The organism is Microbacterium sp. cf332, from assembly GCF_900102175.1.
Taxonomy (GTDB): Bacteria; Actinomycetota; Actinomycetes; order Actinomycetales; family Microbacteriaceae; genus Microbacterium.
Genome location: NZ_FNKN01000002.1, coordinates 335653 through 391033 on the forward strand (window position 1 = coordinate 335653; position 55381 = coordinate 391033).

Genomic DNA, 55381 nt, shown 5'->3' on the forward strand with positions numbered 1-55381 from the left:
CGATCGACCTGTCGGCCGAACCGCCGCAGGGCGTGTTCTGGTCGCGGCTGTCGGCCTCGGCGCACACCCGCGACCACGCCGAGTCGAAGGAGTACGGACGGGCCGTGCTGCGCTGGCTCGAGTCGTGGGGCCGGACCGTGGTCGGCGGCAGCCACGTGCTCGAGTTCGAGGTGAGCAAGGTCGCTCAGCACGCGGCGCTGCGCGCCAGCGGCATCGATGTGCCGCGCACGGTCGCGGTGTTCGGCACCTCCGACCTGAAGCGTCGCGCCCGGGACTTCCCGGTGCCGTTCATCAGCAAGCACAATCAGGGCGGCAAAGGTCTCGGGGTGCGCCGGTGGGACTCGGACGACGAGTTCGACGCGTGGGTCGACGGCACCGAGTTCGAGGCCTCACCCGACGGCATCACCCTCATCCAGGAGTTCCTGTTCGCCCGCGAGCCGTTCGTCACGCGTGCCGAGTACGTGGCGGGCGAGTTCGTCTACGCGGTGCGTGTCGACACGAGCGCGGGCAGCTTCGAGCTGTGCCCCGCCGACGCGTGCGTCGTCGAGCCCGGGACAGCCGGTTCGCTCGAGCCGGTGTTCCCGCCGTTCGCGCTGCGCGACGAGGTCACAGCCGAGCACCCGCTCGTGGCTCAGCACCGCGCGTTCCTGCGGGCCAACGACATCCGCATCGCCGGCATCGAGTTCGTCGAGACGATCGACGGGCGTCTCGTGACCTACGACGTCAACACCAACACGAACTACAACCCCGACGTCGAGGCCTCGGGTCAGGCATCCGGGCCGGGCGAGATCGCCCGCTTCCTGGGCGGGCTGCTCTCGCCCTCCTTCTCCGCGGCCTGAGCCGCGGCGATCATCGCCTCGTAGCGCGCACACCGGCTCGTCCACAGGACGGTCGCGTACACCGTCACTCCGCTCCCCCGGCGTGCGGACGGGCAGCCGGATGGGGACGCACGTCGCCGACCCCGAGGGCGCCGGCGCAGGGCACCGCGATGACGTCGCCGCCGCGAACGTCGGCGGGCAGCACGACGGATGCGCCGGTCAGACGCTCGCGGTCGGCACCGCCGACCTCGATCCGCTGGTCGTGCGCGCTCGACACGCGATTGAGCAGCCGCGCCTCGCCCCACACCGCGAGCCCGGCCGCATCGAGGTCGGCGTCGACGACGAGAGTCGGGCTGCCGTCGTCGGGCCCGCGCATCACCCGCAGCAGCAGCACGGTCGTCGTGGCGGTAGCTGACGCCATCCCGCCCGACAGGGGGATGACTGCCGGCGCCGTCATGACGGCCGGCAGTCCGCACAGCTCGACGAAGCGCTGCGCAGAGATGCCGCAGACGACGACGTCATCGCACGTGACGACGGTGCGCGCCGGCCACGCATCCCGGGCATGAGGGGACGGGATGCTGCGACGCAAGGTCGGGAGGAGAGACGTGAGGGTCATGCCTCAGGTCTACGCTCGACGCGCTCCGCCCGCGGCTCCCCTCACGCCATCCATACGACGGTCGTACGGATCCTCACGCCTTCGCCGCCGCCTCGGACTCCACGGCTAGCGCAGCCCGGCGCCACGCACAAGCGATAGGACGCACCCGGGGCCGTTCCTACGCTGACACCGTGATCCGTAACCTCGTCATCGTCCTGGGCGACCAGCTCGACCCCGACGCGAGCGGGTTCGACGACTTCGACCCGGCGCAGGACGCCGTCTGGATGGCGGAGGTCGCCGAGGAGTCGACGCACGTGTGGAGTTCCCAGCCCCGCACCGCGGTGTTCCTCGCGGCGATGCGCCACTTCGCCGCGGATCAGCGCGATGCCGGGCACACCCTGCACTACACGGAGCTCGACGCACGGGGGAACAAGGGCACCTTCGCCGACCAGCTCGCCGCCGACCTGGAGAAGCTGAAGCCCGAGGCGCTCGTGATGACCGAGCCCGGCGAATGGCGGGTGCGCGAGGCGCTGAAGCAGACGGCGGATGCCGCCGGCATCCCCCTCGAGATCCGCGATGACCGGCACTTCTTCTCGACCGTCGCCGAGTTCGCCGAGCACGCCGAGGGCCGGGCGACCCTGCGGATGGAGTACTTCTATCGCGAGATGCGCAAGCGGCACGACATCCTCATGACCACCCGCGGCCAGCCCGTCGGCGGCCAGTGGAACTACGACGCCGACAACCGCAAGGCGTTCCCCAGACAGGGACCCGGCCTGGTGCCTCCGCGCGCGACCTTCCCGCCCGACGAGATCACACGCGACGTCATCGAGCTCATCGAGAGGGAGTTCGGCGAGCACCCGGGCTCTCTCGACACGTTCGCCTGGCCGGTCACCCGCGCGCAGGCGCTCGAGGCGCTGCAGCTGTTCATCGACGAGCGACTGCCCGGCTTCGGCGACGCCCAGGACGCGATGTGGCCGGGCGAGCCCTGGCTGTGGCACGCCCACCTGTCGTCGTCGATGAACCTGAAGCTGCTGCATCCCCGTGAGGTCGTGGCCGCCGCCGAAGAGGCCTACCGGTCGAAGCACGCACCGCTCTCGGCGGTCGAGGGGTTCGTCCGGCAGATCCTCGGGTGGCGCGAGTACGTGCGCGGCATCTACTGGACGCAGATGCCGGGCTATCTGCAGCGGAACGCGTTCGAGGCCTTCGAGCCGCTGCCCGACTGGTACTGGACCGGCGACACCCCGATGGCGTGCCTCGCGGACGCCATCGGCACGACGCTCGAGAACGGATACGCACACCACATCCAGCGCCTCATGGTGACGGGGCTCTACGCCATGCTGCTCGGCGTCGACCCGCGCGAGGTGCACGCCTGGTACCTCGCGGTGTACGTCGACGCGGTCGAGTGGGCCGAACTGCCCAACACCCTCGGCATGAGCCAGTACGCCGACGGCGGGCTCATGGGCAGCAAGCCCTATGCGGCGACGGGGAAGTACATCGACCGCATGAGCCCGTACTGCAAGACGTGCCCGTTCGACCCGGCGAAGCGGATCGGCGAGGACGCCTGCCCCTTCACGACCCTCTACTGGGACTACCTCATCCGCCATGAGGAGCCGCTCGCCGAGAACCACCGCATGGCGCTGCAGGTGAAGAACCTCGGCCGCCTCGACGATGACGAGATCACCGCGATCCGCGACCGCGCCGACGCCATCCGGCGCGGCGACGTCACCGCACCGGAGGCGACCCGATGACCGACGACACCGCACCCCCGACCGACATCGCCCTCGTCACCGGGGCACGGGGCGGGGTGGGCCGCGCGCTCGTCGCACGCCTCCGCGCCCGTGGCGTGCGTGTCGCCGCCGTCGGCCGCGATGCCGCCTCTCTCGCGGAGGTCGACGCCGACGCGCACATCGAGACCGACGTCACGACGCCCGAGGGCGCGGCGACCGCATTCGCGGAGTGCCGCGCCGCGCTCGGCGCCGCGCCCGCTCTGCTCGCCCACGCGGTGGGCAGCACCCTCATCACGCCGCTGCACCGCACGAAGACGGATGAGGCGCGCGACGTGATGCGCGTCAACCTCGAGAGCAGCCTGTGGATCCTGCACGCTTGGCTCGACGCGACCGGCAAGGCACCGGGCGCCGCGGTGTTCGCGAGCTCGGTCGTCGCCCGCATCGGCGTCGCGAACCACGAGGTCATCGCCGCAGCGAAGGGCGGCGTGGAGGCGCTCGTCCGCAGCGCCGCCGCGACCTATGCCGCGCGCGGCATCCGGGTCAACGCCGTCGCCCCCGGAATGACCGACACCCCGCTCACCGCCGGCATGCTCGCGGCACCGATGCTGCGTGAGAGCGCCGAGAAGCAGTACCCGCTCGGCGGCGTGCAGTCCGCCGACGACGTCGCCGCGGTCATGGACTGGCTGCTCTCGCCCGAGGCGTCCCGCATCACGGGGCAGGTCATCCCGGTCGATGGCGGATTCACGACCATCCGGCCGATGGTGAGATAGTGGCGACAGCCGACCCGAGGAGCGCCGCCATCAGCCGCCAGACATCGACCGTCGCGCGCCTCGTCCACATCTCGCGGCCCGTCCTGTGGATCAACACCATCGGCACGGGCGCGCTCGGCATGTGGCTCACGGGTCAGCTCATCGACGTCGACGCGATCCCGCTGCTGATCTGGCTGACGCTGCCGTTCAACCTGCTGATCTATGGCGTGAACGACATCTTCGATCAGGACACGGATGCGCTGAACCCGCGCAAGGGGTCGATCGAGGGCGCGCGCATCGAGCCCCGCGAGGTGAAGCTCATCGCCTGGGCGGTGGCGATCACCAACGTCCCGTTCCTCGTCTACTTCGTCATCGCGCTGCCCATCGCGGCGGTCGGTCTGATTCTGCTGTACGCGGGCGTGTTCGTGTTCTACTCGGCGCCCCCGCTGCGGTTCAAGGCGCGCCCGTTCCTCGACTCGCTGAGCAACGCCGCCTACGGCCTGCCGTTGCTGATCATGCCGGTCGCTCTCGAGGCACCGCCGGTCTGGCCCGCCGTCGTCGGACTGCTGGCCTGGAGCGTCGCGAAGCACGCCTACGACGCCGTTCAGGACATCGACGAAGACCGCGAAGCCGGCATCACCACGACCGCCGTCCTGCTCGGCCCGCGTGGCACGGCCCTGTGGAGCGGGGCGTGGTGGCTGATCTCGACGGTGCTGTTCGCGCTGGTCAGCGTGCCCGTCGCGCTCGTGAACCTCGCCCTCGCCGGGACCCTCGTCGGCTGGATGCTGCTGCGCCCCACGCCCGCCACCGGCCGCAGGCTCTACCCGCTGTCGATCGCGTTCCCGTACATCGCGGGCTCGGTCGCCAGCGGGCTGCTGCTCGCCGCCATGTTCCTCGGGATCTACCCGTGAGCCGCATCGTCGTCGTCGGCGCGGGCCTCGGCGGGCTCGCGGCATCCGCACTGCTCGCCCACGCCGGTCACCGCGTGACCCTGCTCGAAGCGGCCGAGGCCGTCGGCGGCAAGAGCCGGCGCATCGAACTCGACGGCGAGCGTATCGACACCGGCCCGTCGCTCGTCACGTTCCCGTCCGTCTGGGACGAGCTGCTGCGCCGACTGGGTGCGGATGCCGGCGGTGCGGGTGCGGATGACGGCGGGCTCGACCTCGTGCGCCTCGAGGAGGTCGGCCGGTACTACTACCGCGGCGAGGAAGTGTCGCTGCCGGTGCCGGAAGGGCATCCCTGGCACGCCGCGTGGCAGCGCTTCAGCGACGAGCACGCACCCCTCGCGGGCGACGTCGCCGCGCTGCTCGTCGCCGACCCGCTCGATCGCGCGTCGCTGCCGGCGCTGCGTCGGCTGCTCGCCGTATACGGACGGCGCCTCAGCACCCGGGCCTACCTCGACAGCCTCGCCTGGATGCCCGAGGGGCTGCGCGAGATCATCGCGATCCACACCCTCAACGCGGGGGTCTCCCCCGCCCGCACCCCTGCGCTGTACGCAAGCATGCCCGCCGTCATGGCCGCCGACGGGGTGTGGGTGCCGCGCGGCGGGGTGTTCGAGATCGTCCTCGCGCTGCAACGGCTCGCGGATGCCGCGGGCGTCGAGATCCGCACCGGCGAGCGCGTCACGCGCATCGAGCGCGGGCGTGTGACGACCGAGACCGGCTCGTATGAGGCGGATGTCGTGGTGAGCGGACTGGACGCGTCGAGGCTGGACCGATTGCTCGGGCGGCGCAGCCTGACCCCCGGTTCACCACAGCTGTCGTGCTCGGCCGTCGCGATCTACGGCGTGCTCGAGAAGCCCCTCCCCGAACGGATCGCCGCGCACAGCGTCATCCTGCCCACGAAGCCGGATGCCCTGCACCGCAGTCTCGCCGCCGGCGACGAGCCCGCGGAGACGATGGCGTTCGTCAATCACTACCGTGCGGGCGAGATCTACACGAACGATCGCAGTACCCTGGCCGTCCTGCTCACGAGCCCCGCCGATGGCCAGGGCTACTCGCTCGACCATCCCTTCGTGAGGCGCGAGATCGAGCGCATCTCCCGCGTGATGGGCCTCGACGGGCTGCTCACCGACGGCATGAGCGAGACGACCGTTCTCGACCCGCGCTACTTCGGCTCGTTCGGCGAACCCCACGGCGCCCTCTACGGGGCGTCGCGACCCCTGTGGATGAGCGGCCCGCTGCACCAGCCCGCGCAGCACGACCTCCGCGCGCCCTGGCTCTGGCGCGTCGGCGCATCTGTGCACCCGGGCGGCGGCATCCCGGCCGTGCTGGGCGGCGCGATGATCGTCGCGTCGAAGCTGCTGAAGCGGTATCCGGCCTGACGCGGAGGCGGCCCCGCAAGCCCTCACGGCGGAGGAGATCTGCAGCCCGGAGGAGGATGCCCCGGGCTTCAGCCCTCCGAAACGCAGATCTCCTCGGTTGTGCCCGGTCAGCCGTCAACCTCCTCGAGAAACGAGATGATCGCCGACGCGGGCTCGTCGGGCGCCTCGAGGGCGACGTAGTGGCCGACATCCTCCAGGATGACCGAGCGCACGTCCCCCTCGGCGACGCCTTCCATCGTCGAGGCGGTGAACGAGCCCCCGAAGCCACCGACAGCGAGGACGGGAACGCTGATCTTTCGTTCGCGAGCTCGCGTCTGGAACTCGGCGCCCTCGGACAGGATGGATCGATAGATGCCGATCGCGCCCGCCCAGCCACCGGGGCGAGCGTAACCGCGGGCGAACTCCTCGATGTCCGCGGCTTCGACCATCAGAGCCGGGCTCCTGATCCTTGCTTCAGAGGCCGGGCGGACGGGCGCGGGCACAGGGATAAAGAGAGTGCGCAGCGCCTGAGCGGAGCTTGATATCCAGCGGATTCAGGGCGGCGGCGCGGACGTCGACCAATACTTGCCCGTTTCCTGGGGCGGGGAGTGTGACATCGGTAATGGTGAGGACGGAGGGATCTCCGTATTCGGTGATCTGAACTGCACGCATGGAACTCTTCCTTCGGAGCGTGAGGATGGGATGGTAATGGCGCTTTGCTATTTCGCGCCACGGGCCTCATCTGCCGCTGACGTAGCCACCGTCGACGGACAGGGTGACGCCGGTGATCATGCGCGCCTGGTCCGAACAGAGCCAGACGGCCGCGTTGGCCTGATCTTCCGGCTCGGACAGCTTTCCCATAGGGATGGCGGCGAGGACGGATTCGCGGAAGCCAGTTCCTTCGTTCTGATCGAACGCGTTGCTCATCATGGGGCTGGAGGTGGCGCCTGGGGCGATGGCGTTCACGCGGATGCCGTGTTTCGCGTAGTCGAGGGCGGTGTTTCGCGTGAGCCCGACGATGCCGTGTTTGGCGGCGTTGTACGGGGCGTTGTTCGCGACGCCTACGACGCCGGCAGCTGACGAGGTGTTCACGATCGCCCCGCCGCCGCTGTCTACCATGGCGGTGACTTGATGCTTGAGGCAGTAGAAGGTGCTGTAGAGGTTGATCTTCATGACGCGGTCGAAGGTTGCGGCGTCGATCTCGCCGACGGGAGCGAAGACCCCGTTGTAGCCGGCGTTGTTGAAGGCGAAGTCGAGCTGTCCGTAGGTCGAGACGGTTGCGTCGACGAGGTGAGCGACCTGTGTCTCGTCGCTGACGTCGCAGCGAACGAACGTCGCCGCTCCTCCTTCCGCTTCAATAAGACGCACCGTCTCGAGCCCGGAGTCATCGCTGATGTCCGAGACGATGACGTTCGCACCGGCTCGGGCGAAGGCGAGTGCACCTGCCCGACCGATCCCCGAGCCGGCGCCGGTGACCAGGCCCGCCTTGTCCTGCATGAGGTTATTCATATGTGTGCTCCTTGCGAGGTGATGTGGTGTCGTCGCGCGGGGCGCGGCCCCTCGGGTTCAGACAGTGGCTGATTCCTGCATCCTCTGGTTCGAGCGGGAGGGCACGAAGAGGGAAGCGATGAGGCCACCGAGGGCGATGATGCCGCCGGCGGTGAAGGCCGTCTGCGCTCCGATCACGGTCGCCTCCGGGCCCGTCCCGGAGCTGGCGGCGGTGAAGATGCCGACGAGGACGGCGAGCCCGACCGCTCCGACGAGCTGTTGAGTTGTGTTGAGGGCTGCACTTCCGTGAGCGTGCAGTTCCTCCGGCAGGGATCCCAGCGCCAGTGTGAAGATGGGGGTCCAGGCGAGAGCCTGGCCTGCGCAGATGATGATGAAGGTCGCGAGCACCACGCCGACCGGCGTGCCCTGATCGACCGTGCTCATGAACCACCATCCAGCGGCGACAATGACGGCACCGGTGATCATGAGGGGCCGGGCGCCGACACGCGGGTACAGCTTGCCCGCGATGACCGAGCCGAGGACGATCGTCAGGCCGCCGGGAACCATGAAGAGGCCGGTTTCGAAGACACCGAGGTCGAGTGCTTCCTGCAGCACCAGCGGCAGGAGGACGCTCAGGCTGAACGCGCCCGCCACGATGAACCCGAACTGGATGATGGACATGGTGAAAGCTCGACGCGTGAAGACGCGCAGGTCCAACAGCGGCGTTGAGCGGCGCTGGAGGTTCAGCTGGCGCAGGATGAAGGCTGCGACGCCGAGGGCACCGAGCGGCACGGCGATCCAGAACGACACGGGGATGCCGTGGCCGGCGCTTTCCCCGACAGCACTGAGCCCGTACACGAGAGCTCCGAATCCGAGGGCAGCGAGGCCGAGCGAGGCGATATCGAATGTCGCATTGGACTCAGCGTCCGGGTTCGGGATGTTCAATGCCCCCACGATCAGCGCCACCGCCGCCAAAGGCAGAACGATGATGAACAGCCACCGCCAGCTGAGCTGCGCCATGACGATCCCGGAGAAGGCGGGCGCGAAAGCCGGCGCGACACCGGTCACCGCGGTGACCAGGGCCATCATCTGACTCCGTCTGGAGGGCGCGACCATCCCGAACGCCGTGGTCACGAGCAAAGGCACGAGCACGCCGGTACCCAGCGCCTGGACGACGCGGCCTGCGAGCAGCAGCTCGAACCCGGGCGCCGCAGCGCCGATGGCGGTGCCGAGCGTGAAGAGCCCCATGCTTACGGCGAAGACGGACCGCAGCCGGAACCGGCGAAGGATAAACCCGGTCGTCGGGATGATGATCGCCAGCGTGAGGGCGTAAACGGTGGTGAGCCATTGACCGGTGCTGGCACTGATCTGCAGTTCGTCCATGATCGTGGGCAAGGCGACGCCCATCATCAGCTCGGAGACGAGCGCGATGGATGCCGAAGCCGCGAGGACGGTAATGGTGACGATCTGGCTGGGGGTGAGTTTGTCGGTGCGGGTGCGCAATATCGTTCCTGTGCGTTGAAGGGATGGTCGGGTCAGACGTAGCGGGGGCCGTACTGCCGGTCTATGCCGAGATGATCCCGAAGGGTCTCTCCCTCGTACTCGTCACGGAAGAGACCTCGTTGCTGAAGGATCGGCACGACCCCGTCAACGAACGCGGCCATACCGTCGACGTGAATGTCGGGCGTAACCCAGAACCCATCGGCAGCGTCAGCGTCAAACCATTCCTGCATGTGATCGGCGATCACTTCCGGGCGGCCGATCGGAGCCGGGTGATAGTCGATAACGGCGTGATGGAGCACCTGCCGCACCGTCCAGCCTTCGCGTGCGATCTCGAGCGCACGATACGAGCGAGAGTCCCCCGGGTGCGCTCTGGCGATGGCGAGCTGCTCGGGACTCAAAGGCGCATCGAGGTCGGCCGGGCCCAGGCGCAGTCCGATCAGCTGGCCGAGGTAGTGCACCTGCTGAGGGACATCCGGTTCGACGAGCTCTCCGCGTCGCGCGAGCGCCGCGGCGCCTGTATCTGCAGTGGAAGGCTGTACCCCGACGAGGTACTTCACGGCATCCGGGTTGCGGCCGGCCGCCGCAGCAGCCTGCCGCATGATCGCGCGATGCTGTCGAGCCTCGTCGATTGTGAACACCTCGGTGATGAGGATGTCCGCGTGACGGCCCGCGAGCGCGAGGCTCTGCGGCCCAGCACCCGAATGCGACATGATCGGCTGGCCCTGCTTCGAGGGCGGAACCTCCAGAGGACCGCGAGTCGCTACGAACCCCCCGCGGAAGTTCACCGGAGCGATCTTGGATAGATCAGTGAAGCGCCGGGACTCCTTATCGGCGATCCATGCGTCTTCCCCCCAGCTGCCCCACAGCGCCTGGACTGCCTGGATGACCTCGTCGATCAGGGCATAGCGGGTCTCCCGATCGACCACGTCGCGGCCGTAATTCGCCGCGGCGGGCGGCGCGGAAGTGGTGACGGCGTTCCATCCGATGCGTCCGCCGGAGACGACGTCGAGAGACTTCAGCACCCGGGCGATGTTGTAGGGCTCTTCGAAGGTCGCGCTAACCGTGTTGACGAAGCCGATGCGCTCGGTCGCCAACGCCAGAGCCGTGGCGAGGACAGCGGGCTCGAGGGATTGGCTCGGAGAATGGGACTCCGCCCGTTGAGACTGCGCGAGGAAGTCGCCGAAGAAGATGAAGTCCAGCTTGCCGCGCTCGGCGATCTGGGCGTACCGCATCCAGGCACGCACGTCCGTCCAGTCTGCCGGGTCGACGCGGGGGTCTGTCCAGGCGTATGGGCTGCTTCCGAACCCGTTGGCGATCGCTGTCGCCAGATGCATGCGTCGTTGACTCATGATTTCTTCCTCTGCGGTCACGTTCTCGTCCTGTTGGGCACCTCGACTCGCGTAGACGATGTTTGCGGTGAGACGCTCAGTCGCGTAGCGTTTAAACGGAGGCACCCTCCCATACTGCGTCTACGTTACGGAGGCACCCTCCGTATGTCAAATGAGAGGACCAGCGATGGCCCAAAAAGCCACAACTGACCGCCCAATTCGCGCTGACGCGCAGCGGAACAAGCAGCGCATCCTCGAAATCGCTGAACAGCGGTTCACAGACCACGGCATCGCCGCCTCCCTCGAGGAGATCGCTCGGAACGCGGGATTCGGCGTGGGAACGCTGTACCGCCACTTCCCCACTCGAGAAGCCCTCCTCGCCGAACTCCTCGAGGCCCGCGCGAGTCGCCTAGTCGAAGAGCGCGAACGCATCCGTTCGAGCCCGATCGACGCGGCCACAGCACTGCATCAGTGGCTCGTCGCGCTGGTGGAGTGGTCATCTGCTTTCCACGGCCTACCCGCCCCTCTCCGTGATGCGATTACAGAGGAGACCTCACCGCTCACCTTGACATGCGAGGGGTACATCACCATCACGGATGCCTTTCTCACCGCCGCGCAGCAGGAGGGCACCGCGCGACCCGACGCTCGCGGTCGCGACCTCTTCCTCATGGCTCTCGCCACGAGCTGGATTCAAGATGCGGCAATGGCCGATGACGCCACGGCCACAGCCGCGATCGACCTCATCCGCACCGGGTGGACGATGAGGTAAGAAGCGCAATTTGGGAGAAAGGCCCTCAGCACCTGGACGACGTCACTCGCAGTCGGACCTCGGTGACGCCTCTGCGAACTCACCGAAACCCTCCGCCGTTGCAGTTGTCGGAGACCCTTACGGGCGTCCAAACGAGATCCCGCCAAGAACGATCGTTCACGGCAGGGTGCCGCGCTGTCACTTGGACAGCTCGCGACAAATATCGGCCGCCATCTGGTTTTGAAGGGCGTTCCTGACGGGCCGAGGTCGGATCGGGTGGAGGCCTAATCCAAAGAATGAGGCGGCCGTGCGTCGCGGCGTCGAAGCATGATGTTGGTCTGTATTTGCGACATGACGATCTCGCGGTACTGATTCCGGAGCTGGATCTGATTGCGAACCACGCCACGTACAGGGTTGGAGCGGGAGGTACGGTTTTCAAGCACGGTGATTTGAACGGTCAGTTCGTCGTTCACCCGAACTGGTTTGGGCCACCGCAGCTCGTCGACTCCGGGAGACGCGACGCTGGCAGCTTGGTTGAGGTAGTTCTCGACGTAGATGCGCATCATCATCGCGTTCGTGTGTAGACCGCTTGCGATCAAGCTCCCGAAGGGCGACCGACGCGCTGCGGCAGTGTCGATGTGCATGTCGTGCGGGTCGAAGCGTCGCCCGAACTCGGTGACCTCCTCCACCGTGACAATGTAAGTGCCGTACTCGGCCGTGAGTCCGATGACGTAGTCCTCTAGATAACGGTCACGGATATGCCGACCGAAGGGGTCCCTCGAGACCACCGTTGCGGTGCGGAGCATCGAGACATCGGGGCCGTTCGTGTCAACGTAGGGCATCACGACATTCTGGTCGATTCACACTCGCTGCGGATACTCACTCCTCTCGTCATTGGCAAGTACGACCTCTTCGGCGACCGGTTGGCCAACGCCCTCGATGCCCGTCCTCACGACGGGCCCGTGTGAGAGTCGTTGCGGCGGGTGTTCGACATCACTCTTGAGTACGTCAAGGACGACCGCCAGCGCGCCCGCAACGACTCGATGGAAGAGATCGTCCGCAGTACCCCTCAGCTCTACGCCCGCTACCTCGAGAAGATGCAGCGCGGCCAGAAGCTCCTCATCGGACGGATCGCCGCCCGAATCGGCAGTGGGGAATCCGATGACGATCCTCGAGCCGCCGCCATCGTCGGTGCGGCATTTGCCTGCGTGCAAGCGGCGTGTGAAACCTGGTTTGCTTCTGAACAGTTCGGCGCTTTCGAGCAGGCGCTCGACGAGGCCATGAACATCCTGGCCGTCCAAACGTCCCTCTGATATGTCCGAATAGCTGCTCGTTCGGCGGGCGCCCGGGGCGGTGGTCTTGCCAGAATCCCGAACCGGCTCAGAGCAGTATTTCATGGGGTGACGACGTGCACGAGGATCGGCCGCACTGTCCCAGCATGGGACGGGGCACCTGACCTCTGCTCCCCCGGCTGTTGCGCGTATCGAACATATGTTCGCATCGAGCTACCCTGGATTGCGGGGAGCCGAGATGGGAACGAACAAGCGCTACGCCGCGGCGATCGACCGCCGGTTGGACGGGAAGATTCTTGAACACATCGCGCGCGACGCCGGCCCGCTACAGTCCCTCTCGCGTGAAGAGATCGGCATGGACACAGAGCCAGTGACGATCGACCCGAAGCCTAAGCCCGTCCGGGCGTGGGTGCGGTTCGGTGCGACGCCGGTTTGGGTCGACGGGCAGGCGTGCCGGTGGACGGCGGATGCCGTGGCGATCCGGTTCCTCGTCGGCGATGCCGGGCCGCGCTCGACTGTCGCGGAGGCGTTGCCTCAGGATCGCGGTGCCGCGAGACTGGGGCCATGCTGTCCGCCCGCCGACCGCGAACGCGGCACGCCGCCATTCTCGTAGCAGGTCTTGTCGCCGCGACAGCCGGCCTGTCCGGATGCGGGACAGCGACCGTGTCGTGCGCATCGTGGGCGAGCTACGAGTCGCCCGCGCAGATGGAACGTGATGCGGACGTCGTCGTGACGACCGCATCCGTCGAGAGTTCCGGGTCGGCCGACCTCTTCGGCGTTGCCGCGAACCGCTACGAGGTGCTGGTCGCCGGCGCGGAGAAGGGCGACGCCACCCCGGGCTCGACCATCGAGGTGGTCTCCACGCCCGACTCGTGCGGCGCCGACTTCTACCCGGAGGGCGATCCCCTCGATACGTCCGACTCGGTTCGGCTCTATCTCGTCCGCGACGACCGAGCCGGGCTGCGCACCCTCACACCCTTCGACGGCGTCGAACCCGCGACCCCGGGAGCCTGAGAGTCCGGAACGCGCGGCCGCACCAACGAGGTGTCGACATCCCGAGGAAGGGACCGCGGGCGGGCATGCTCGAACCGCCGGACTCTCGGCCCGGAACCGACTAGGAACCCCCGAGCGCGAAGGACTCCACGTGCTCGCCGTCGTCGTCGTATCGCACGAAGTCGACCGTGTCGACCGTCTCACGAGGCCGGGAGGCCACTGCTTCTCGCGCGGATGACCGGAGCAGGCCTTCCCACGCCGAGCTGTCTAGCGCCGCGCCATAGGCGAGCGACATGTGGAACACCCACTCGTCGAGCGGGAGCTCTCCGACACGACGGAGATCGGTCCGATCCAGAGAACGGGTCAGGCTCGCATATGCACCCACCAGCGTCGAGGTCCGAGCGAGGCGAGCGATCACTATCTGGAAGGGCGCCGGGAAGCCGTCCACCGCGTCCACCTGCAACTCGATCGGCGCGGTCACCCGGGCCCATGCCGCGACGACGCCGCGGAGCATCTCGACACGCTCGGGTTCGAAGAAGCCTCGCAGCGTGATGTGACCGGAGTGAGGGTGCGGGAGCTCGTCGGGGCTCAGCGCCAGGACGCGTTCCCGCTCCTCATCGTAGAAGTCGCCGACATCCCCGCTCACGCCGAGGACGAGGTACTGCTGCCCTCGCAACGACGCGAGCTGAACGGGGTCCGTCATGTAGCGCGTGGTCACAGCTCCTCCTGTCTGGCAGTGGCTCGACCCTACGCGCACGATGCGGGTCGGACCGGACTGTGACAGGACGACTCACGGATCGTCTCTGCGCACGCTCAACGGGGAGGAACGACGCGGCATGACCAGACGTGATCCGCGTCAGTCCATTCCCACGGCCATGTCGGTGAAGCGCGAGAAATGGCCCTGGAACGCTACGGTGACCGTGTCGGTCGGACCGTTACGGTGCTTGGCGACGATCAGGTCGGCCTCGCCGGCGCGGGGGCTGTCCTTCTCATAGGCGGCCTCGCGATGCAGCAGGATGACGATGTCGGCGTCCTGCTCGATCGAGCCGGACTCGCGCAGGTCGCTGATCGCAGGCTTCTTGTCGGCTCGCTGCTCCGCACCACGGTTCAGCTGCGACAGCGCGATGACCGGCACCTGCAGCTCCTTCGCGAGCAGCTTGAGCGCGCGCGAGAACTCCGAGACCTCCTGCTGGCGCGACTCGACGCGCTTGCCGCTCGTCATCAGCTGCAGGTAGTCGATCACGACCATCTTGAGGCCGACGCGCTGCTTCAGTCGGCGGCACTTCGCCCGGATCTCGACGAGCGTCATGTTCGGGCTGTCGTCGATGTAGAGAGGCGCGTCGTTGATGCGGCCACGGGTCGCGGCGACGGTGGTCCAGTCGCGCGAGTCGAGCGTGCCCTTGCGCATCGACTGAAGCGGCACGGCACCCTCGGCACTCATGAGGCGCATCGCGATCTCGCTACGCCCCATCTCGAGCGAGAAGAAGATCGTGGGCGAGTCGTTCTTGATCGCGGCGGCGCGAGCGAAGTCGAGCGCGAGCGTCGACTTACCCATGGCGGGGCGCGCCGCGACGACGATCATCTGGCCGGGGTGCAGGCCGTTCGTCAACTGGTCGAGTCCTGAGAAGCCGGTCGGGATGCCGGTCATTTGACCGTCGCGTCCGCGGGCGGCCTCGATGTCGTCGATGGCCGCCGTGACGGCGACCTCGAGAGGGACGTAGTCCTCGGCCTTCTCGGCGCCGGTGACCGAGTAGATCTCCGCCTGCGCACTGTTGACGAGGTCGACCGCGTCGCCCTGGCCGTTGTAGCCCATCTGCACGATGCGCGTGCCGGCCTCGACGAGGCGACGCAGCAGTGCGCGCTCGTTGACGATCGTCGCGTAGTAGCCGGCGTTCGCCGCCGTCGGCACGATGGACGTCAGCGTGTGGAGGTAGTCGGCGCCCCCGGCGCGCTGCAGCTCGCCGTTCTTGATGAGCTCGTCGGTGACGGCGACGACGTCGGTGGGCTCGCCGTGGGAGTACAGCGAGAGCAGCGCTTCGTAGATGAGCTCGTGCTTGGGCACGTAGAAGTCGGTACCGCGGAGCGTCTCGATGACGTCCGCGACGGCATCCTTCGACAGCAGCATTCCACCGAGCGTGCTCTGCTCGGCGAGCATGTCGTGCGGCGGGGTGCGATCGGGTTCGCGCCGTCCGCCGAGCCTGTCGTCAGAGATGTCCGCGATCGACATCCGCACCCCCGCATCCTGGCCTGTGACCGAGCCGGAGTACACGGTATGGAGGGCGTCGGACACCCGCAAACCGGCCTGTGGATAACTCTGTGGATAAGATGCGGGAAACGCCGCATCGCTTGTGAAGAAGTCCTGTGGAAAACGCCCGGGGATACATCGAGTGGCGGTCTATTAACGCCCGCTGACCTGGAGTTTCAGTTTCCCCAGCCTGTGGATGGAGATTGTGGTTGAAGTGCGACTTGAAGGTTGTTCATCTGGGGACTCACTTGTGTAAAACGTGGCACTTGTCAAGTCGAGTCGGCGACAGCCGCAACGCGCGGAGCACCCCGTCGCCGTGTGCGACATCCACACAGCTCAGCCATAGACAGGATCTCCCGTGAGGAGTATCTTTCTGCGCCAAGCAGTACCCGCAGGCACGGGTTCTCCCGTGCGATCGATGACGACGCTCTCGGGGGAGGTGATCGCTCGTCATGAGAAACCGCCGACGCTCGTCGCGCTGGGTGCCCGTCCTCGGCACCGGACTCGGTCTCGCCTTCGCCTGGACCGCCCTCTCTCTTGCGCTCGCTCCCGCGAGCCACGCCGCCGATGACGAGACGGTCGCCCTGCCGGGCCTTCTCACCACGGTCGCAGAGTCGGTCGATCAGGCCGCGAGCGAGATCGCGGTCCCCGTGATCCCCGCCGCCCGAAGCGTGGCCGAGCCTGTCGCCGAGGTCGCACGACCGGTGGCCTCGCTCGTCTCCCCCGCAGCCTCAGCGGTGCCGCCGGCCGTCGCGCCCGTGGTCGAGCCGCTCGTGCACCATGTCGTCGAGCCCGCCCTGCAGAACGTCGCCCCCGCTGTGGAGCCCGTCGCGGCCACGGTACGGCCCGTGCCGGACGCTGTGGCCCCGGTCACCGACACCGTTGCCGAGGTCGCCGCTCCCGCGGTCGGGGCCGTCGGATCGACAGTCGCTCCCGTATTGGACACCCTCGATCCCGTCAGCGAAGCCGTCGCGCCGATCCTGTCGCCGGTCCTCGGCGGGGTCGACGACGCGCTCGCGCCCGTCACCGGAGCGCTCACACCGATCACCGACGCGTTGGCGCCTGCAACCGACACTCTCCCTCCCGTGGTCGTCCCGATCACGGATGCCGTCATTCCCGGTGGGACCGTGCCGATGACTCCGACGACGCCCGGCGTCCCGCAGTCGCCCGCCGACGGCAGCCCGCCCGCACTGCTCCCCGTGGCGGATATCGGTCTGATGGCGGGTGGCGAGCTCGCCGGGTCCGCGGCCGCCACCGTGCGATCCGGTCGCGACGAAGCCATCAGTGCGGTCGCGACTGACCAGACCGCCGCTCAGGCGTTCGAGGCCGGGGCAGATGCCGCCGGGTCCCCGTCCGACGCGGCCGGGGCCTTCGTGCTGCGCGTCCTGGCACTCGGGTCGGCTCCGTTCGACGGCCTACCCCTCTCGAGCCCCGCTTCGGCCTCGGCCGCAGCGGCCGGCGCTGCGGGTGGCCTGGCCGGTGTCCTCGTCGCCTTCCTTCTCGCCGCGGCAGCCCTGAGCGGTCGCCGCGGGCCGCTCTCGGACTCGTCGGGCCCCGTCTCGCCCGTCTATCCCACCGACGTCTCTCCCGACTGACGACGGATCGGCCGCGCTCGCGCGGCACGATCCCCGGCGCTGTGCGCCATCCATTCGTCATTCTCAAGGAGAGAACCACTCATGAACACCATCGTCTCGCGTGCCGTCTGGGGCACGCTCCTCGCCGGGGGGATCACGATCCTCGGCGCCTCGGTCGCCCACGCGGCCGACACATCCGGGGAGGACGGGCTCCTCTCGGGCACTCAGGGCATCGTCTCCGTCGACGCCCCCATCACCGTCAGCGGTACCTCGGTCGCCCTCATCGGCGACGCGGACAGCTCGACCTCGGATGCCGGCGCTCCCGCCTCCGCACCGGCACCCAGCGGCTCGACGAGTGGCGCCGACGGCATCGGTTCGGGCTCGCAGGCGTTGATCGCCGTCTCCGTGCCCATCACCGTCGAGGGCACCTCGGTCGCCCTCGTCGGGGACAGCACCTCGTCGACGCACGACGAGTCTGGCCCCGGGGACACCGGTTCGGCGCCCGCGGCCCCCGCCGCGAGTGCGACCACGGACGGGGCGGATGGCATCGCCTCCGGCACCCAGGTCGTCGCACCGGTCACCGCGCCGGTCGAGGTCAACGGCACCGCGGTGTCTGTCATCGGCGACGCGGACAGCGACACCACCACCGGTGCCGGTGATGCGGGCACGACCGACAACGGCGGCACCGACGCGACCACCGACGGGGCCAACGGCATCCTCGGCGGCACCCAGGTGATCGCACCCGTCACCGCACCGGTCGAGATCAACGGCACCGCGGTCACGGTCATCGGCGACGCCGACAGCGACACCACCACCGGTGCCGGCGATGCGGGCACGACGGACAACGACGGCACCGACGCGACCACCGGCGGGGCCAACGGCATCGCCTCCGGCACCCAGGTCATCGCACCGGTCACCGCCCCGATCGACCTGACCGAGACCGCGGTGTCCGTCATCGGCGATGCGGACAGCGACACCACCACCGGCGGCGCCACCGGCACGGGATCGAGCCCGGGAGCATCGACCAGCGGATCCGACAGCATCATCGGCGGCACCCAGGTCATCGCACCCGTCACCGCACCGGTCGACCTGACCGGAACCGCCGTGTCCGTCATCGGCGATGCCGAAAGCGACACCACCACCGGCGGCACCACCGGCACGGGATCGAGCCCGGGAGCATCGACCAGCGGATCCGACAGCATCCTCGGCGGCACCCAGGTCATCGCACCCGTCACCGGACCGGTCGAGGTCAACGGCACCGCGGTCTCGGTCATCGGCGACGCCGACAGCAACACCACCACCAGCGGCACCACTGGCACGGGGACCACTCCGGGAGCATCGACCAGCGGGTCCGACAGCATCCTCGGCGGCACCCAGCTCGTGCTGCCGATCACTACCCCCATCTCACTGGACGGCACGGCGATCTCCGTGATCGGGGATGCCACCACCGAGGTCACCGCCCCGTCCGACCCCGGCACGGAGCCTGGCACCGATCCCGGGACTGACCCGGGCACCGACCCCGGAACCAACCCTGGCACCGATCCCGGAACCAACCCCGGAACCAACCCCGGAACCAACCCCGGCACCAACCCCGGCACCAACCCCGGCACCAACCCCGGCACCGACCCCGGCACGGACTCCGGAACCGACCCGAGCACCGACGGCTCCTCGTCGAACGGCGTGACAGTTACCGCTGCTGACACCTCGGTCGTGGGCACGGCGGCTGCGGGAACCTTGGCCCGACCGTTGGTTCTTGCCCACACCGGCGGGGCGAGCTCGGTCGCTCTCGGTATCGGGGGCCTCGGACTGCTGCTGGCGGGCCTCGCGCTCGTCGCACTGCGCCGCCGCGCGATCGGCTGAGCAACCCGGCGACGGACCCCGGATACCGCGGGTGCCGCAGGCCTCGAGTCTGCGGCACCCGCTCCGGCATGCCCTCGTACCGAAGCATCGACCCCCGTCGAGCGCGAGCCCCGATGCAATGGATCGACGGCGACACCCCGGCCCCAGGCATCCAGAACCGGGGTGTCGGGCCCAAGTCCTTGCATCCGCGCCCGCGGCAGCTCGGCGGTCGCCTGCGTCGAGCGCGAGCCCCGAGGCAAGGGATCGACGGCGACACCCGGGCCCACGGCATCCAGGACCGGGGTGTCGGGCCCAGACCCTTGCATCCAGGCCCGCACCCGCACCCGCACCCGCACCCGCGCCGGGCCGAACCCGGAAACGACGGATGCCGCGAACCCGAAGGTCCGCGGCATCCGTTCTGGTGCGCCAGGTATTACTTGGCGGCGACCACCTGCAGGGTGATCACAGCGGTGAGGTCGTCGCGGAGGCGAATGGTCGCCTCGTGCTCGCCCACGGCCTTGATCGGCGAGGTGATGTGGATCTTGCGCTTGTCGAGATCGCCCAGACCAGCGGTCTTGACGGCGTCAGCCACGTCGGCGGGCTTGACCGCACCGAACAGACGGCCTTCGGCGCCGGCCTTGACCGACAGCTTGACCTTGTTCGACTCGAGGTTGTTCTTGAGCGCCACAGCCTCTTCGTGGTCGTGGATCGCGCGGGCGTCGCGAGCGGCGCGGATGGACGCCACCTGCTTCTCGCCACCGCGGGTCCAGGCCACAGCGAAGCCCTGGGGGATGAGGTAATTACGGGCGTACCCGTTCTTGACCTCGATGACGTCACCGGCGCTTCCGAGCCCGGCGACCTCGTTCGTGAGAATCAGCTTTGCCATGTCGGTGCTCCTTACCGGCCAGCGCCGGCGTAAGGCAGGAGCGCCATTTCGCGCGCGTTCTTGATCGCCTTGGCGATCAGACGCTGCTCCTGCACCGAGACACCGGTGATACGACGGGCGCGGATCTTCCCACGCTCCGAGATGAACTTGCGGAGCGTCGAAACGTCCTTGTAGTCGATGACGCCGACGCGGATCGCCTTCGCGGGGGCCGCGTTCTTCGCGCCCTTCCGCGGCTTGCGGCGGTCGCCGGTTGCCTTTCCAGCCATTGTGTTTCCTTACGAGTGTGATGATCGGATGCCGCTGCGCGCAGCATCCGGAATCCGATTCAGAACGGGGTGTCGTCGCCGTAGGAGGCGCCGCTGGTACCCGGTGCGCTCCACGCGTCAGGAGCCGAAGAACCCGGGGTCGCCCACGGCTCCTCCTGCACCTGCTGCTGCGGGCGCGACTGCTGACCGCCGCCGAAGCTTCCGCCGCCGCCACCACCGCCACCACCGGAGCCGGATGCGGCGCGCGTGACCTGTGCGGTCGCGTAACGCAGCGAGGGGCCGATCTCGTCGACCTCCAGCTCGATAGCGGTGCGGTTCTGGCCCTCACGGTCTTGGTAGGAGCGCTGACGCAGGCGGCCGGTCGCGACGACCCGCATGCCCTTGGTCAGCGAACCCGCCACGTGCTCGGCGAATTCGCGCCACACGGACGCGCGGAGGAACAGCGCTTCGCCGTCCTTCCACTCGTTCGCCTGACGGTCGAAGGTGCGAGGAGTCGAGGCGATCGTGAAGTTCGCCACCGGCAGGCCGTTCTGCGTGTAACGCAGCTCGGGGTCTGCCGTGAGGTTGCCCACGACGGTGATGACGGTCTCGCCGGCCATGAGCCTTACGCCTTCGCAGCCTTAGCGGGGGCGGCAGCCTTGCGGGCGGCCTTCGCCTCGGAACGCGCCTTCTCGGCAGCGACCTGTGCGATGGCCTCCTCGGCGCGCAGGACCTTGGTGCGCATGATCGACTCGCTCAGCTTGAGCTGGCGGTCGAGTTCCTGCGTGGTCTCGCTCGTCGCGGTGAAGTTGACGACGGCGTAGATGCCCTCGTTCTTCTTCTGGATCTCGTACGCCAGACGGCGACGGCCCCAGATGTCGATGTTCTCGATGGTTCCACCGTCATTCGTGATGACCTTGAGGAACTTGTCAAGGTTGGGAGCAACCTGACGCTCATCGATCTCGGGCTGGAGAATCACCATGAGCTCGTACTGGTACGTGTGCGTCACTGACCCACCTCCTTCGGACTAGAACGGCTCCCGGGCGTTTCCCGGAAGCAGGAGGGTGTGTAGCACGTGCCCGACCGAGGTCGGACAACCACAACAGCTTACCTGATCGCGCGTCATCCCGCCGACCGGTCACCGGTAGCGTGGGCGCATGGAGTGGACGGCGGACGTCTCGGTCGGTGATTGGCTGCACGATCGCCTCGACGATCCGTGGGCGGGCACGATCCACGACGTCGTGCCGCGGGGCTTCGAGGCGTACGCGCGGGTACTGCACCCGGCATCCGTCCAGTCCCGGGCGAGCGGCGACCCGCTCCCCCCGTTCGACGAGTGGTTCGCGATGGGATGGGAGCGGTCGCAGCGGCTGACCGCCGACCTCGTCACCGACCTCGCGACATGGGCCGACACCGCTGCGGCGTTCGGGACGACGCTGCATCCGCTGGCCCAGTGGGACTCGATCGTGCGCTCGCCCGAATTCGGGTCGAACCAGATGACGTCGCCGGACGGCCGCTGGTTCGCCGCACCCGGCACGGGCGACCTCGACCCGCATCTCCTGGCCGCGCTCGCGCGCGAGCTGATGCGACACACCTCGACACCGGATGACGTGACCGCGGGCCTCTGGGAAGGCCGCGGCGGCCTGGTCGGCCACACGGGGCGGCGTCCCTCACGGGCGTTCTTCCAGATCGGCGACCCCGACGACGCCACCCTGGCCCGCCACAACCGCATGCTCGGGTCGTCATTCGCCGACCGCTTCAACAGCGTGTTCCGCAAGCCCAGCTGGCAGGAGGGGATCCTCTCGCGCGAGATCTCGGAGGGCCCGCGGCTGCGCCTGCCGGAGCGGCCCTTCATCCTGTTCCGCGGCGCACTGGAGGAGTTCGCCGACGACGACTGGGAGCTGCGGATGCCGTGGCGTGACCTCCCCGCCGAGGCGGAGGGGGCTTCGCCGGAGGCGCAGAGTCCCAGCCTGCTCTGGCCCGCGGACCGCGCCTGGGCGATGGTGTCGGAGGTCGACTTCGACTCGACGATCGTCGGCGGCTCTCGCGAGCTCGTCGCGGCGATCTGCCGCATCCCCGATGTGGAAGCCCTGCCCCTGCCGGACGACGCGCGCCTGTACTGGGGCGCAGACGAGGTGAACCGATGAGCGTTCCGTTCGATCCCCGCCCCCTGCAAGAACCCGTGTCGCCGGCGACCGCACGCGCGTTCCGCAAGCACCTCGGTCAGACGGGACGCCTCCCGGCCGGCGCCGGCACCGCGGCGGGCGTCATCATCGCGATCGTCGTGGTGATCTTCATCGTCCTGGTGTTCGGGGGCGTTCTCTCCGCCGTGATCGGCGGCCTCGTCTTCGCGGCCGGTGCGCAGTCGGGCACGGGAGCTGCGCTGTCGCTGACGACGCTCATCCCCCTCGTCATCGTCGTCGGTCTCGCCGTCCTCGTGCCGTTCTTCGTGCGACGCCAGCGGGCTGCGCAGGCGGCCGCCTGGTACCGGCTCGATCGTTTCGCGCAGGCGAACGGCATGACGTTCGAGCCGCAGCGACCGAATCCTCCGCTGCCGGGCATGATCTTCTCGCAGGGGTCGAGCCGGATGGCGTCCAACCTCGTCCGCGGCGACCGGCCGCGCTTCGTGGAGTTCGCGAACTACCGCTACACGACCGGGTCGGGCAAGAACCAGCAGACCCACACGTGGGGCTATGTCGCCGTGCACCTGTCGACACCGCTGCCGCACATCGTGCTCGATGCGCTCGGCAACAACGGACTGTTCGGCTCGAACCTGCCGGTCACATTCGAACGCGACCAGCACCTGAGCCTCGAGGGCGACTTCGACAAGTACTTCCGCCTCTACTGCCCACGCGGTTACGAACGCGACGCGCTCTACCTCTTCACGCCCGACATCATGGCCCGCTTCGTCGACAACGCCGCGGCCCTCGACGTCGAGATCGTCGACGATTGGCTCTTCTTCTACGGCAAGCGCGACTTCTCGACCCTCGACCCCGCCACCTGGTCGTGGCTGTTCGGCGCGGTGGGCGCGATGATCGACAAGTTCGCGCAGTGGGAGCGCTGGCGCGACGACCGGCTCGCGGCGCCGGACGCGGCGGGTGGGCCCGGTGTGGGCGGCGCGGCGGGTGGGCCCGGTGCGGGCGGCGCGGTGGGCGGGCCCGGCGCCGCGGGCGGTCCTGGCGCCGCGGGCGGTCCTGGCGCCGTGGGCGCGACGGCGGGTCCGGTTCTCGGTGCGGCCGGGGTCCCGAGCGTCGTCCCGACCGGTCCCGGCCCGGCGGCGAGCGCCGCGCCGGCGCTGCCCGTCACTCCGCCGGCCGGCCTGCTGCGTCCGCCGCCCGGCGTAGCTGCCCCCGGTCAGCGGCTGAAGAAGAGCGTGCCGTGGGTGGCCATCGTCGTCGTACTGCTCATCGTCACCGTCGGAGCCATCGGCCCCATCATCGCCTTCATCGGCGGCCTCTTCGCCGCCCTGCGCTGACGTCGACCGCCCCCTTTGCGGGACGAGCACTCGCGGGCGGATGCCGCCCCTGGGTCGGGGTACTGCCTGCTGAACTCCGCGGTGCCGCCGACAGGCTGAGCGTAGGCATTCGCCATCCCTGGCCACCCCTCGAGACCCTCAGCCTGTGGACGGCACGCGCCGCCGATCGGACCGAGCGCGGGTGCAGCGCGGACCGAGCGCGGGCGCAACGCGGGTGCGGGCCGGGGTGCAGCGCGGCAAGCGTGCCGCGAGCAGGATGAGCGGCCGCATCCGGCATCCCGGGCGGCGCCCGGCAGGCCTCCAGCCTGTGGACGGCACGCGCAGCCAGCCGCAGGCCCGAGTGTCGGCGCGGTCGCCTACCTGGTCGACCGCCTCGGCGACACGCAGCACCACGATCTCGCGCAGCTCGTGCTCGCCGCGTCGCGCGACGCGACGGCGCGGCTGCGCGGCGCCTGAGCCCGGTCGGATCCGAGGTCCCCGGCCGGTCGCGAAGGCCGGACGGGGACCTCGGGGCTGGCGGCCTCAGTGAGCCCGGACCGGAGCCTCGTCGCGCGCGAGCCAGTCGTCCATGCCGGTCTCGGGGTGGTCGAGCCAATGGTCGCCGTAGTAGTCGGCGAAGGGCAGGTACTCGTCGAGGATGCGGCGCAGCTCCGAGATCGCGTCGAGCCCCTCGGGAGCGATGTCGACGCGCAGGTCGACGTGCGCGCGCCGGTGACCGCGCGCCGTCGTGATGATCGACGACGACAGGTGCCGGCGCCCCTCACCACCGGCGGCGAGGCCGGCCTCGAGCGCCCGCATGAGACGCTCCTCGAAGAGTCCGGCGGTGTCGTTCTCGTAGGATGCGGCCATCGCTTCGAGCACGCCCGGGCCGATGAGGGTGTTCCCGAGCACCGCGAAGCCGTCGCCGACGAGGTGACCGGCGTACTGCGACTCGATGACGACGTCACCGGTGTGGGCCGCGACTCGGCCGTCGTCGAGGACGACGCCGAGCTGCCGGTATCGGAACGACTCGTCGGTCTCGGCGAGCGCCGCGATGATGCGGTCGGGTGCGAGACCGGTTGCGCCGAGGTCGAGGGCGCGCTGGCCGAGCCGCCAGTCGGAGTGCCACTGGCTCGTCACCGCGACCCCTCCCGCGACGTGGGGGCACCGCGAGGCGAGCGCGATCGACCCCGTGCCCTGGCAGACTCCGACCGCACCCGTGTTCGGATCGGTGGCGATGATGCTGAACGTCATCGTGTTCTCCTTCCCGGCGCGCTCAGCGCGCCGTCATTTCCCAGCGGATGACCACGCGGCGGAGCACCCGCACGACGAGGTTCAGGACGATGCCGAGCACCGAGAGGATGATGAGCAGCGCGAAGACCGCCGCCGTCTCCATGCGGCCCTGCGCCTGCAGGATCAGCACGCCGAGGCCCTTCTGCGCACCGACGAACTCGGCCACGATCGCACCGATCATCGAGTTGGCGACGGCGAGCTCGAGCCCCGAGAAGATCTGCGGCAGCGCGGCGGGCAGCATCAGCCGCGTCTGGATCTGCAGCGGCTTCGCGCCGTTGACCCGGAACAGGTCGACCTGGTCGCGGTCGACGCCGCGGAACCCGTGCAGCGCGTTGACGAGCATCGGGAAGAACGCCAGCAGCACGACCACGACGACCTTCGACGGCATCCCGAATCCGAACCAGATGATGAACAGCGGTGCGACCGCCACCTTGGGGATCGACTCGATCGCGACGATGTAGGGGAAGACGACGGCGTAGACGGTCGGGAACTGTGCGAGCACGATCGCGAGCACGAGGCCCGAGACGATCCCGATCCCGAGTCCCGTCAGCACGATCGACATGGTGGACGCCGTGTTCTCGAGGTAGCGCGGGAACGCGTTCGGATCGAAGAGCGCCTTCAGCACATCGCTCAGCGGAGGCACGACGTACACGGGGGTGTTGGTCCACCCGGGGACGAACTGCCACGCGAGCAGCAGCAGGCCCAGCAGAGCCAGCGAGGCGATGACCCGCTTGGCGGGCGTGTTCACGACGCGTCGCGTGACGACCCGGGTCGTGACGGGGCGGGTCCGGACGGAAGTGCTCATGCGTTCACCTCGAAGTGACGACGGATGTGGGCGGTGAGGGCCGCGAACTCGGGATCGCCGAGGAGCTCGGGGGTGCGCGTCTTTCCGAACGGGATGTCGATGATCTCGGCGATGCGTCCGGGGCGCGGGGTCATGACGACCACGCGCTCGGCGAGGAAGACTGCTTCGCTGATGCTGTGCGTGATGAGGACGGCGGTGGTGCCGGTCTCGCGCCAGATGCGGTTGACCTCGACGTTCAGGGCGTCGCGGGTCATCGCGTCCAACGCCCCGAAGGGCTCGTCCATCAGCAGCACGGCGGGATCGTGCACCAGCGCCCGGCAGATCGCCGCGCGCTGCTGCATCCCGCCCGACAGCTCGTGCGGGTGCTTGGTGGTGAAGTCCTCGAGACCCACCATCGTCAGCAGCGTCCGCGCGTGGGCGCGATCGGCGCCGGTCACCCGCCGGCGCAGGCTGAGGGGCAGCAGGACGTTGTCGAGGATGTTCAGCCACGGCAGCAGGGTCGCCTTCTGGAACACCATGCCGGCCTCGCCCCGCGGGGCGCCGATCGGCACATCGGCGATCGTGGCCGTGCCGGCGGTGTGTCCCTCGAGACCCGCGAGGATGCGCAGCAGGGTCGTCTTGCCGCATCCGCTCGGCCCCAGGACCGAGACGAACTCGCCCTCCGCGATCCCGAGGTCGACGTGCGAGAGCGCCGTGACGTCGCCCGTGCGGGTCTGATAGGTCTTCGAGAGGTCGGAGATCTCGATCAGGCTCATGGCTTCTCCAGTCCGTAGACGCGGCAGAGGTTCTCGTTGAGCACGCGCGAGGCGAGCCACTCGGCCTGAGATGTCGTCCACAGGCGATCGGCGACCCCGGCGGTGAGCGCGCGGTCGAGCGCGAGCCGGCCGCGGGCCGTCGAGGCGACGTGGAACTCGGGCTGCCCCGTGTCGGTGCCGAACATCACGCGGTCCGCGGGGAGCAGCTCGAGCCACTCCTGCAGCATCCGTTCGAGGGCGTGGTGGTGGAGGTACGGCATCCACGAGTAGTCGAGGAAGACGTTGCCGTGCGCCTGGCTGAGAGCCGGGAGCAGAGACGTGTACGGGTAGCCGCCGTGGATGAGGATGATGCGCAGCCGGTTCAGCGCCGGATCCGACAGCAGGGGCTCGAGGTTGCGCGGATCGGCGCCGCTGAGCAGCAGGCCGGGCTCGGCGTGGCCCATGCCGGTGTGGATCTGCACCGGCAGCTCGCGCTCCACCGCGAGCTCGGCGATCGCGAACACGAGGTAGTCGGCGAGAGCGGTGTACGCGGGCGTCTCGAGCGACGCCGCATCGGAGCGCAGCGTCGTATACGCCGCCTCGGCCTCGTCGCGCGAGCGTCGCCGGAAGTCGAGCGAGCGCACGTAGGCCGACGCGATCTTGAGGCCGACGAAGCCCGACTCCTGACGGCGGATGATCGAGTCCCGTGCGAACGCGACGTACTCGCCCAGCGTCGCCGGCGGGGCGTCGAGGCCGGCGGTCTTCAGCAGCCCCTCGAGCACCGTGGCGAACACGCGCCGGAAGCGGGGCGTGTCGGAGCCGCGGCGGCGGAAGGCGGGGTGACCGAACGGGTAGAGGTAGGGGTCGATGCGGCCGATCGGCTTGTAGCGCTCGGGCGTCCAGGCGTCCGCGTCGATCCACGGCAGGTCGGTCAGCACCGCCGCCGTGCCCGAGATGTCGAGCGCCTCGCCGTACAGACCCGCGAAGTCGGCACGTCTCCGGTCGCGGCTCACCCGCACGGTCTCGTCGTGACCGAGGTCGCCGTAGAGCGCGCGGCTGCCCTCGACGAGCGAGACCCCGTGGACGCTCGTCGACTGGAACAGGATGCTCTCGTCGAAGAGCTTCTCGATGCCGTGTGCCGCGTCGAGCCGGGCGAGCGCATCGCGGTCGCCGCGGCCGCGGGCGGCGACGAACTCGTCGAAGACGCCCACCGGGAGGTTGGCCTCGACGTGGCCCGCCGCGTTCTCGCGTTCGAGCGCATCGATGCCTTCGAGCTCCTCGCCGGGCCGGACGTAGCCGGCGTGGGAGTGATGATCGATCGCGGGGACGCCGTCGGTGTACGTGAGCGAGCTCATTCGGCGCTCCAGTTCTGCGCCTCGGCGACGACGGCATCCGCGTCGAAGTCGTTGTACGCCTCGACGAAGGTGTTCGGGGCGGCCGCGACCGTGTCGACGGCGGAGTCGATGATCCCGGAGCCGAGGGCGAAGGTGCCCCACGCCGTGAGGGCCGTCTCGCTGTACGCGCCCCACGAGGCGGTGTCCTGCGGGTCGTCGGCGGTCAGCAGCTCGAGGCGGCGGTTCAGGGCGACGAGGTCGATGGCCAGCTGCTCGTCGATGGAGTTGCCGGCGACGAGCGTGTCGGGGTACTCCTCGTACATGATCTGAAGCGCGGCCTCCGGGTTCGTCGCCGTGAAGAGCGTCGCCTTGGCCATAGCCCGCCCGAATGCCTCGATCGTCTCGGCGTTCTCCGCGGCGTAGTCGGCGCCCGTGAAGTACGTCGTGGAGAAGAGCGATGCCGCCTCATCCGTCGTGAAGTAGCGCAACGGGGTGCCCTGCGCCTCGAAAGCGGCGTACTCGGTGTCCCACAACGACAGCGCGTCGACCTGGCCGGTCGTGAGGGCCTGCAGCGCGGCGGCGCCCGTCCCGACGGCGAGGTGGCTGTAGTCCACGTCGGGTGTGAGGTCGGCCGAGGCGAGGATGCCTTCCGACAGCAGCATGTTCGACGTGCCGAGGCTGCTCTGACCGATGACCGCGCCCTCGAAGTCGTCGAGCGAGGTGATGGGGCTGTCGTCGAGGACGGCGAGCGAGCCGGTCTGCTTGCGGATGTAGTTGTAGACCAGCTGCAGCTCGCTGCCCTTTGTCATCGCCTGCCAGATCGGCTCGGGCGGGGTGCTTCCGATGTCGAGCGAGCCGGAGTCGATGCCCTGGACGATCGAGGTGGAATCGCCCGTCACGACGATGTCGACGTTCAGGCCCTCGTCCTCGAAGTAGCCCATCGCCTGGGCGACGGCCATGGGCGAGTTGTTCGCGCCCATGTTCGTGGGGATGCCGAACTCGACGGTGGTCGTGCCGTCGGCGGAGCCGGCGTCGTCACCGGCGCAGCCGGCGAGCGTGAGAGCGAGGGCGGCGGTCACGGTGACCGCCGCGGTACGGGTGGACTTCATGGTGTCTCCTAGCGCGGGTGGTGCACGGATCGAGAAGATCCGGCGATGGGGTGGAGCTCAGGGACAGGTGGTGCGATGCCTGCGGGCAGGCGTTTTCGGCATGGCCGAGCACCGGTGCCGACCGTCGGGAGCAGGACGGCACCGGGAGTCGAGGGAGGGAGGCTCAGTCCGTCCGGGGCGGGTTCTCCGAGGGTGGGGTCACGACCCAGAGGGCCTCGCCGACCGCATCGCCGATGTTGACGATGCTGTGCGGCGTCGACGTGCGGTAGTCGATGCTGTCGCCGGCGGTCAGCTCGAACTCCTGGTCGCCGAGGCGGAACCGGAAGCTGCCGCGCAGGATGACGCAGACTTCTTGCGAGTCGCCGTGGGTGTAGCTGTCGTTGCCTTCGCCGTGGCCCGGCTCGTACTCCGACACCAGCACCTCGACGTTGCCGAGCGGGGGCTGGGTGATGCGGAAGTGGCGCACGTCGTTGCCGGCGGCGAGCATCGGCCGCTCGTCCTTGCGGAGCATCGTGCCGAGCGTCGGCTGGGCGCTGAACAGTTCGGTCCAGGAGATGCCGAACGCGCCGGCGATCCGGCGGACGACATCTAGGCTCGTGTTGGCCTGACCGTTCTCGATCTGGCTCACGTAGCCTGCGCTGATCGACGCCCGCCGGGCGAGCTCGCGCGTGGACATCTTGCGCAGGGCGCGCAGCTCCCGCACACGGGGGCCGAGATTCGCGTCGTCCATCGCACTCCTGGGGTGTTGGTAATCACTCTGATCGTTGCCAGTAAGCAGAGCGTATACCGGCAGACCGCGCCGGAAATTGCTGGTGTGTTTCGTCTGTGTAACCGAGTTCCCGGACGCTCCGCAGCGGCCACGGCGTCGCGGAGCTTGCTCTGATGAGATGGGGTGATGGTCGACAACGAGAGCCGACGAGACACCCTGAGCCGCAGACTCGCGATCGTGAACGAGCGCATCGCCGAGCACCCCCTCAGCTCCGAGGAGTTCACGCGGGCGCGAGCCGTCGTCGCTCAGCGCACCGACGACGGTCCGCAGGCCGTGAATGCGGAGTTGCGCGCGCAGGGGCTCCCCAGCCTCGGCGCCCAGGCGCGACTGATCGCTCGGAGGGCGGGATCACTCGCACGCCTGAATCGCAAGCGGCTGCGCCTCGAAACGCGAATCCGCGAGGCGGAACGGCCGCGCAGCTGAGAACGACGCGGATGGTGCACCGCAGCGCCTCTACTTCCACTCGCCTTCCCAGGTGTACAGCTCGTCGGTGACGGCGTACTCACGGAGCTGCGCGATCTTTCCATCACGTTCGGATGCGATCGTCGCTCCCAGGAAGGCTTGGTCCTTGCCGCGTTGGTGGTACTCGAAGCGCCACTCCGCCACGAGGAGATCCCCCGCTCGGAACTCACGTGTGATCGTCCAATCCAGCACGCGCGCTCCGTCCGCGTTCCACTTCTCGCACCACTCCCGGACGCGCTCACGACCGTGGTACACGGGCCCGAAACTCTCGGTGATCACCACATCGTCTGTGACGGTCGCGACGATGCGATCCGCTTCATTTGTTCTCCAGGCTTCGATGTAGTCGGTGAGAGCGCTCATGTGACAATCGAACACCAGCCCCTCGCCCCGGTGTTGCGCAGCTGTTCTCGTCATCCGACGAGCTCGGGCTCGCCCGTTCAGATCGGCGGCTGGCCAGGTTCACCGCTCGGTCGCGTCGCACCTCACGGAGAGCTGGGCGCCAGCCCGTCGAGAACCACGCGGAGGAGAACGCTGCCGGCCTGTCGGGGATCTGCGTCGCGGGCATTGCGTGCGGCGAAGGCCAGGCCGCACATGAGCATCAACACGTGCTGCGCCTCGATGTCGGCTCGAAGCTCGCCTCGCTCGCGCGCGGCTCGCATGCATTCGTCGAGCCGCACGACGAGGCTGTCCCGCAGGGTCCTCGTGCGGTCCGAGAGCGCATCGCCTCGCGACGTCACCCGTTCGAACAACGCGTCTTCGATCAGCATCGCCAGGTAGGCGGAGAGCACCCGCTCGAGCTGGTCCGGCCCCGGCTCGCCGAAGACGTCGTCGAGGGCGGTGAACCGGTTCCACACCAGCGCTTCCTCGAGCTCCCCCACTGATGCGAAGTGGCGGTAGACCGTGGCCACCCCGACATCTGCGGCGCGCGCGACTGCGTTCAGCCCGGGAAGTCGGCCGTCGGCGACCAGTTCACGGGCTGCCTCTTCGATGCGCGCGCGGTTGCGGGCGGCATCGCGGCGAGGGAGGTTCACGGAATGAGCTTACGCCGCCGGTCGAGGTAATCGGATACGCTATCCGTACGGATACTATATCCGCTTCATGCGAAGGAGACGCCATGTCCACCTCATCCCGCCCGCTCGCCGTCGTCACCGGAGCGAGTTCCGGCATCGGTCGGCAATTCGCCCATCGCTACGCGGCCGAGGGATACGACCTCATGCTGGTCGCGCGGTCCGCGGACGCGCTCCGCGCGCTCGCGGATGACCTCTCCGCGAGGCACGGCGTCATGGTGGACGTACACGTCGCCGATCTGGCCCGAGCGGACGACGTCGCCGCTCTCTCCGCGCTGTTGAGGGAGGGCCTGCCCCGGGTCGATCACCTGGTCAACTCTGCCGGCGTGGCTCCGGAGGGCGACCTCGTCGACACCGACGAGTCGGCGATTCGACAGTTGGTCGATCTCAACGTGACCGCGCTCGTCATGCTCACCAGAGCCGCTATCGAGCGGATGCGGGCGCGCGGGGCCGGCACCATCATCAACATCGGCAGCACGGCCGGCTATCAACCGATGCCGCACTTTGCGAGCTACGCCGCCACCAAGTCGTTCGTGATCGCCTTCACCGAAGCCCTGTCGGAAGAGAACCGCCCCTTCGGTCTGCGGATCTTCGCGGTGTCGCCCGGCGATACCGACACCGCTATGGGCACCAGCGCCTCGACGAAGAAGCGGAGGCCCGAGCAGGTCGTCGAGACTGCGTGGCGTGCGATGCCAGGCTCGTCGCCCTCCGTCGTCGATGGTCACACGAACGGGGTTCTCGCCTTCCTGTCATCGCGCCTCCTCCCCAAGCGGCTCGGACTGCGGATCGCCGAGCGCATGATGCGACGCATGGCGTAGCGCGCCGCGCGGCCCCCGCTGGAGCCCGCATCCTTCCACGCTCGGCTCGGGACATGCCGCGTACGATCACCGTGTGCGCAGTATGTCCCGCTCGACCATCACCGCCTGGGTCGCGGCGCTGCTGCTCACCGCCGCGGGCGTCATCGTGCTGGTTGTCGCGGCGGCCACCCCGGCCTCGTTCGGATGGTTCGCTTACCAACCTCTGGCCAATGAGTTCACCCTGGGTTCGGACCGCATCCTCATCACCCGGCAGACACTCGTCGGGGTTCTCCTGACCGTCATCGGGCTGATCGGGCTCAGCTTTCTGCTCGGCAGGTCGCTCCCCTGCAAGACGCCACGAGATGTCACCGTCCATCCGCGACGACCTCCGCTGTGAACCCGGCGGAGTTCTCCAACCAGCCGGCATCGTGATCCCGTCCTCCGGCATGCGGGCATCGGCCCTGGTACAACGGTCGCCAACCCGTGTTGCATAGCGCCGGACATGATGGCATCCACACGTTCGGGAGCGCCGGCCTGGAACGCTCGCCAGTCACGTCGATCTATGTCGGTGCGTCGACCGACTTCCGGCAGGGTCCCGTCTGCTGCCAGTCGACGCCATACTCTACTCACGCTTCCGCCTAACGATCGTTGGGGATCATCCGAACGGGCGGCAGCCGTGCAGTCCTAGCCGTTCTCGCCGTTTTCGCCGTTCTCGCGGCGACAACGGCGAGGCCCAGGCTCGATGCCGAGCCATCGATTGAGTTCGGCCGCCTGCCTCTTGGCAACGAGAAGGCTCGTCACGCTACCGGGCAGCGAACGCGACTCGTACCTCATCCCGTGGTATCTCGCGCTTCGTCCACCACGACCGCACAAGCGTAGCCAGAATGAGCCCGCTGGTGAATGCCAAGCGAATGTTACGTCCGAGCCGGCCAGATGGCCGCAGGTGATGACGGACGGCGCCCATCAGGCGGCTCTCAGGTAGTTCAATGATTTCCGTAGATTCTGAACTTCCGGCGCCATTGGGGACGTCACGGGGTGGGGCGCACGCGTGATCAAACCCATGCGCGCCATACCCTCTTCACTCGCTGTACCACAGCGAGAACAGCCTTTCGCGCAATAGCGTCGAGGCAAGGCAGCCATATCATTCTTCGCGACCTCGATCATCCGCGCGGCTCCGACAAAAGGAATATAGGCCACAGACACCTCCCCGAGGCCCATACAGCGCGTAAACCGCCTGACCATTCCTTCATCTCGATGCTGCCACAATAGGGCGACTCAGTCGCTGAGCAAGCTATGAGCAGACGAAAGTCCAACCTGTACTCGAAGAATTCGCGCCAATTTTAGGACCGCGTTGCGCCTGCCGAACAGGCAAGGCAGCCACGTGAGTTTCCCATCTTTAGTCACGACCTCGATCATTCTCACAGATCCGATGAACGGTATGAAGCCTACTGCTGCACCGACCCCCGCCGAGTACACTTTCACTAGGTCGACCCTCTTGACCTCATCTCGACGAAAAACATACTTCCGAAACCAAGAATTCACGACAAATCCGTCGTCCACGAGTCGCACGTCAAGCCACCAAGGTCTGATGGCGATAAAACCACCTATCAGAAGCCACAAACCATAGGCCCAGGGCAGCAACGCGGCTGGTTGCAGGCAAAGGGACAACAACGCAAGCAAGACATGGCACGCGCCGACCAGAAGTCCGCCTAAGCGCACGCCTCGCGTCGCGCGGGGCACCGGGGCGGGGGACGTCATTCCTCTATTATCTCTCGCTGCCGTGCGGAACTCTCGTCAACTCTGCGAGGTGCTGTGAGCCGAGGAGAGTCCAACGAGCGGCCTGAGCACTCGCACAAGGCGCAGAACTGCGTTTCGTCGTCCGAGTAGACAGCTCAACCACACGATTCGCCCGTCTGCAGTGATCACTTCCACCATTCGCACAGAACCGACGAATGGAATGAATCCAACCCCAACGCCGACCCCCATCGAATAAATGAGGTTGATGTCGATACTCTCGACTTCACCGCGGCGGAAGTGATGGTTCCGGAACCAGGACCGAACGACGAAACCGTCGTCTCGTTTCACTACCGTGAGCGTCCAGGGCCGGATCGCTACCCACAGGCTGATCGCGAGCGCCAAGAGGAGCATCCACGTCGGTGTTGATCCCGGCATGGTGAGGTGGGTGCCCGCGACCAGCGTTGCAAGGCTAGCGCCGAGAATGGTTCCACCGACCCGAACCCCTCGAGTAGCACCAGGTATCTTCTTCGTGATTGTCAAGCTATCGACCATCGCAGCCTCCACCGCTCACGGACACGCCATGAGCTGACCAGGTATCCCTACCGTCGGCCAGTTCCGACTGCGTCCGACCCCTCCGCCATTCAGGATGAGCCTTGTTCGGAGAAAGGATATCTCCTATCTGCACCGTCGATGAGCAGGTCGGCAATTCAGTATGCCCGCCGTTTGCTACACATGGTCTGCGGCAGTGAGATGCCACGTCCACGACGTAGCTCGATATCGATCATGCGAAGTCGAAGATTCAGCCGATTATCGGATCCGGCGAATCCATTCCACCAACCTTCGTAGGGCGTAGCCACGCTCGCGTCCGTATCGATGAGCGGTATCCGGTGCGTGCGAAAATGACCGACTACGACCAGAACGTCACGGTCCTCCACAAGTGCCTTCACCCTGAAAGAAAGCACTACGCCTACGACTGCGGGTACACCGGCGAGCAGCAACCCTGTTGGATTGCCGGTCGCACGAAAGGCCAGCCCTGAACTGATCAGCAGCACTGTCGCGACAATCAGGTTGAGGACGCGCTGCCCCCTGCCAATGAAGCGCAATTCGTGTCTCAGCTCTGCCCAGTCCGACCCTTCAGGTCGCACCGTACATCCCTCGACCCCCTTCGGTCCGGTAAGCCCTGCGCGGGCCCGCGCGCCGGTATCGTCGGCCCGACCGCGGAGCTCTCGCCCTGAGAGTTCATGTTAGGGACTGCGTTGCACGAGGGATGGGTTGTCGGGGCGGCGGCGGGTGCGCCTGCGGCTGAGGTGGGATCGGCGCGGATCGCACGTGTCACACTTCGAGGGATGCCGGGCATTTCATCTGTGACGGCGGACGTTCCGCAGTCGTGAGACGGATGGGGTACCCCGTGAGTAAGCGCAGTGTCGATGAGGTCTTGTCGGGCAGCAGCCCGACCTTCTCCCCCTCGGTCGCGACGGAGGCGGCGCTCGACGCGCTCGTCCTGGAATCGCGTCACGCGGGGCCGAGCCGAGCGACGAGACATCGGAAGAGCCTCATGTGGCTCGTGCCGGGAGCGGTCGTCGCGGTAGGCGCGTTGACGGCTGGCGCCGTCGTGGCCGACCAGATGACACGGCTGGACGTTCCCATCGCGGTCGAGTACACGACCGACACCGGTGTGACGGTGTCGTGCACCGCCGAGATCGCGAGCTCTCTGTTCTCGCCCCGCTTGGCGGAAGTCACCGAGTACTACGACACCCACGAGTTCGCGGCGGACGGCCTCGGTCAGCGGATCTACGAGTACGCACTCGTCCTCACGGGAGAGAAGCAAGGCACGACCGCCGATCTCCCCGACTCCGTCGGATGGCTCCCCGGCGACGGGAGCAGCCCCGACTGGGAGCCTCAGCCTGCCCGCAGCGCCCTCGCCGAATCGATGCTCTACTTCATCGTGCTCGACGTCGAGCACGAACTCGGTCTGGCAGAAGGGCGCAGTGGAGCCGCCGAGCTGCAGAGCGACTGCACGGGACAACTGCATTGACCGTCGCAGTGACATGGCCCTCCCCCACGCCGGTGGGCTCGGATCTGGCGGACGTGTTCCGGCGCGAGGCGGGCGGGCTGCTCGGCTTCTTCATCAAGCGTGACGTCCCCGCCGAGGACGCCGCTGATCTGGTGAGCGACACCTTCCTGGCAGCGTGGCGATCGAGCCGGACCAGCACCGTCCCCCCGGACCTGATACGCGCCTGGCTGTTCGGGATCGCCCGCAAGACGTTGTCTCGGTACCGCCGTGGACGCAGCAGACGATCCGCTTTGGGCGACCGGCTGCGAGCGACGCTGGCAGCGGATTCGGCGATTCAGCAGCCCGCGGGATCAGGTGACCACGACCTGCACGATCACGTTCGCGCTCTCATCGCCTGCCTTCCCGAAATCGATCGTGAGATCGTCCGCCTGGTCTATTGGGATGGGTTCACACAGGAGGAGGTCGCGACGATCCTCGGCAAGCCGGCCACCGCGATCCGCGCCCGGTTGTCCCGCGCCCGGAAGCTCCTGCGAGATCAGCTGGCGGAGAGCGGCGACGTCGAGTGACCCACCCGATGCGCCACCACCCTCTGCAAGGTTGACGGGTGCGTCGGGCCGCGGAATGCCGATGCGGCCACCCCGGGCATCTCGGGGTGGCCGCATCCCGGGCAGGCGGACTCAGCTCGCCGGGGTCAGGTGCCGCTCGAGCTCGCGGCGGCGGTCGTCCTCGCGCGCCTGAACGGCTTCGGCCGCCGAGACGACGCTCGCGGCCGACGCGAGCGGAATGACTGCGACGCCGTCGGCATCCGCGACGATGACATCGCCGGGAGACACCGAGACACCGCCGACGGCGATGGGGACGCCGAGGCGGCCGGGCCCGTGCTTGTACGGCCCCGCGGGGGTGAGCGCCCGGGCGAACACCGGCATGCCGTACTCACGCATCCCGTCGGCATCGCGGACCGCTCCATCGATGACGAACCCGGCGATGCCCTTGGCCTTCGCGCGCGCCGCGATCAGTTCGCCGATGAGGGCCCGCGTGAGGTCGCCGTTACCGTTGACCACGATGACGTCGCCGGCCTGGGCCTCGTCGATGGCGTTGTGGATCCAGAGGTTGTCTCCCGACCGGGTCCAGCAGGTGAACGCGGGTCCGGTGATGGTCGCGCCCGCCCAGATCGGGCTGATTCCCGCATCCATGAGCCCCAGCCGGTCCATGCCGTCGCCGATGTTGGCGGAGGGGATACGGGCGAACCGCGCGAGCAGTTCGGCGCTCGGCCTGTCGTTGCCGGACATGCGTCAGCCGTTCTCTCGGACGAGGTCGACGAGTCCGGCGAGGGTCTCGGTCCGTTCGGCCCAGAAGGCGGCGTAATCCGTCGAGTCCTGGTAGGTGGGCTGCAGGCCCAGGTCCTCCATGCGGCCGATGAGACCGTCGTCCTGCATGACCTCTCCGATGGCGTCGGAGAGCTTCTGGACGATCTCGTCGGGCGTATCGGCCGGGAAGGCGTAGCCGCGGGCCGAGCCGAGCTCGACGTCGTAGCCCGCTTCGGCCGCCGTCGGAACGTCGGGCAGGAACGGGCTGCGCTCATCCGCGAGCACCGTGAGCACGCGCGCGCTGCCGCTCTCCTCCAGCTGCTTGACGTCGCCGACGTTGCCCACGAGCACGTCGACGTTGCCGCCGAGGAACGCGGTCGTGGCCTGTGCCGCGCCGTCCGCGAAGTGGACGGGCCGGATGTCGACCCCCGCCGCCTCGTTCAGCAGCAGAAGACCGAAGTGATCCTGGCTCCCGATGCCCGTCGTCGAGGCCGTGATCGTGTCGGGGGCGGCCTCGGCCGCAGCCAGGAGGTCGTCGAGCGATTCGTAGGGGCTGTCGGGCGCGACGGCGATCGCGGTGGGGTCGGTCACCTGCAGCGCCGCGGGAGCGAAGTCCTCCGGCGTGTACGCGGCGCCGCGGCTCTCGTCGAGCGCTGAGACGATGACTCCCGGGATCGTGGTGAGGCCGAAGGTGTACCCGTCGGGGTCGGCTCCGGCGAGCGCGGTGTATCCGATCTGCCCGCCCGCGCCCGGCCGGTTCTCGACGACGATCGTGGCGTCGAGCTCCTCCTCGAGAGCGTCGGCGAGCAGGCGGGCTCCGACATCCGAGCTCCCGCCCGGGTCGAAGGCGACGATGAGGGTGATGGGCTTCTCGGGCCACGACGTCTCTTCGTCGCCGCCGGCGCCGGCGGCGTTGCCGCGCTGTGCGCAGCCGGAGAGGACGACGCTCGCGAGCGTGAGGCTCGCGAGGCCGGCGATGAGGGTTTTCCGCATGATGATGCTCCTTTGCGACGGTCAGACTTCGGAGTCGACGGGCAGGTGGGCGCGCGCTTTGAGGCGGCGCCCGCCGATCGCCGACAGGACGAGGATCAGCGTCGCCACTGCGAGCAGGACGAGCGCGATGGGACGGGTGAGGAAGAAGCCGAAGTCTCCGTTGGAGATCTGCAGCGTCTGGCGGAGGGCCGACTCGAGGAGCGGGCCGAGCACGAGCGTGAGCACGAGCGGAGCCAGCGGGAGGTCCAGCCGGCGGAACGCGAGACCCAGCAGGCCGAAGGCGATCATGATGAAGATGTCGACCACGCTGCGGTTGACGGCGTATGTGCCGACGAAGATGAACACGTAGACCATGGCAGCCAGCACCGGGAACGGGATGGCGAGCACCTTCGTCCACAGCCCCACCAGAGGCACGTTGAGCACGAGGAGCAGCGCGTTGCCGATGAAGAGGCTGGCGATCACGGTCCACACCAGCAGCGGATCGGTCTGGAAGAGCAGCGGTCCGGGAACGAGCCCGTTCTGGAGGAAGGCGCCCATCAGTACGGCGATGGCCGGTGATGCGGGGATCCCGAGGGTGAACAGCGGGATGAACGCGGCATTGGCGTGCGCGTTGTTCGCCGTCTCCGGTGCTGCGACGCCCTCGATCGCACCCGTGCCGAGCTGCCTGCGGAAACGCCCGACGCGCCGCTCGGTGCTGTAGGCGAGGAGCGAGGAGATCGTGCTGGTGATGCCGGGAACGATGCCGATACCGGTGCCGATGAGCGTGCCGCGACCGACAGCGGGGGCGGCGCGTCGCAGGTCGGTGCCGCTCGGGATGAGCTCGCGGAGCTTGGGGCTGCGGGCGCGTACCGTGCCCCCCGCCGAGACGTGCAGCAGCTCGCCGAGCCCGAAGATGCCGACGAGGACCGGGACGATGCTGATGCCGTCGAGCAGGTGCTCGCTGCCGAAGGTGAATCGCGGCAGCCCCTCGACCGGGTCGATGCCGACCATGGCGATGACCATTCCGATACCCGCCGAGATGATGCCGGCCGACACCGACCTGCCCACGAGACCCACGAGCAGAGCGAGCCCCACCACGACCAGCGAGAAGAACTCCGGCGGCCCGATCATGAGGCCGAGGCTGGCGAGCGGCTGCGCCGCGATGACGAGTGCGATCGTCGCGACCGTGCCGCCGATGAACGAGCCGACACCGGCGACGGTGAGGGCGACACCGCCGCGTCCCTTCTTGGTCATCGCGTAGCCGTCGATGCACGTGATCGCCGACTCGCCCTCACCGGGGATGTTCAGCAGCACGCTGGTGATCGTTCCGCCGTAGGCGGTTCCGTAGAAGATCGCGGCGAGCATGATGATCGCCGAGGCCGGCTCCATGCCGAAGGTGATGGGCAGCAGGATCGCGATCCCCGCCGTCGATCCGATCCCCGGCAGCAGGCCCAGCACCGTTCCGACGAGGCAGCCGATCAGAGCGAACAGCAGGTTCTCGGGCGTCGCCGCTGCGGCGAGTCCCTGCAGGAGGTAGTCCCAGGTGTTCATGCGTCACAGCCCCAGGTCGTAGAGGAACGGGATGCCCGCGCCCGGGAGCGGCACGCTCAGGACGTTGGAGAACAGGCTGTACACGCCGAAGCTGCCGGCGAGCGAGAGGATGATCGTGAGCACCCACGAGCGGCGAGCGACGACCTTCAACTGGAAGACCAGGAAGAGCAGCACGCTGACCTGGAACCCCAGGACCTCGAGCAGCACGGCCAACAGGATGAGGCTCACCAGAGTCGTGATGATCTGGCGCGGGGTGGCGGGGACCTCGGCCGCGGCCGCCTCCGGCGTCGCCGCGTGCTCGACCACGTTCGGTCGGCGCCACTGCGCGAGACCCCAGGTGGCGGACGCCGCCGCCACGATCAATCCGGTCCAGAACGGGAAGAACCCCGGCCCGGGCCCGAGGGGCGTCCAGAGGCCCAGCGGCAGTGCCGCGAGCGCAGTGATGGCTCCGAACAGCAGGAAGAGGGCGGCGGCGATCACCCCCGGGATGGATCGCACGTACTGGGGTGACCCGATCGTGCCCGTGCGCAGATCTTCTGGCGACATTGCGGTGCGCTTCCTCGTCATCGTTGACTAGTTCGAAGTTCTCATACAGTGATAAGAGCTATCAAATTTGGTGCGGTTGTGACATTGTCGACCCACAACGTCGTAAACGTCAAGGCCGCTGTTCACCCGGCCTTGCGAAGTCCGCTCCGAGGGATCCCGCTGGGGAGACGCCTCGAAACGGGAAAGGGAACCGTCATGGACACCGCTCGCATCCTCATCACCTCCGCGTTCCTCCGTCCGGGCGATGAGACCGATCTGGCTCTGAAGCAGCACGGCTTCGACACCGTGCATGCTCCGCTGCGGGGTCCGCGCCCGCCCGGCGAGCTCGAAGATCTCCTCTCGGACGTCTCGGCCGTCATCGCCGGCAGCGACCGCTTCGACGATCGCGCGATCGCCTCGGCTCCCGACCTGCGCGTCATCGCGCGCACCGGCGTGGGCTACGACAGCATCGACACCGCGGCGGCCTCGTCGCACGGGGTCGCAGTCTGCAACGCGCCGGGGGTCAACAGCGACGCCGTCGCCGAGCTCGCCCTGACCTTCATCCTGATGCTGGCCCGCCGGGTTCCCGAAGCCATGCGCAGCGTCCGCGAAGGCGCGTGGGCGCGCCCCACCGGCATCCAACTCGACGGAGCGACGCTCGGCATCGTGGGCCTCGGAGCCATCGGGCGGACCGTCGCACATCACGGGCAGACCTTGGGCATGAACGTCATCGCACACGATCCGTACGCCGACCCCGGGTACGCCGCAGACCACGGCATCGAGCTGCTGGATCTCGACCGGGTCCTCGCGGCCGCCGACTTCATCAGCCTGCACATCGCCCTCACGCCCGAGACGCATCACCTCATCGACGAACGGGCGCTGCGGCGCATGAAGAAGACGGCCTACCTCATCAACACCGCCCGAGGACCGGTCGTCGACGAAAGGGCCCTCGTGGCCGCGCTGGACGCGGGCGAACTCGCGGGGGCGGCCCTCGACGTCGTCGAAGAAGAGCCTCTCGCCGTCTCGAGCACGCTGCGCGACCACCCTCGCGCGTTCGTGACGGCCCACATCGGCGGCTCCACCTCGCAGGCACGCGACGAGTCGGCACGGGTCGCCGTGTCGTGCGTCGTCGACATCCTGCACGGGCGCACCCCTCGTAGTGTGGTGAACCCGGAGTACCTTCAGCACCTCGTGACCGGGTAGGAGAAGTCAGCGATGCCCACACCGACCGAGTCGAACACCATGCGCTCGCTCGAGCGGGCCATCGATGTGCTCGAGGTGCTCGACAGCAGTCGGCAGCCGTTACGACTGACCGAGGTGGCGCGGCGCGCGGGCCTGCATGTCGCGACGACGCAGCGCATCCTGAACGTGCTCGAGGCGCGGGGACGCGTCGAGCGCGACGACGGCGGTTACCGGCCCGGCGTCGCCCTCCTGTTCGGGGCGCACGCGTATCTCCTCACCAGCCCGCTCGTCGCCTCGGCCCTGCCGCATCTCCAGGACCTCGCCACGGCGACCGGGCTCACCGCGTCGCTCTTCGTCCGGACCGGACTGTCGCGCGCCGTCGTCTCGCGCATCGAAGGGGTGCGCCCGATGCGGTACGTCCTGCCGGTGGGAGAGCGGCTGACGCTCACGCAGGGGGCGGGCAAGGTGCTCGCCGCGTACCTCTCCGAGGCGGAGCTCGACGACCTGCTCGCCAGCGGGTCCAGCCTCGACAGGGCCGACGGCACCCGGGTCACCGAGCGGCAGTTCCGCAAGGAGCTGGTCGGCATCCGTCGTGACGGGTTCAGCTGGTCCAGCAACGGGCGGGCCATCGGTGTCGCCTCGATCGCCGCACCCATCCACGACCGCGCGGGCCACTGCGTCGCGGGTGTTCAGATCGCCGCCAGCACCTCCGACCTCACCGAAGCCGACATCCCGACAGTGAGCATCGAGGTGCGCCGCGCCGCCGCGGCCATCATGGAGACGCTGCTGTAGCCGCGCATTCATCCCCGAACGGCTCGGGACGTGCCGCGTCCGACCGCCGTGTGCGCAGAATGCCCCACTCGACCGTCGCCGCCTGGGTCGCGGCGCTGCTCCTCACGGCCGCGGGCGTGATCACCGTGCGTCCGCGACGACCTCCGCTTTGAGGGGTCCACGCAGCGAGCGCGGACCCCTCATGTTCCCCATAGGCGCGTCAGTCGAACAGTGCGTCGACCTCACCGGCTGCGGCACGCAGGGTGTCGGCGTCGCCTTGACCGAGGAGGACGGCCTCGACGGCCGGCTCCATGATCGCGAGGATCGAGCTCCACTTGTCGGCGATGGGCGCTTCGACGAACGCGCCCGCGTCGACGGCATCGAAGTAGACCGAGACGTCGATGCCAGCCGCGTCGAAGGCCGCACGCGCCTTTTCGCTCGAGCTCGCGACGGCGGGGAAGACCACAGCCGCGTCCGCAACGATGTCCTGGCAGTCGGCGGTCGCGAGGTAGCCCACGAACTTCTCTGCTGCATCGGGGTGCTCGGTCGAAGCGAGCACGGAGTCGGCGAGACCGTTCAGCACGCCCGCGCGCTCACCGCTCGGCCCGATCGGAAGCGGTGCAAGTGCTGTGGTCACACCGGTCATCGAGAAGTACGCCTTTGCGTTCCAGCTGCCATCGGTAACCAGCGCGTAGCGTCCGGCACCGTACGCCTCCTGGATGCTCGTGCCCGAGATGGCGGACTCGTAGCTGGGCATGTAGCCCTTCTCGATCAGACCGGCCCACCATTCGATCGTCGCGATGTACTCGTCTTCGCCGTAATTGAAATCGGTGCCGAAGGGGTTCTCGTCGGCGTACGTCCAGTCGTTGGTGAGTGCGTAGGGGCTCCACTGCGTCTGACCGAACGCACCGATGCCCGATTTGGCCTTGAGCCCGAGCCCGTAGACCTCCACCTTGGACTTGTCGAAGCCCGGCTCGTCACCGCGGACGCCATTCGCATCGACGGTGAGGTGCGCAATGACCTGCTCCCACGAGCCGCCGTCCGTCGGGTTCCAGTCGAGGTCGGCGAGATCTTCAGCCGCGTAGCCGGCTTCGGTGACGTAGTCGACGTTGTAGAGCGTCGCCACAGTGTCCCAGTCCTTCGGCAGCCCGTATCGTTTGCCGTCCTGGCCGATCCAGCGCTCGGCCAGACCTTCGCGGAAGCTCGTGAGGTCGACCGCGACGTCGTCGAGCGGCAGCAGCTGACCGTTGGTGGCGAGCTCCGGGTAGAACGACGCGTGGTTGGTGATGACATCGGGAGCGTCACCGCCGACGAGGCTCGTCGTGAGCGTCTCGAAGTAGTCGTTCCAGCCGACCTGTTCGATCTCGACGGTGATCTCGGGGTTCGCGGCCGTGAAGTCCTCGACGCACTGCTCGTAGGCGGGCAGCTGATTCGAGTCCCACAGCCAGTAGCGCAGCGATGCGGACTCGTCCGCACCGTCGCCGGCGCTCGAGCATCCGGCAACTGCGAGCACCGAGCCGACCGCAACGACAGCCATTGCGGTGCGAGTTCGCGAAATCTTCATTGATTGCCTTTCGTTGGTGTGTGGTGGTGCAGGTGCCTATTTGGTGCCCGAATAGCCGATCGAGTTGATGATCTTGCGGCCCAGGAGCACGAACAGGAGCATCACGGGTAGTGCGGCGATGAGCGTTGCGGCCATCAGCCCGGCCCAGTCGGGACCACCCTGCGGTGTCTGCGACCGGAAGACGCCGAGAGCGACCGTGAGCACGCGGACGTCCTCGCTGCGACCGACGACGAGCGGCCAGAAGTATTCGTTCCACGCATTGATGTAGGTGAGGATCGCGAGCGTCGCGATCGGCGACCCCATCAACGGGAGCACGACCGAGGTGAACCGTCGGACATGACCCGCGCCGTCGAGGATCGCCGCCTCCTCGACTTCCCGGCTGATCCCGAGGAAGAACTGACGCAGGAAGAAGATCGCGAACGGCGTCATCAGCATGGTTGGCAATGCGATGCCCAAGTGGGTGTTCAGCAGCGACAGGTCGCGAATGGTGATGAAGTTCGGGATCGTGGTGAAAATCACCGGCACCATCAGCGCGGTCAACAGCATGCCGAAGACGAAGTCGCGGCCGGGCCAGCGCAGCCGGGCGAACGCGTACGCCGCCATCGAACAGAACACCACCTGGCCCGCCGTGATCAGGGTCGACACGATCACCGAATTCCGCAGGTACAGCCAGAAGTTCAGCGACGCACCCGAGCCGCCCTCCGACAGCGACTCAGCCGTGTCCGCCAGACCGAGCACGCGGCGATACGCACCGAGGGTGAAGTCCACGGGGAGCGGCGAGCCCGGATCGCTCGCGAGCGACAGGTTGTTGGAGAACGATGTGCGCAGCATCCAATAGAACGGGAACAGCGTCAGCGCGATCAGCAGGCCCAACATCACCCAGGCGGTGATCCTTCCGATGCGCACGCGACGGCTGCCGGCGGCGCGATCGGGCGGCGACGGGCGACGGCGCCCTGTCACGACGACGCGAGTGCTCGAAGTGGTGGTCATGTCGGTCACCCCAGGTCGGATTGGTTCGCACGCGTCGCGCGCAGCTGGATGTAGGTGAAGACGGCGAGGAGGACGAACAGGGCCATCGCCAGCGCCGATCCGTATCCGAACTCTCCGCGGGTGAACGCGACGTCGTAGATGTAGAAGTTGATGACGCGCGTTGCGTTCACAGGGCCACCCGACGTGGTCACGGCAACCGTGTCGAAGACCTGGAAGGCGCCGGTCACGGTGACGACGAGGACCATCGCGAGCACCGGTCGGAGCAGCGGCAGAGTGATGCTGCGGAACATCCGGAGCTCACCCGCGCCGTCGAGCGCTCCCGCCTCGTAGACATCCTTCGGGATCATCTGAAGGCCGGCGAAGATGAGCAGCGCGGTGTACCCGAGGTGGCGCCACACATTGATGAACGCGATCGTCGGGATGGCGAGTGCGGAATCTCCGAAGAACGCGAGACGGTCGAGCCCAACCCAGGAGATGAACTCGTTCACCACACCGATCTGGTAATCGAACATGTAGAACCACACGAGTGCGGCGATCACGTTCGCGATCATGTAGGGCACGAGCATGATGCCCCGCACGACGATCGATTGCGTCAGCCGGTGCAGCAGGACCGCGACGGCGAGCGCGAGGACGGTCTGGAAACCGATGTTCAGGACGACGTAGTAGACCGTGACGCCGAGCGCGTTCCAGAAGACCGAATCGCCGATCAAGCGCTCGTAGTTGGCGAACCCGACCCAATCCGGCTGGCCGAGGAGACTGTACTCGGTGAAGCTGAAGTACGCGCCGCGGAGAGCCGGCCACACGAAGAAGGCGGCGAACCCGATGATCGCGGGCGCAGCGAAGAGCCACCCCGCCAGCCCGTCGCTGCCGACGCCGCCGGTGAAGCGCCGTCGGCGTCGGGGCGTTCCCGCCGTCGTGATCGCTTGCGTCGCCATCATTCCTCCGCGTCGAGTCGTGTGACCCGAATCAGCAGTGCCGAATCGGGGGCGAGAGCCGGGATCTGCACCCCGGCAACGGTGAGCGCCGCACCTGTGGCGCGCAGACCCTGCTCCCACCAGGCTGGGATCGGGTGACCGTTGTAGCGCAAGATGCCATCGGCGGGTGCGGCAGCACGCACCGTGTACACCGCGGCATCGTCGAGCCCCGGAAGCGGTACGGCTCCGGGAGGAGCACCTACGCCCGTCCCGACGGCTGCGATGGAGAACAGCGCATCGCTGCGGTCGCGCGCGACCGAGCCGCGAACGCTCAGCGACGGATCCGGGTGGTCCGAGCGTACGACGTCGGCGGTGTGCAGCAGGTGGCGGACCGACTTGTAGAACGCGATCCACTCGCGGAGCTCCTCGATCTCGGCATCCGTCGCCTCACGAAGATCCCACTCGATGCCGAGGTTGGACATCAGTGCGGTCATCGCCCGGTACGAGAGCCGGTGGCGTCGCCGAGTCGCGTGCGCAACACTCGATCCGATGTGCGAACCGAGCAGCTCGGGGGGCACCGTCACGCTGGTCCAGAGGTCGATCCGCTGACGCTCGTGGGCGTCGATGCAGTCGCTCCCCCACATCCGATCTGCGCGTTCGAGCACCTCGAGGTCGGCCCGCGCGCCGCCCGATGAGCACGACTCGATCTCGAGGTCGGGGAAGCGCTCATGCAACTCGTCGAGCAATCGGTACAACGCTACGGTCTGGCCGTGGACCGCGGCTCTACCGCCGTCGCGGCCGGCATCGATGAGATCGCGGTTGTGGTCCCACTTGATGAAGGTCAGGCCGAGCTCCTCGACGAGCCCGACGATGGCGTCGCGCACATGCGAGTACGCGGCAGGGTTCTGCAGATCGAGCACCTGCTGATACCGAGAGGTCGGCGGGTGACGGTGGCCGGGTGAGAGGATCCACTCCGGATTCGCGCGTGCCGCGTCGCTGTCCGGGTTGATCATCTCGGGCTCGAACCACAGCCCGAACTCCATCCCGAGCGATCGCACATGCTCCGCGAGCGGCACGAGACCGTCGGGCCAGACGTCCCGGTCGATGGTCCAATCGCCCAGACCCGCCTGCTTGGACCGGCGACCGAGGAACCAGCCGTCGTCGAGCACGAACCGCTCGACACCGACCCCCGCCGCCGCGGTCGCGAGCTCGAACAGCGCCGCCGGCTGGTGGTCGAAGTACACGGCCTCCCAGGTATTCAGCACGACGGGTCGACGGGTCGTGCGGTGCCGCGTCCGAGCCCGGAGGTGATCATGGAACCGCCGGCTGATGCCGTCGATCCCCTCGCCGTGCGACCCGTAGATCCACGGCGAGCTGTATTCGTCGCCGCGGCCCAGGATCACTTCGCCGGGCAGCAGGAGTTCCTCACCGCCGAGAATCGTCCGGCCGTTGGTCTGCCGTTCGGCGAAGGTGCGGTGGTTCCCGCTCCACGCGGTCTGGATCGCCCAGACCTCGCCGTGACGGAAGCCGAAGCCAGACGTGCCGACCGCGTAGACGAGGCTCGCGTCGTGGCCGGTCCGGCCATGGCGACCGTCGCGGGAATGCGTCCCGACGGTCAGCGCGTGTCGCTGGGCCTGGGCTTCACGCATGTGACGACCCGCGAAGTCGAGCACTTCGGCCGCTCGCGTGGGCACGGGGAAGCCGAGACGCGCCGCGTTCAGCGTGAACGGGTCGTCGGACTGATTACGGATGTGCAGGCGGGTTCGGACGAGCCCCGATTCGAGTGCCTCGAGCTGGATGACGACCTCGATCGAGAGGTCTTCGTCACGCAGCGTGAAGGTGCGCGATGCCGCCGTCCGTGGATCCGACGAGCCGTCGACGTCGACGTCGACGAGCGACAGCTGGATCGCGAATGCGACGCCGTCGCGGTGCCCTTCGATCCCGGGAAGTCCGACCCACCCGCGACTCACGTCGGGGATGATGCTGAACGGCACCGGCTCATCGACGCTGTTCGAGGCGATCTGTGGCACGCTCGCGTCAGCGAACGCGGCGAGTGCGTCGCCCTCCAGGCCGAGGGGCCGTCCCCAATGGACGATGCGCGGGACTCGCGACGACCGAGCGTCGACGATCAGCTGCACATCTGCGCCAGTGAGCACATGCATGCCCGATTCGTTCAGCATCTTTGCCTTCCGTTGTTGACATCATTATCGTCACAGAAAGCATATGGCGCAAATCTGGGCGCGAACGGACAGATTGTGGGCTAAAGCACTGCGAATGAGTACCGCGCTGGAACCGGCTGAGGGTCTGAGTGTTCAGGCGCAAAAAACATCGCGCTACGCTGACACCCATGAGTTTGGATGGCGTCGGGGCGGTCAACGGAACGGGGTCGGGAGGCAGTGCGCGCGCCGTCGCCCGCACGGTCTTCGTCTACGGTCCGCTCTCGCGCAGCGAGGTCGCCCGCCGGCTCGGCCTGTCTCCGGCGAGCCTCACCCGACTCGCCCGGCCTCTCATCGAGCAGGGCCTCCTCGTCGAAGACGGCGCGATCGCCGACCCCGGTCACGGACGGATCATGCGACCGCTCGACATCGCGCCCGACCTGCGGTTCATCGGGGTGAAGATCACGGTCGCCACCGTGCATGGTGTGCTGACCGACGCGCGGGCCAACGTGCTCACGCTCGTTGACGCACCGCTCGACGACACCACTCCCGACAGCGTGCTGACGGCCATCGTCGCTGTCGTCGGTGAACTCGCGGCCGCAGCGGACGGGGCGCGCGTGCACAGCATCGGCGTGTCGTTGGGCGGCCATACCGACGACAACGCAACGGTCGTCGTGTCTCGGAGCCTCGGCTGGCGCGATGTCCCACTCGGAAGCCGGGTCGCCGAGCGCACCGGACTGCCCGTCGTCGTCGAGAACGACGTGACCGCGATCACGGTGGCCCAGCACCTCTTCTCAGCAGCCCGCGACAGCGAGCGCTTCGCTCTGGTGACCGTCGGCGTGGGTGTCGGCTGCGGACTGGTCATCAACGGTGATGTCGTCCGGCAACTCGACCCGGCCTCGCCGTCACCGTCGATGCTCGTGCTCAACCCCTCCGGCCCCACAGTGCCCGAGGGGCCGCGCGGCAGCGCACTCGCCTACTTGTCCTCCGCGAACATCGCGATGGCGGCGTCAGCCGCAACCGGCAGACTTCTGACCTTCGAGCAGACCATCGCGGCTGCCCGCGCGGACGACCCGGCTGTCCTCGGCGTCGTGCGCGAGAGCGCCTCCTACCTCGGTCGCTTCATCGCCAGCATTGCGACGATCAACTACGTCACCGAGTTCCTGCTCTCGGGCGAAGGCGTCGAGATCGCCGAGATCGGTGAAGACGCCATGCTCGCAGCGGTCGCGGAGTCGCGTCCCGCGTGGGGTGCACCGCTGCACATCGACATCACTCCCACAGTGATGGCCGACTGGGCACGCGGTGCGGCTGCGATCGCGATCCGTTCGCTGATCTGACCCGCCGCGTCTCAGCGCAGCGACCGGAGTGCGTCCCGCAAGCCGTTCTCGTCGCCGATGTTGCCGGGCACCAGCACGAGCGGCGCGTCACTGGCAGCGCCGACCGGATGCCACGCGATTCCCGCTCCGACGCGACCCGAGACGATCGCGCGTTCGACGCCGAGCGCTCGCGTCGTGATGTCACTGGATGTGATCCCACCCTTGGCGATCACGAAACGCACAACTGCATGGTCGAGGACACGACGGGTCGTCTCGACCAGTGCGCTCGAGACGCGGCGGGCGAACGCAAGGCTCCGCTGCGGATCGTCCCAGCGGTGCACCGAGCGGGTGGTCGCGAGCACTACGGTGCGCGTCTCGATGCGCTCGAGCACCCTCGCGACGATTGGCACGACGACCTCGGCCACAGCGGTGTCGTCGATGTCGACGAGTATCTCGACGTCCAGGGTCACGAGGTCCACGTCGGGTTCGGTGAGGAGCGCACGGAGCTGCGCGGTCGCCTCCGCGACGTGGGATCCGACGACGATGAGCCCGCCTCGCGATTCCGGGACGGCCGGCGGCTGGGGTCTCACCTGGTCGCTCGGCGGACGGTGCAGGAGCGCAGGGAGGAGCCCCGGACTGCATCGGACGATCGTTGCCGTGCCCGTCGGGTCGGCGCGCTCGACAGCATCCGCGATGTGTCGGAGGTCGTCCTCGTTCGAGGCGTCGCACACCACCCATCGGGTCGCAGGGTCGACGAGCGCGTCCGCAAGCGGCCCTCCCGCCGGCACGACGGTGACCTCGCCCTCGTCGAGGATGCCGTCCGACCGCTCGACGACGAGGCGCTGGAGCGACGACGTCGTGTACCCGAACGTCGCGTCGGTCGCGTAGTGCGACGCATGGGCAGGCACCACCCGTCCGCCCTCGCGGACGTGGTGCACGCCGCCCTCGGTCGTCCGTCCAGCGCGCGGGAACGCCGGCGCGAACACGACCCGCTCGGGTGCCAGCCCGTGGGCGCGCATGCCGTCCGCGATCGCCGCGACTTCGGCGACGATGTGCCCGCGGAGCGTCGAGTCGCTTCGACTCACGAAACGTACCGGACGCCCGGCCGCGGCTTTCAACACCGCGTCCACGATGTGCAGCGTGAGGGCGCGCATCTCACATTCGCCGAGGCTGCGGGAGTTGGTGAGGACGAAGAACCCCTCGGGCGACGTGTCGAACGCCCACGTCAGCGCGTCCGGCGAGGACGTTGTGATCACCGCTATGTCGGCGACCGCCTGCGTCCCTGTCGGGTCGTCGTCGAGGATCACGACGGTCGGTCGTGTGGTGACGGTCATGTCGCGGTCGACAGGCGCCCGGCGATCTCGAGCGCGTTGAACATCGAGGCCGTGTCGGCGACGCCCTGGCCCACGATGTCGAAGGCGGTCCCGTGCGCGGGCGTCGCGATCGCGATGCCGAGTCCTGCCTCGACGGTCACCCCTCCTGAGAAGCCCATCGCTTTGAGCGCGAGTTGCCCCTGATCGTGGAACATCGTGACGATGCCGTCGTAGCCGCGCCGCTTCGCGGTGACGAAGAGCGTGTCGGCAGGGAACGGGCCCTCTACGTCGAGACCGGTCGCGGCGACAGCCTCGACGGCGGGCCGGATGACGTCGATCTCCTCGGTGCCGAACGATCCGTTCTCGCCGCCGTGGGGGTTGAGTGCGCAAACAGCCAGACGAGGGCGCTCGAATCCCACGGCGAGCATCTGATCGTGCAGCAATCGCGTGACCGCGATGATCCGCTCGTGGGTGATCAGGTCCGGCACCTGTCGCAGTGATACGTGCGAAGTGACTCGCGATGTCCACAGTCCCGCCGTCGCGTTGAGCTCCGAGACTTCGTGCGCTGAGCCGAGTTGCGCTTCGAACCAACGCATCTCGTCGTATTCGTGCATGCCGCCGGCGTGCAGCGACGCTTTGTTCAACGGAGCGAAGACGAGCGCGTCGGCGTCGCCGCCGAGGATGGCATCGAGTGCGGCGCGCAGTGCGCGCAGTGCCCAGTGCCCCGACTCGGCGGCCACCGCGCCGACGGGGGTGTCGACGAAGTCATCGAGCGCGCGAAGGTGCACGCCCTCAGCCCGGAGGCTGTGGTCCATCTCGTCGAGGAGGCCGGCGTGGGTGAAACCTCTCCGCAGTTCTTCTTCCGCGGCGAAAACGATGAGGTCGTGGCCCTCGCCGGCAGCGCGGCGGGCGATGGCTCGTGCGAGCAGTTCCGGGCCGACTCCCGACGGGTCGCCCCCCGTGATTGCGATGCGCTGTCGCACCGGTGCGATTGAGATCTCATCCTGCGTCACCATTGAGCACCCTTCGAATGTTTTCAGTCGTGAAAACTATATGCCATGAGCCGGTCGGGTTGCGCGGAGGCTGCCGCCTCCATGCGGCGCTGTCGGCGAATCACGAGGCCCCAAACTGGGGTGATGAACGATGCTCCGCAGGTCATCCCCCCGTTGGTCGTCGGATCGGATCCCGTGCGGACGGAACGCGCGATGCGTCCGGCGTTCCTCTTCACCATGTTCGGCGCAGCGCTGATCCCGCTAGTGGCGGTCTTTCTCTCGGCGCTGACCGCCTCGTCCAGCGGTCTCGGCCTGGGGCTGGTGTCGGGACTGTCCTTCACCGTCGTCTCGTGGCTGATGCTGTTCGCCGTCGTCCAGCTGGCTACCGCGCGCGGCGCGCAGTCCATCGCCCGTCCGGTGCTCACCCTCGATGCGAACGGTCTGACCGGCAGCATCCCTCAGGGCGACGTCTTCCTCCCCTGGGCCGCTATCGATCGGATCTCGACCCGCAAGCGCGGCGGCTCGAGGATCGCGACCTTCCACCTCGCGCCCGGACTCACGGAGCAGTCCGCAGGGGTGGCGTCGACCCTCCCGCCGGCGTCGTTCCGGACGCTCGTCAAGCGGGGTTTCCAGGTCGGAGAGGTCGCGATCGACACCCCGCTCGACGCACTGACCGCAGCGGCGAGCGCCTTCACAGCGGGCCGCCTCCGCTGACAGAACTGCGGGCTCCGGCTCGTCCCGAGCGTCGGACCGGCGTGCGGTCTGCTACGCTCCGACGGCGATGCGTTTGCCGAAGAGCCTCGAGACGTTAGATGCGCCCCGAGGGGGTGGGTCGGCGCCGGGGGCTCGGGGCGGGAGTGAGGTCTCGCGGGTCGGGTGAGGGCGGGTCGGGTCGGGTCAGCGGCGCGGCGCGGCGCTGAGGGTGCGCTGGGCGGCCTTGACCATGGCGACGTCGATGAACGTGCCGTCGTCGAGCACGAACGCGCCCGTGCCGTCGGCGGCCGCCGTCCGCACCCGCTCGATGATGCGCTGCGCTCGCTCGATCTCGTCGGGGCCGGGGGTGAAGACCCGCCGGATCACCTCGATCTGCCGCGGATGGATGGCGGTGCGCCCCGCGTAGCCGAGCGAACGACCGGCCGCGCAACTCTGCTCCAACCCGTCGAGGTCGGCGACATCGGCCCACACCGCCATGAGCGGCAGGGGCAGCCCGCCCGCCGCGGCGGCGTTCGCGACCCGGGCGCGCGACCACGCGAGTCCGGGTTCGCCCGCGCGCCCCGCGGGCACTCCGACCTCGGCTCGCAGGTCGGCCTCGCCGACGGCGATCGAAGCGACACCGGCCTGCGCGATCTCGAAGGCCCGCTCGATCGACAGCGCCGACTCGAGCAGCGCGTGCACCTCGCGCCCGGGCACCGCAGCGCGGACGGCCGCGACGTCGTCCGGCGACTGCGTCTTGGGCAATCGGATGCCGAAGGCCGCAGGCAGAGCCGCGACGGCGGCGACATCCGCGCCGTGCGCCTCGGCACCCCGCGCGTTGACCCGCACCTGCACGGCGGGAGCCGAAGCCCCGCGTGACGCCCACACCGCGGTGAAGTCGGCGAGCGCAGCTCGCGCCGACGCCTTGCGCGAGGGTGCCACGGCATCCTCGAGGTCGACGATGACGGCATCCGCTCCCGCATCCAGCGCCTTCTCGAACCGCTCCGGACGATCGGCGGGGGCGTAGAGGGCGACCATGATGGCGCGTGTCATGCGACCGATCCTTCCGAACGCATGCGGGTGATGTCGTCCTCGCTGTAACCGAGCGAGGTCAGCACCTCCTCGGTGTCGGCCCCCGGGGCGCGACCGGTGAAGGCGATCGTCGACTCGTCGCGCGACAAGCGGAACAGCGGACCCTGCATGGCCATCTCACCGAGATCGGCGTCGTGGATGCGGTGCACCGTGCCGAGCGCCTGGAACTGCGGATCGGCGACGATGTCGGACGGCTCGTAGACCGGGGCGACGGCGGCCTGCGCCGCGTCGAACGCCTCGACCACCTCGTCGCGTGTGCGCTGCGCGATCCAGCTGCCGACGGCCTCGTCGAGCTCGTCGGCGTGCTGGGCCCGGCTCGACCCGCTGGCGAACCACGGCTCGGCCGCGAGGTCGGGACGGCCGACGAGGGTCACGACCCGTTCGGCGATCGACTGCGCGCTCGTCGACACGGCGACCCATGAGCCGTCCGCCGTCCGGTACGTGTTGCGGGGGGCGTTATTCGCTGACCGGTTGCCGGTGCGGGGCTGCACGGTCGCCAGCTGATCCCAGCGGGTGATCTGCGGGCCGAGCATCGCCAGGATCGGCTCGATGATCGCCACGTCCACCACCTGCCCGCGCCCATCGCGCTCGCGGGCGTGCAGAGCAGTCATGATCGCGTAGGCGGTGGCGAGCGAGGCGATCCCATCGGCCAGGCCGAACGGCGGCAGGGTCGGCGGCCCATCGGGCTCGCCCGTCGCCGCGGCGAACCCGCTCATCGCCTCAGCCAGGGTCCCGAAGCCGGGTCTGCTGCGGTAGGGCCCGATCTGGCCGAATCCGGTGACGCGGGCGAGCACCAGGCCCGGGTTCTCCGCCGATAGTTCGTCGTACCCGAGGCCCCAGCGCTCGAGGGTCCCTGGACGGAAGTTCTCGACGACGACATCCGCGGTGCGCGCGAGGCGCAGGAACGCCTCACGTCCGTCATCCGTGTGCAGGTCGATCGCGACGGTCCGCTTGTTGCGACCCAGCGTCTTCCACCACAGGTTCTGGCCGTCCTTGCTCGGCCCGTGTCCGCGGGCGGGATCCGGGCGGGTCGGATGCTCGACCTTGATGACCTCGGCCCCCATGTCGCCGAGGTGCATCGCAGCCATCGGACCGGCGAAGAGCGTCGAGGCGTCGATGACCCGCAGCCCGCCCAGCGGGGTCATGACCGCTCCTCCCAGCACACGCGGAATCCGATCGACGGCGACGCGTCCTGGCCGAGGCCGGGCAGCAGCAGCTTGAGCGCGAACTCCGGGGTCTGCACGCCGCCGTCGACGTACCAGTCCGACCCCTCGCTGCGGTGAGCGCTGCCGCCCTTCAGCATGACGAACCGGGTGCGCCCGTCGGAGTGCTCCGACTCGGTCCAGTTCCACACCTCGGGGATGCGGCGGCGGAACGCGGGATCGGATGCCGCAAGCTGCCACTCGTCCTCGGTGGGCAGCCGACCGCCCACCCACGCGGCGTACTCCCGAGCCCGGGCGAACGTCATGCCCGTCGCCGGGCGATGGGGATCGCGGGCAGCCGCCTGCTCGCCGATCGCGTCGAGGAAGCGGGCGTATTCGGCCTCACTCACCTCGCTCGCCCCGACCCGCACCGGATGCCGCAACTCGACGACGCGCTCGAGCGTGCGCTGATCGTGCAGCCGGGGCGGCAACGGCTTCCACTCATCGACGTAGGGGGCACCCTCGTACATCCCGGTCTCGCGGGCGCGGAAACGCACGGTCAGCACATGTGTGCCGGGGCTCACCGCGACGGTCCGACCGTCGCCGCCGCCCGTCGCGTCGCTCCGAGGACCGGTCCAGGTCGGGGCCGCGAGGCGTCGCGCCCGGCGATGCGGGAACGAGGCGTCCGCCACCGGCGGCTCGTCGCGCAGGGCGGCCCTCACCTCGGTGACGAGCGCCGGCACGGCGGTCTCAGCGGACAGCCGCACGGCGGCGGCGACCCCGCCGGCCGGCACGGTCACCGAGGCCACGTCGTCGGCCGCCTCGTGCAGCGGCACCCATCGACCGTCCGCCTCGAGCCCGAAGTCCGCGTCGGCGTCCGACGTGTTGACGAGGCACAGCAGGGTCACGCCGTCGAGCTCGAAGGCCGAGCCGAACACCGGGGAGTCGTGCACGGCGAGCGGCGTCCACTCCCCCTCGACCAGCCAACGGTGCATGC

At 68.5% G+C, this 55381-nt stretch carries 55 protein-coding genes (2 of these 55 running past the window's edge); 22 read left to right on the top strand and 33 right to left on the bottom strand.

Features of this window, described 5'->3' with window-relative positions; all coding sequences use genetic code 11:
- Positions 1 to 839 carry the 3' portion of an ATP-grasp domain-containing protein gene (locus BLT21_RS08670; RefSeq protein WP_091501099.1) on the top strand. Its footprint begins 118 nt before the window's first position, so the window shows 839 of its 957 coding nt (coding positions 119-957); its start codon lies off the left edge, out of view; the stop codon is at positions 837 to 839.
- A 64-nt stretch (positions 840 to 903) separates the two neighbouring features.
- On the opposite strand, the gene BLT21_RS08675 is transcribed toward BLT21_RS08670, so the two are convergent.
- A complete protein-coding gene (locus tag BLT21_RS08675) occupies positions 904 to 1434 on the bottom strand; it encodes a hypothetical protein (protein ID WP_091501101.1) in 531 nt (176 codons plus the stop codon).
- Positions 1435 to 1604: 170 nt separating this feature from the next.
- Here BLT21_RS08675 and BLT21_RS08680 point away from each other — a divergent pair, with 170 nt between their 5' ends.
- The 4 genes from BLT21_RS08680 to BLT21_RS08695 are packed head-to-tail and all read left to right on the top strand — an operon-like array spanning position 1605 to position 6212.
- Positions 1605 to 3161: a cryptochrome/photolyase family protein gene (locus tag BLT21_RS08680; protein WP_091501103.1), complete on the top strand. Its 1557-nt coding sequence runs from the start codon at positions 1605 to 1607 to the stop codon at positions 3159 to 3161.
- Entirely contained in the window at positions 3158 to 3910 is a 753-nt protein-coding gene (locus tag BLT21_RS08685; protein ID WP_091501105.1) for an SDR family NAD(P)-dependent oxidoreductase, read from the top strand. Before BLT21_RS08680 ends, BLT21_RS08685 begins: the two co-directional genes overlap by 4 nt.
- Positions 3910 to 4800, top strand: a complete 891-nt coding sequence (locus BLT21_RS08690; protein WP_176786851.1) for a UbiA family prenyltransferase — start codon at positions 3910 to 3912, stop codon at positions 4798 to 4800. The genes BLT21_RS08685 and BLT21_RS08690 overlap by 1 nt, the downstream gene beginning before the upstream one ends.
- Complete coding sequence (locus tag BLT21_RS08695) at positions 4797 to 6212, top strand: phytoene desaturase family protein (RefSeq protein WP_091501107.1); 1416 nt, start codon at positions 4797 to 4799, stop codon at positions 6210 to 6212. Before BLT21_RS08690 ends, BLT21_RS08695 begins: the two co-directional genes overlap by 4 nt.
- A 107-nt stretch (positions 6213 to 6319) precedes the next feature.
- Here the strand turns inward: BLT21_RS08695 and BLT21_RS08700 are convergent, their stop codons facing one another.
- From BLT21_RS08700 to BLT21_RS08715, 4 genes are all read right to left on the bottom strand, one after another.
- Positions 6320 to 6640: an alpha/beta fold hydrolase gene (locus BLT21_RS08700; RefSeq protein WP_091501109.1), complete on the bottom strand. Its 321-nt coding sequence runs from the start codon at positions 6638 to 6640 to the stop codon at positions 6320 to 6322.
- A 289-nt stretch (positions 6641 to 6929) separates the two neighbouring features.
- Complete coding sequence (locus BLT21_RS08705) at positions 6930 to 7700, bottom strand: SDR family NAD(P)-dependent oxidoreductase (RefSeq protein ID WP_091501111.1); 771 nt, start codon at positions 7698 to 7700, stop codon at positions 6930 to 6932.
- 57 nt (positions 7701 to 7757) lie between these two features.
- Entirely contained in the window at positions 7758 to 9182 is a 1425-nt protein-coding gene (locus tag BLT21_RS08710; RefSeq protein ID WP_176786852.1) for a DHA2 family efflux MFS transporter permease subunit, read from the bottom strand.
- 32 nt (positions 9183 to 9214) lie between these two features.
- A complete protein-coding gene (locus BLT21_RS08715) occupies positions 9215 to 10552 on the bottom strand; it encodes an NtaA/DmoA family FMN-dependent monooxygenase (protein ID WP_256336001.1) in 1338 nt (445 codons plus the stop codon).
- A gap of 145 nt (positions 10553 to 10697) precedes the next feature.
- On the opposite strand from BLT21_RS08715, the gene BLT21_RS08720 reads away from it, so the two are divergent.
- Positions 10698 to 11279 carry a TetR/AcrR family transcriptional regulator gene (locus BLT21_RS08720; RefSeq protein WP_091501115.1) on the top strand — a complete coding sequence of 194 codons (582 nt, stop codon included), beginning with the start codon at positions 10698 to 10700 and terminating at the stop codon, positions 11277 to 11279.
- Between the two features lie 263 nt (positions 11280 to 11542).
- On the opposite strand, the gene BLT21_RS08725 is transcribed toward BLT21_RS08720, so the two are convergent.
- Positions 11543 to 12100, bottom strand: a complete 558-nt coding sequence (locus BLT21_RS08725) for a MaoC family dehydratase (protein WP_218125757.1) — start codon at positions 12098 to 12100, stop codon at positions 11543 to 11545.
- 141 nt (positions 12101 to 12241) lie between these two features.
- Between BLT21_RS08725 and BLT21_RS08730 the strand changes: the two genes are divergently transcribed.
- From BLT21_RS08730 to BLT21_RS08740, 3 genes are all read left to right on the top strand, one after another.
- Entirely contained in the window at positions 12242 to 12571 is a 330-nt protein-coding gene (locus tag BLT21_RS08730; RefSeq protein WP_091501121.1) for an acyl-CoA-like ligand-binding transcription factor, read from the top strand.
- A gap of 217 nt (positions 12572 to 12788) precedes the next feature.
- Positions 12789 to 13163 carry a hypothetical protein gene (locus tag BLT21_RS08735; protein WP_176786853.1) on the top strand — a complete coding sequence of 125 codons (375 nt, stop codon included), beginning with the start codon at positions 12789 to 12791 and terminating at the stop codon, positions 13161 to 13163.
- A 50-nt stretch (positions 13164 to 13213) separates the two neighbouring features.
- Complete coding sequence (locus tag BLT21_RS08740) at positions 13214 to 13564, top strand: hypothetical protein (protein WP_091501123.1); 351 nt, start codon at positions 13214 to 13216, stop codon at positions 13562 to 13564.
- Positions 13565 to 13664: 100 nt separating this feature from the next.
- On the opposite strand, the gene BLT21_RS08745 is transcribed toward BLT21_RS08740, so the two are convergent.
- The gene (locus tag BLT21_RS08745; RefSeq protein ID WP_091501125.1) at positions 13665 to 14261 is read right to left on the bottom strand and encodes a 2'-5' RNA ligase family protein; all 597 of its coding nucleotides are present in this window, start codon (positions 14259 to 14261) and stop codon (positions 13665 to 13667) included.
- 138 nt (positions 14262 to 14399) lie between these two features.
- Complete coding sequence (gene dnaB, locus BLT21_RS08750) at positions 14400 to 15770, bottom strand: replicative DNA helicase (protein ID WP_091501127.1); 1371 nt, start codon at positions 15768 to 15770, stop codon at positions 14400 to 14402.
- Between the two features lie 470 nt (positions 15771 to 16240).
- Between dnaB and BLT21_RS08755 the strand changes: the two genes are divergently transcribed.
- The gene (locus BLT21_RS08755; RefSeq protein ID WP_091501129.1) at positions 16241 to 17383 is read left to right on the top strand and encodes a hypothetical protein; all 1143 of its coding nucleotides are present in this window, start codon (positions 16241 to 16243) and stop codon (positions 17381 to 17383) included.
- A gap of 81 nt (positions 17384 to 17464) precedes the next feature.
- Positions 17465 to 19222, top strand: coding sequence for a beta strand repeat-containing protein (locus BLT21_RS08760; protein WP_091501132.1), 1758 nt, complete (start codon positions 17465 to 17467; stop codon positions 19220 to 19222).
- A 412-nt stretch (positions 19223 to 19634) separates the two neighbouring features.
- Here the strand turns inward: BLT21_RS08760 and rplI are convergent, their stop codons facing one another.
- From rplI to rpsF, 4 genes are read right to left on the bottom strand one after another with little or no spacing between them, the layout of a single operon-like run.
- Entirely contained in the window at positions 19635 to 20087 is a 453-nt protein-coding gene (rplI, locus tag BLT21_RS08765; protein WP_023953547.1) for a 50S ribosomal protein L9, read from the bottom strand.
- 11 nt (positions 20088 to 20098) lie between these two features.
- Entirely contained in the window at positions 20099 to 20353 is a 255-nt protein-coding gene (gene rpsR, locus BLT21_RS08770) for a 30S ribosomal protein S18 (protein ID WP_023953545.1), read from the bottom strand.
- Between the two features lie 59 nt (positions 20354 to 20412).
- Positions 20413 to 20952 (bottom strand): single-stranded DNA-binding protein, encoded by a 540-nt coding sequence (locus BLT21_RS08775; RefSeq protein ID WP_091501135.1) that lies wholly within the window; start codon positions 20950 to 20952, stop codon positions 20413 to 20415.
- Between the two features lie 5 nt (positions 20953 to 20957).
- Complete coding sequence (gene rpsF, locus BLT21_RS08780) at positions 20958 to 21314, bottom strand: 30S ribosomal protein S6 (protein WP_036305492.1); 357 nt, start codon at positions 21312 to 21314, stop codon at positions 20958 to 20960.
- A gap of 175 nt (positions 21315 to 21489) precedes the next feature.
- Between rpsF and BLT21_RS08785 the strand changes: the two genes are divergently transcribed.
- Positions 21490 to 22476: a hypothetical protein gene (locus BLT21_RS08785; RefSeq protein ID WP_091501137.1), complete on the top strand. Its 987-nt coding sequence runs from the start codon at positions 21490 to 21492 to the stop codon at positions 22474 to 22476.
- The gene (locus tag BLT21_RS15640) at positions 22473 to 23804 is read left to right on the top strand and encodes a hypothetical protein (protein ID WP_091501140.1); all 1332 of its coding nucleotides are present in this window, start codon (positions 22473 to 22475) and stop codon (positions 23802 to 23804) included. Before BLT21_RS08785 ends, BLT21_RS15640 begins: the two co-directional genes overlap by 4 nt.
- Before the next feature lie 522 nt (positions 23805 to 24326).
- Here the strand turns inward: BLT21_RS15640 and BLT21_RS08795 are convergent.
- The 6 genes from BLT21_RS08795 to BLT21_RS08820 form a co-directional block, all read right to left on the bottom strand.
- Positions 24327 to 25037 (bottom strand): DUF1028 domain-containing protein, encoded by a 711-nt coding sequence (locus BLT21_RS08795; protein WP_091501142.1) that lies wholly within the window; start codon positions 25035 to 25037, stop codon positions 24327 to 24329.
- A 22-nt stretch (positions 25038 to 25059) separates the two neighbouring features.
- A complete protein-coding gene (locus tag BLT21_RS08800) occupies positions 25060 to 25881 on the bottom strand; it encodes an ABC transporter permease (RefSeq protein ID WP_091501144.1) in 822 nt (273 codons plus the stop codon).
- A complete protein-coding gene (locus BLT21_RS08805; RefSeq protein ID WP_023953515.1) occupies positions 25878 to 26636 on the bottom strand; it encodes an ABC transporter ATP-binding protein in 759 nt (252 codons plus the stop codon). Before BLT21_RS08805 ends, BLT21_RS08800 begins: the two co-directional genes overlap by 4 nt.
- Complete coding sequence (locus tag BLT21_RS08810) at positions 26633 to 27970, bottom strand: amidohydrolase family protein (protein WP_091501147.1); 1338 nt, start codon at positions 27968 to 27970, stop codon at positions 26633 to 26635. The genes BLT21_RS08805 and BLT21_RS08810 overlap by 4 nt, the downstream gene beginning before the upstream one ends.
- Complete coding sequence (locus BLT21_RS08815) at positions 27967 to 29058, bottom strand: ABC transporter substrate-binding protein (protein ID WP_091501149.1); 1092 nt, start codon at positions 29056 to 29058, stop codon at positions 27967 to 27969. Before BLT21_RS08815 ends, BLT21_RS08810 begins: the two co-directional genes overlap by 4 nt.
- A 163-nt stretch (positions 29059 to 29221) precedes the next feature.
- On the bottom strand, positions 29222 to 29788 hold the full coding sequence (locus BLT21_RS08820; RefSeq protein WP_091501150.1) for a helix-turn-helix domain-containing protein: 567 nt from the start codon (positions 29786 to 29788) through the stop codon (positions 29222 to 29224).
- Positions 29789 to 30004: 216 nt separating this feature from the next.
- On the opposite strand from BLT21_RS08820, the gene BLT21_RS08825 reads away from it, so the two are divergent.
- Positions 30005 to 30250 carry a hypothetical protein gene (locus tag BLT21_RS08825; protein WP_143024961.1) on the top strand — a complete coding sequence of 82 codons (246 nt, stop codon included), beginning with the start codon at positions 30005 to 30007 and terminating at the stop codon, positions 30248 to 30250.
- A 30-nt stretch (positions 30251 to 30280) separates the two neighbouring features.
- On the opposite strand, the gene BLT21_RS08830 is transcribed toward BLT21_RS08825, so the two are convergent.
- Together BLT21_RS08830 and BLT21_RS08835 are read right to left on the bottom strand one after the other, a co-directional pair.
- Positions 30281 to 30649, bottom strand: a complete 369-nt coding sequence (locus BLT21_RS08830) for a nuclear transport factor 2 family protein (protein ID WP_176786854.1) — start codon at positions 30647 to 30649, stop codon at positions 30281 to 30283.
- Positions 30650 to 30771: 122 nt separating this feature from the next.
- Entirely contained in the window at positions 30772 to 31197 is a 426-nt protein-coding gene (locus tag BLT21_RS08835) for an SbtR family transcriptional regulator (RefSeq protein ID WP_371113434.1), read from the bottom strand.
- A 206-nt stretch (positions 31198 to 31403) separates the two neighbouring features.
- Between BLT21_RS08835 and BLT21_RS08840 the strand changes: the two genes are divergently transcribed.
- The 4 genes from BLT21_RS08840 to BLT21_RS08855 all read left to right on the top strand — a co-directional run bounded on the left by BLT21_RS08840 (position 31404) and on the right by BLT21_RS08855 (position 36470).
- Positions 31404 to 32174, top strand: a complete 771-nt coding sequence (locus BLT21_RS08840) for an SDR family NAD(P)-dependent oxidoreductase (RefSeq protein WP_176786855.1) — start codon at positions 31404 to 31406, stop codon at positions 32172 to 32174.
- A gap of 82 nt (positions 32175 to 32256) precedes the next feature.
- Positions 32257 to 32550: a hypothetical protein gene (locus BLT21_RS08845; RefSeq protein WP_091501160.1), complete on the top strand. Its 294-nt coding sequence runs from the start codon at positions 32257 to 32259 to the stop codon at positions 32548 to 32550.
- 2748 nt (positions 32551 to 35298) lie between these two features.
- A complete protein-coding gene (locus BLT21_RS15645; protein WP_176786856.1) occupies positions 35299 to 35925 on the top strand; it encodes a hypothetical protein in 627 nt (208 codons plus the stop codon).
- A 53-nt stretch (positions 35926 to 35978) separates the two neighbouring features.
- On the top strand, positions 35979 to 36470 hold the full coding sequence (locus tag BLT21_RS08855) for an RNA polymerase sigma factor (protein WP_176786857.1): 492 nt from the start codon (positions 35979 to 35981) through the stop codon (positions 36468 to 36470).
- A 111-nt stretch (positions 36471 to 36581) separates the two neighbouring features.
- Here the strand turns inward: BLT21_RS08855 and BLT21_RS08860 are convergent, their stop codons facing one another.
- From BLT21_RS08860 to BLT21_RS08875, 4 genes are read right to left on the bottom strand one after another with little or no spacing between them, the layout of a single operon-like run.
- Positions 36582 to 37193, bottom strand: a complete 612-nt coding sequence (locus BLT21_RS08860) for an RraA family protein (protein ID WP_091501164.1) — start codon at positions 37191 to 37193, stop codon at positions 36582 to 36584.
- A gap of 3 nt (positions 37194 to 37196) precedes the next feature.
- Positions 37197 to 38204: a tripartite tricarboxylate transporter substrate binding protein gene (locus tag BLT21_RS08865; protein ID WP_091501167.1), complete on the bottom strand. Its 1008-nt coding sequence runs from the start codon at positions 38202 to 38204 to the stop codon at positions 37197 to 37199.
- 21 nt (positions 38205 to 38225) lie between these two features.
- A complete protein-coding gene (locus tag BLT21_RS08870) occupies positions 38226 to 39734 on the bottom strand; it encodes a tripartite tricarboxylate transporter permease (RefSeq protein ID WP_091501169.1) in 1509 nt (502 codons plus the stop codon).
- Between the two features lie 3 nt (positions 39735 to 39737).
- Positions 39738 to 40280, bottom strand: a complete 543-nt coding sequence (locus BLT21_RS08875; protein WP_176786858.1) for a tripartite tricarboxylate transporter TctB family protein — start codon at positions 40278 to 40280, stop codon at positions 39738 to 39740.
- Positions 40281 to 40475: 195 nt separating this feature from the next.
- Between BLT21_RS08875 and BLT21_RS08880 the strand changes: the two genes are divergently transcribed.
- Both BLT21_RS08880 and BLT21_RS08885 read left to right on the top strand, forming a co-directional pair.
- On the top strand, positions 40476 to 41462 hold the full coding sequence (locus BLT21_RS08880; protein WP_091501173.1) for a phosphoglycerate dehydrogenase: 987 nt from the start codon (positions 40476 to 40478) through the stop codon (positions 41460 to 41462).
- Between the two features lie 12 nt (positions 41463 to 41474).
- Positions 41475 to 42233 (top strand): IclR family transcriptional regulator, encoded by a 759-nt coding sequence (locus BLT21_RS08885; RefSeq protein ID WP_091501175.1) that lies wholly within the window; start codon positions 41475 to 41477, stop codon positions 42231 to 42233.
- A gap of 199 nt (positions 42234 to 42432) precedes the next feature.
- Here the strand turns inward: BLT21_RS08885 and BLT21_RS08890 are convergent, their stop codons facing one another.
- The 4 genes from BLT21_RS08890 to BLT21_RS08905 form a co-directional block, all read right to left on the bottom strand.
- The gene (locus tag BLT21_RS08890) at positions 42433 to 43749 is read right to left on the bottom strand and encodes an ABC transporter substrate-binding protein (protein ID WP_256336002.1); all 1317 of its coding nucleotides are present in this window, start codon (positions 43747 to 43749) and stop codon (positions 42433 to 42435) included.
- 63 nt (positions 43750 to 43812) lie between these two features.
- On the bottom strand, positions 43813 to 44766 hold the full coding sequence (locus BLT21_RS08895; protein ID WP_091502189.1) for a carbohydrate ABC transporter permease: 954 nt from the start codon (positions 44764 to 44766) through the stop codon (positions 43813 to 43815).
- A 5-nt stretch (positions 44767 to 44771) separates the two neighbouring features.
- Positions 44772 to 45701, bottom strand: coding sequence for a carbohydrate ABC transporter permease (locus BLT21_RS08900; RefSeq protein ID WP_371113441.1), 930 nt, complete (start codon positions 45699 to 45701; stop codon positions 44772 to 44774).
- Positions 45701 to 47842: an alpha-galactosidase gene (locus BLT21_RS08905; RefSeq protein ID WP_256336003.1), complete on the bottom strand. Its 2142-nt coding sequence runs from the start codon at positions 47840 to 47842 to the stop codon at positions 45701 to 45703. The genes BLT21_RS08900 and BLT21_RS08905 overlap by 1 nt, the downstream gene beginning before the upstream one ends.
- A gap of 185 nt (positions 47843 to 48027) precedes the next feature.
- Here BLT21_RS08905 and BLT21_RS08910 point away from each other — a divergent pair, with 185 nt between their 5' ends.
- Positions 48028 to 49173 (top strand): ROK family transcriptional regulator, encoded by a 1146-nt coding sequence (locus tag BLT21_RS08910; RefSeq protein WP_091501183.1) that lies wholly within the window; start codon positions 48028 to 48030, stop codon positions 49171 to 49173.
- Between the two features lie 11 nt (positions 49174 to 49184).
- Here the strand turns inward: BLT21_RS08910 and BLT21_RS08915 are convergent, their stop codons facing one another.
- Positions 49185 to 50486: a four-carbon acid sugar kinase family protein gene (locus tag BLT21_RS08915; RefSeq protein ID WP_091501185.1), complete on the bottom strand. Its 1302-nt coding sequence runs from the start codon at positions 50484 to 50486 to the stop codon at positions 49185 to 49187.
- Entirely contained in the window at positions 50483 to 51481 is a 999-nt protein-coding gene (locus BLT21_RS08920; protein ID WP_091501187.1) for a 4-hydroxythreonine-4-phosphate dehydrogenase PdxA, read from the bottom strand. Before BLT21_RS08920 ends, BLT21_RS08915 begins: the two co-directional genes overlap by 4 nt.
- A 120-nt stretch (positions 51482 to 51601) precedes the next feature.
- Between BLT21_RS08920 and BLT21_RS08925 the strand changes: the two genes are divergently transcribed.
- Positions 51602 to 52171: a hypothetical protein gene (locus BLT21_RS08925; protein WP_091501190.1), complete on the top strand. Its 570-nt coding sequence runs from the start codon at positions 51602 to 51604 to the stop codon at positions 52169 to 52171.
- Positions 52172 to 52354: 183 nt separating this feature from the next.
- Here BLT21_RS08925 and BLT21_RS08930 read toward each other — a convergent pair whose 3' ends face one another.
- The 3 genes in view from BLT21_RS08930 to BLT21_RS08940 are tightly spaced (each overlapping or abutting the next) and all read right to left on the bottom strand, a layout consistent with a single transcriptional unit that may run on beyond the window.
- The gene (locus BLT21_RS08930) at positions 52355 to 53203 is read right to left on the bottom strand and encodes an HpcH/HpaI aldolase/citrate lyase family protein (RefSeq protein WP_091501192.1); all 849 of its coding nucleotides are present in this window, start codon (positions 53201 to 53203) and stop codon (positions 52355 to 52357) included.
- Complete coding sequence (locus BLT21_RS08935) at positions 53200 to 54387, bottom strand: CaiB/BaiF CoA transferase family protein (protein WP_091501194.1); 1188 nt, start codon at positions 54385 to 54387, stop codon at positions 53200 to 53202. Before BLT21_RS08935 ends, BLT21_RS08930 begins: the two co-directional genes overlap by 4 nt.
- A protein-coding gene (locus BLT21_RS08940) for an SUMF1/EgtB/PvdO family nonheme iron enzyme (RefSeq protein WP_091501196.1) crosses the window boundary here: on the bottom strand, positions 54384 to 55381 show its 3' portion. The gene runs 949 nt beyond the window's last position; 998 of the gene's 1947 nt are visible here — the last part of the coding sequence; its start codon lies off the right edge, out of view — the gene reads right to left on this strand; the stop codon is at positions 54384 to 54386. The genes BLT21_RS08935 and BLT21_RS08940 overlap by 4 nt, the downstream gene beginning before the upstream one ends.

Bases quoted from the DNA above. Each gene is read 5' to 3' on its own strand.
- BLT21_RS08675 (WP_091501101.1), bottom strand. From the start codon at position 1,434: ATGACCCTCACGTCTCTCCTCCCGACCTTGCGTCGCAGCATCCCGTCC.
- BLT21_RS08685 (WP_091501105.1), top strand. From the start codon at position 3,158: ATGACCGACGACACCGCACCCCCGACCGACATCGCCCTCGTCACCGGG.
- BLT21_RS08700 (WP_091501109.1), bottom strand. From the start codon at position 6,640: ATGGTCGAAGCCGCGGACATCGAGGAGTTCGCCCGCGGTTACGCTCGC.
- BLT21_RS08705 (WP_091501111.1), bottom strand. From the start codon at position 7,700: ATGAATAACCTCATGCAGGACAAGGCGGGCCTGGTCACCGGCGCCGGC.
- BLT21_RS08720 (WP_091501115.1), top strand. From the start codon at position 10,698: ATGGCCCAAAAAGCCACAACTGACCGCCCAATTCGCGCTGACGCGCAG.
- BLT21_RS08725 (WP_218125757.1), bottom strand. From the start codon at position 12,100: ATGCCCTACGTTGACACGAACGGCCCCGATGTCTCGATGCTCCGCACC.
- BLT21_RS08735 (WP_176786853.1), top strand. From the start codon at position 12,789: ATGGGAACGAACAAGCGCTACGCCGCGGCGATCGACCGCCGGTTGGAC.
- dnaB (WP_091501127.1), bottom strand. From the start codon at position 15,770: ATGTCGATCGCGGACATCTCTGACGACAGGCTCGGCGGACGGCGCGAA.
- BLT21_RS08755 (WP_091501129.1), top strand. From the start codon at position 16,241: ATGAGAAACCGCCGACGCTCGTCGCGCTGGGTGCCCGTCCTCGGCACC.
- BLT21_RS08760 (WP_091501132.1), top strand. From the start codon at position 17,465: ATGAACACCATCGTCTCGCGTGCCGTCTGGGGCACGCTCCTCGCCGGG.
- rplI (WP_023953547.1), bottom strand. From the start codon at position 20,087: ATGGCAAAGCTGATTCTCACGAACGAGGTCGCCGGGCTCGGAAGCGCC.
- rpsR (WP_023953545.1), bottom strand. From the start codon at position 20,353: ATGGCTGGAAAGGCAACCGGCGACCGCCGCAAGCCGCGGAAGGGCGCG.
- BLT21_RS08775 (WP_091501135.1), bottom strand. From the start codon at position 20,952: ATGGCCGGCGAGACCGTCATCACCGTCGTGGGCAACCTCACGGCAGAC.
- rpsF (WP_036305492.1), bottom strand. From the start codon at position 21,314: ATGGTGATTCTCCAGCCCGAGATCGATGAGCGTCAGGTTGCTCCCAAC.
- BLT21_RS08785 (WP_091501137.1), top strand. From the start codon at position 21,490: ATGGAGTGGACGGCGGACGTCTCGGTCGGTGATTGGCTGCACGATCGC.
- BLT21_RS15640 (WP_091501140.1), top strand. From the start codon at position 22,473: ATGAGCGTTCCGTTCGATCCCCGCCCCCTGCAAGAACCCGTGTCGCCG.
- BLT21_RS08795 (WP_091501142.1), bottom strand. From the start codon at position 25,037: ATGACGTTCAGCATCATCGCCACCGATCCGAACACGGGTGCGGTCGGA.
- BLT21_RS08800 (WP_091501144.1), bottom strand. From the start codon at position 25,881: ATGAGCACTTCCGTCCGGACCCGCCCCGTCACGACCCGGGTCGTCACG.
- BLT21_RS08805 (WP_023953515.1), bottom strand. From the start codon at position 26,636: ATGAGCCTGATCGAGATCTCCGACCTCTCGAAGACCTATCAGACCCGC.
- BLT21_RS08810 (WP_091501147.1), bottom strand. From the start codon at position 27,970: ATGAGCTCGCTCACGTACACCGACGGCGTCCCCGCGATCGATCATCAC.
- BLT21_RS08815 (WP_091501149.1), bottom strand. From the start codon at position 29,058: ATGAAGTCCACCCGTACCGCGGCGGTCACCGTGACCGCCGCCCTCGCT.
- BLT21_RS08820 (WP_091501150.1), bottom strand. From the start codon at position 29,788: ATGGACGACGCGAATCTCGGCCCCCGTGTGCGGGAGCTGCGCGCCCTG.
- BLT21_RS08830 (WP_176786854.1), bottom strand. From the start codon at position 30,649: ATGAGCGCTCTCACCGACTACATCGAAGCCTGGAGAACAAATGAAGCG.
- BLT21_RS08840 (WP_176786855.1), top strand. From the start codon at position 31,404: ATGTCCACCTCATCCCGCCCGCTCGCCGTCGTCACCGGAGCGAGTTCC.
- BLT21_RS08845 (WP_091501160.1), top strand. From the start codon at position 32,257: ATGTCCCGCTCGACCATCACCGCCTGGGTCGCGGCGCTGCTGCTCACC.
- BLT21_RS08860 (WP_091501164.1), bottom strand. From the start codon at position 37,193: ATGTCCGGCAACGACAGGCCGAGCGCCGAACTGCTCGCGCGGTTCGCC.
- BLT21_RS08865 (WP_091501167.1), bottom strand. From the start codon at position 38,204: ATGCGGAAAACCCTCATCGCCGGCCTCGCGAGCCTCACGCTCGCGAGC.
- BLT21_RS08870 (WP_091501169.1), bottom strand. From the start codon at position 39,734: ATGAACACCTGGGACTACCTCCTGCAGGGACTCGCCGCAGCGGCGACG.
- BLT21_RS08875 (WP_176786858.1), bottom strand. From the start codon at position 40,280: ATGTCGCCAGAAGATCTGCGCACGGGCACGATCGGGTCACCCCAGTAC.
- BLT21_RS08880 (WP_091501173.1), top strand. From the start codon at position 40,476: ATGGACACCGCTCGCATCCTCATCACCTCCGCGTTCCTCCGTCCGGGC.
- BLT21_RS08885 (WP_091501175.1), top strand. From the start codon at position 41,475: ATGCCCACACCGACCGAGTCGAACACCATGCGCTCGCTCGAGCGGGCC.
- BLT21_RS08890 (WP_256336002.1), bottom strand. From the start codon at position 43,749: ATGGCTGTCGTTGCGGTCGGCTCGGTGCTCGCAGTTGCCGGATGCTCG.
- BLT21_RS08895 (WP_091502189.1), bottom strand. From the start codon at position 44,766: ATGACCACCACTTCGAGCACTCGCGTCGTCGTGACAGGGCGCCGTCGC.
- BLT21_RS08900 (WP_371113441.1), bottom strand. From the start codon at position 45,701: ATGGCGACGCAAGCGATCACGACGGCGGGAACGCCCCGACGCCGACGG.
- BLT21_RS08905 (WP_256336003.1), bottom strand. From the start codon at position 47,842: ATGCATGTGCTCACTGGCGCAGATGTGCAGCTGATCGTCGACGCTCGG.
- BLT21_RS08910 (WP_091501183.1), top strand. From the start codon at position 48,028: ATGAGTTTGGATGGCGTCGGGGCGGTCAACGGAACGGGGTCGGGAGGC.
- BLT21_RS08915 (WP_091501185.1), bottom strand. From the start codon at position 50,486: ATGACCGTCACCACACGACCGACCGTCGTGATCCTCGACGACGACCCG.
- BLT21_RS08920 (WP_091501187.1), bottom strand. From the start codon at position 51,481: ATGGTGACGCAGGATGAGATCTCAATCGCACCGGTGCGACAGCGCATC.
- BLT21_RS08925 (WP_091501190.1), top strand. From the start codon at position 51,602: ATGAACGATGCTCCGCAGGTCATCCCCCCGTTGGTCGTCGGATCGGAT.
- BLT21_RS08930 (WP_091501192.1), bottom strand. From the start codon at position 53,203: ATGACACGCGCCATCATGGTCGCCCTCTACGCCCCCGCCGATCGTCCG.
- BLT21_RS08935 (WP_091501194.1), bottom strand. From the start codon at position 54,387: ATGACCCCGCTGGGCGGGCTGCGGGTCATCGACGCCTCGACGCTCTTC.